Origin of the sequence: Halomonas caseinilytica (assembly GCF_001662285.1) — a bacterium.
In the GTDB taxonomy this organism is placed as follows: domain Bacteria; phylum Pseudomonadota; class Gammaproteobacteria; order Pseudomonadales; family Halomonadaceae; genus Halomonas; species Halomonas caseinilytica.
In genome coordinates this window covers 1-56,834 of record NZ_BDEO01000011.1, presented here as the reverse complement: position 1 = coordinate 56,834, position 56,834 = coordinate 1, and the positions used below count along the sequence as shown (strand labels likewise).

The window sequence follows — 56,834 nt, the reverse complement described above, 5'->3', positions numbered from 1 at the left end:
AACTTGTCCTTGAGTTCGATCTCCTTGGCGACGGAAACGCCGTCCTTGGTCACGGTCGGCGCGCCGAAGGACTTTTCCAGCACCACGTTGCGGCCTTTCGGACCCAGGGTCGCCTTGACGGCGTTGGCCAGGGTGTCGACGCCCTTCGCCATGCGAGTGCGTGCATCACTGGAGAACTTGACTTGTTTCGCTGCCATTTTCGTATGCTTCCTGTGAGTTCGTGAACGTCAGAATTCGAGCGGTGTACGGCGTCGCGGCTCAGCCCTCGACGACGGCCAGGATGTCGGATTCACTCATGATCAGGACTTCTTCGCCGTCGACTTTCTGCTTCTCGACGCCGAAGCCTTCCTTGAAGATCACGGTGTCGCCGACCTTGACGTCGAGCGGACGGACATCGCCGCTTTCCAGAATCCGGCCGTTACCGACGGCGAGCACTTCGCCCCGTGTCGGCTTTTCCTGGGCGCTGCCCGGGAGCACGATGCCGCCTGCGGTCTTTTGCTCTTCTTCAACGCGACGGATGACGACGCGATCGTGCAAGGGACGGATGTTCATTGCTCACGTTCTCCTGATGGTTTGCTGTGCCGGGCGTCGCTGCCACGGCGGTTGACATCATCAACCCGCGGATCGGCCCGCGGGTGAAGGCGGCCTTCGCCTTCCGTGTGAATGACCCCGGCTCGCCGGGGTCGAAGCTCGTTGCTGACGGATAGGTGGGGCTTGCTGAACGGCTTTCAAGTCCCCGGCGACAAAAAAATTCTTCAGCCTCGACGATGTTCGTCGCGACCGATGAAATCCCCTTCCAAGGGGCCTTCGGTGTTGTCGTGGCGACTTGTGCCGTCTGCCTCGCGCTGGCGGGCGTCGGCCTGTTGCCAGTCGGCATCGGCTTCCGTTCGCCAGCTTGCTCCCTGGACATGCAGGTGGCCCATGCGCAGGCCGAGCCAGCCGAGCAGTTTGCCCATCAAGCGACGGGCGTCGGGAATCAAGCACATGAAGCCCAGGGCGTCGGACAGAAAGCCCGGCGCCATCAGCAGGGCGCCGCCGAAGATCAGGGCCGCGCCGGTCAGCAACTCTCCGGAAGGTACCTCGCCTCGTGCCATGCGCTCTTGCGCCCGAGCGAAGGTGGCAACACCCTCGCGGCGGATGAGGTGCAGGCCGATGAAGCCGGTACCCAGTACCAGGACCAGGGTGGTCAGCAGCCCGATCTGACTGCCGACCGAGAACAGCAGGATGAAGTCGAGCAAGGCGAAAAGGGTAAAGATGACAAGAAACGGCATGATGACTCCAGTATGACGGTTGCCCATGACATGGGGGCGGGAGGGGAAAAATCAAGACGGGGTACTGCCAAGGAAGGATGTCGTCGTGCGATGGGCAACGTAGACTCTAGCGTTGTTCACTATCCACTTATTCATGCCTGGGAGGGCGCGCATGCAACTCGATAACAAGGTCATCGCCATTACCGGTGGTGCCCAGGGACTGGGGCTGGCCATGGCCGAGCGGCTGGGGCGTCGAGGCGCGATCCTGGCATTGCTCGACAGGGATGGCGAACGCCTCGACGAGGCGCTTGGCAACCTGGAGCATGCGGGCATCCGGGCCCAGGGCTTCGGGGTCGATGTGGCCGAGGAAGGCTCGGTTCGTGAGGCGTTCTCCGCGATCGAGTCGTCGCTTGGCCCTCTCGACGGGCTGGTCAACAATGCCGGCATCGTTCGCGATGGCATGCTGGTCAAGGTACGGGATGGTCGAGTGGAGACGACCATGTCGCTGTCGCAATGGCAAAGTGTCATCGACGTGAACCTGACGGGCGTCTTTCTTTGCGGGCGTGAAGCGGCGGCTCGAATGATCGAGGCAGGGCGAGCAGGTGTGATCGTCAATATCTCCAGCATCTCCCGAGCAGGCAACCGAGGGCAGAGCAACTATTCGGCCGCCAAGGCCGGAGTGGCGGCGCTGACTGTGACCTGGGCCGGCGAGCTGGCGCGCCATGACATTCGCGTCGGAGGCGTTGCCCCTGGTTTCATCGAGACGGAGATGACCGCCTCGATCCGTGAGGACATGCTCGAACGCATCACCGCCGGGGTGCCCCTGAAGCGGCTGGGGCAACCGGAAGACATCGCCGAGAGCGTGGCCTTCATCTTCGAGAACGATTACTTCACCGGCAGGATTCTGGAGTGCGACGGGGGCTTGCGGCTGTAGGCAGGTGTCGTGGCGACGGCCCTTCGTGCGTCGAGCTTCAGACGCGCCTGGAGCGTCGAGTCGACGCCACCGGCTGGGCCGGCGACGTCATGCGCAGGTGTCAGGATGCACGGGTCAGTATGTCACCTCATCTTTCAAGGCCTCGACGGTCGCCTCGCCGATTCCCTTGACCCGGGTCAGGTCGTCGGCGTTCTCGAAGGGGCCGTTGGCATCGCGGTCCTCGACGATGGCGCTGGCCTTGACCTCGCCGATGCCGGGCAGCTCGGTGAGCAGGGTGGCATCGGCCGTATTGATGTCGATGGGCGCGATGCCGAGGTGCTCCGCCGAGGTTGATGCGGGCTCGGCTGTCGATGCGGGGTCGGTTGTCGACGTGTCGCTGCTGTCCTCGGCCAGTGTGGGCTGCGCGATGCCCAGCAGCAGTGCCAGGCCCAGGCTGGTGGTCAGTCCCTTGATGTCGATATGCATGCCGGCCTCCTTGTGGCGTTCAGGATCAGGAAGGTTGCGGAAAGGCGATATGCCCATGCTTCAAGCTAGTGCCGGCTGGTCGACATCGGCGTAGGCGAAAGTGGAAGCGGCGGCGCGGTGATCGAGGACACGCGGCGCGCGAGATCAGCCAAGTGCGGCGAAGTCCATGGCTGATATACTGTTCCGGATCATCTCACTGTCCAGGAGCCCGCTCGTGTCCACTGCCTCTCCCTTGATCATCGCGCTCGATTACACGTCGCTGGATGCCGCTCTGTGCATGGCTGATCGGCTCGATCCGACGCGTTGCCGGCTCAAGGTCGGCAAGGAGCTGTTCACTCGCAGTGGCCCCGATGTACTGGAGGCGTTGCATGGGCGTGGCTTCGAGGTGTTTCTCGACCTCAAGTTTCACGACATTCCCAATACCGTGGCGGGGGCCGTGCAGGCCGCCGCCGAGCAGGGCGTGTGGATGGTCAATGTGCATGCCGCCGGGGGGCGACGGATGATGGAGGCCGCGCGCGAGCGTCTCGAGCAGCATGCCCTGTCGACCCACCTGATTGCGGTGACGGTGCTGACCAGCATGGAGGAACAGGACCTGGCCGAAGTGGGCATTACGTCCTCGACGGAGCAGCAGGTGACGCGGCTGGCGACTTTGGCGAAGGATTGCGGGTTGGATGGCGTGGTCTGTTCGTCCCAGGAGGCTGAGCGCTTGCGCGAGTCGTGTGGCCCCTCCTTTCTCAAGGTGACACCGGGCATTCGACCGGCTTCGGCAGCGGCCGACGATCAGCGCCGCATCATGACGCCGAGTGCTGCCATGGCGGCGGGAAGCACGCATCTTGTGGTGGGGCGTCCTGTCACCCAGGCCAGCGATCCCATGGCGGCCCTGCTGGCCATCGAGCGTGAGCTCGCCTTGGACTGACGGCGCTATTCCCCTTCGATGCCGGTAATCGGCTTGGTGGTGCCCCAGCTACGACACCGGGGGCACTGCCAATGGAGTTGCTCGCCGCTGAAACCGCAGCGGCGACAGCGATGGCGAGGAAGCGCCTTGAGCAGGGTGCCGGTGTGATGCTGCAAGAGGTCGATGCGTTCATCCTGGGTGGCGGTGTCCTGGCGGTAGAGTCGCATCAGGTAGTCGACGGCACCCAGGCTGGGTTCGCGGTTGAGCTGCCGGGCCACCAACTCGAGCGCGGCATTGGCATCGCCATGATGGCGGCGCAGAGTTTCGGCCAGCAGGATGATCACGCTGGTGTAAGGGGTCTTCTCCAGCAGTGATTCAAGATGCTGGATCAGGCCGGTCTCGTCGTCCAGCAGCCGGTAGGCATGACTCAAGGGTTCCAGCATGGTGGGCACGAAGGCCTTGTCCTGCTCCGGTATGCGGCTCAGCAGGCGGATGGCCTGGCGGTACTGGCCGGTATCCAGGGCCATGTCGGCGAGCAGCAGGTTGGCGCGCACGCAACGTCCATCGGTGGACAGGGCCTGCTTGAGATGGCGACGGGCCAGCACGGGGCTTGCCGAATGGCGCTCCTGGTCGGCCAGCTCGCACAACCAGTGGGCAGCGGCGCGACGAATGTCCTCGTCTTGCCGGACCAGGGAGGGCAGGGCAACGTCGAGGGCGGCTTGCCATTCTCCCTCGCGCTCCAGCAGGTCGACCAGCAGTCGCTTTGCCGACCGGCGTAGCTCATCGTTCTGGGCGTCCTTGACGAGTCCTTGCAGCAGGCGCTCGGCGCGATCCAGCAGCCCCAGGTGGAGGAAGTCGCGGGAAAGTTCCAGCTGGACACGGTCGCCCTGGTCGCCGGAGAGCGTCGGCCGCGCGAGAAGATTCTGGTGGACCTTCACGGCACGGTCGGCCTCGCCGCGACTGCGGAAAAGGTTGCCCAGGGCGATGTGGGTCTCGATGGTGTCGCTGTTGACCTCGAGGGCACCGATGAAGGTCTCGATGGCCCGATCCTGCTGATCGTTGAGCAGGTAGTTGAGCCCCACGAAGTAATCCCGGGCCAGAGTGGGCGACGTTCCCGTCGCGCTGGTGCCTCGGCGTTCGCGGCGGCCCAGCCACCATCCGATGGCGACCGCTGCCAACAACAGGGCTAGCAGCAGAACGTCGGGCATGTCAGGGGAGTTCCTTCATCTCCTGGATACGCAGCCGGTCGAGTTCCTTGCGTTGCTGCTGGTTATGGCGTTGTGCGCGAGTCAGAAGGGCGCGCAGGCGCAGGTAGACGCCACTCATGGCCAGCATGCCGAGCAGCACGCCGATGGCCAGCGAAGCCAGCAGCCAGACGGATAGCGAGGCCTCGGGGAGTTCGACCCAGATCAGGTTGAGGGGCAGGGCCTGCTGGTTATTGACGGCAAACAGGATGCCGACCAGCAACACCGCCAGCAGGATGATGGCCATGATCAGGCCTTTGAGCCAACGCATGTGCTTGTTCCCGTGTCATATGGTTGAGAGTGGTCAGCCGGGCGGAGGCTGGTGTTCAGTAGCCCAGGGCGCGGCTGGCATCGACCTGCTCGCGCAGCTCCTTGCCGGGCTTGAAGTGTGGCACGAACTTGCCGTTCAGCGCGACCGGATCGCCGGTTTTGGGATTGCGCCCGATGCGAGGCTCCCGATAATGCAGCGAGAAGCTGCCGAAACCACGGATCTCCACTCGGCCGCCATCGGCCAGGGTATCGGTGATATCGTCGAGTATCATGCGAACGGCGGTTTCCACATCCTTGACCGATAGCTCCGGTTGTCGCATGGCAATCTGTTCGATCAATTCGGACTTGGTCATCGGCTCTCTCCGTGATGCCCGGCGGGGTCGGCTTGTGCCGAGTGGATTGTTTGCTTCAGCATACTGTGCAATTCTCGATAAAACAACGCACTACAACCTTAGCCACAAGCATCGGCCTTGGCCAGGCGGGAGGGACGCCCTGCGGGTGTGTTCCGGATGGCACCCTGGCAGCGTCCTGGCGAGGGGCATTCCGCTACTGCTCGTGTCGCTGAGCCTCGGGTATACTGATGCAACACTCACTCGATGCAACGAGGCCGACCTTGAACGATGATGCGTCCGCCGCAAGCGCTCAGCGCAAGCGTCTCTACTGGCACTCCCGGCGTGGTATGTGGGAACTCGATCTGCTGCTGGTTCCCTTTCTGGAACAACGTTATGACGAGCTCGATGAGCGGGACCAAGCGGCCTACCGCGCCCTGATCGGCGAGGAGGACCAGGACTTGTTCTTCTGGCTGATGCGCCGCGACTGGCCCGAGGAGCCCGAGCGTCGTCGCATCGTGAAGATGATCGTCGAGCATGCCGAGTCCACCGATAACAGTGCCTATCACGGCCTCTAGACTCTCGTTGGGGCTGCATGCTGCCCTGGGGGCTGGTGTGGTCGGGGCCTTGGGCTGGTGGGCGCCAGCCTGGCTGGCTGTGACAGGAGGACTGGCCGTTGCCGGCATGCTGGCCTGTATCGTGCGAGCCACTCCCCGTGGCGAGCTTCGTCTCTCGCCACGGGATGGCACGCCGCCAACCTGGAGCTGGCGTGACCGCCGTCAGGATGACTGGCGTGATATCGAGCTTCGCTGTGACTATCTCGGCCCGTGGCTGATCGGACTGCGTGGTGAGCAGGGGCGCCTCTGGCTGTGGCCGGACAGTGCGCCCCCGGCCCGCTTAAGGGCGTTGCGCCGAGCCTTGCTGTCGCTTGGTTGATCGCCGCTCGATTGCCCGTCGTTGCGTTGTACTATCCGTTGCCGATAGGTGTTTCCGCAGGCACGTGCAATGCGCTCAGGTGAATGCGCGAGGGTGACGGAGGCGTATCGGCGTGCAGCGGGCAGTCAGGGTTGTGATGCAAGCCGCGTGATTCTCGACGAGCCCTTGCGCTGGACACGGTCAGCCGTGCGAGGCGAAGGGCATGCCAGAGGCTGGCGGCCTCGGCATCCGGGGCCGCTTCGGCCAGATGGGGAGCGAGGCGTTCGTGGATCTCGGCCAGCGCGTGGGCGGCTTCGTCCAGGCCGGCGTCGCTGCGCACGATGGCGACCCTGGTACTCATCACGCCACGCATGGCATCACGCAGTTCGCCGATCTGCTCGCGGGAGGGGCGCTGCGTTCCCCAGGAGCGCTCGACCAGCGGCGCCGTGCTGGCGGTCGATCCCTCGGCAAGGCGACGGGCGCAGCCGCGGGCGAAGGCCAGGCACTCCAGCAAGGAGTTGCTGGCCATGCGGTTGGCGCCATGAAGGCCCGTACAGGCGACCTCGCCGATGGCGTAGAGATGGGGAACCGTGGTGGCACCTGCGAGATCGGTGCCGACACCGCCACAGCTATAGTGAGCGGCCGGCACTACCGGGATCGGTTCGCGGGCGAGATCGAGGCCACGTGCGGCACAGTGGGCGTGAATGGTGGGGAAGTGGTGACGAATCGCCTCCTCGCCGAGGTGGCGGATATCCAGCCAGACATGCGCCAGGCCGCTGCGTTGCATTTCCGTGTCGATGGCTCGAGCCACGATATCGCGCGGGGCAAGCTCGGCCCTGGGATCGATGGTGGGCATGAAGCGTTCGCCGTCGGCGCCGAGCAGGTAACCGCCTTCGCCGCGTACCGCTTCGCTGATCAGGAAGGGTGTCCCCTCCGGATCGTAGAGGCAGGTGGGGTGAAACTGCTGGAATTCGAGGTTCATCAACTCTGCGCCGAGCTCGGCGGCCATCATCATGCCTTCGCCGCTGGCAGGGTGAGGGCTGGTGGTATGCCGATAGAGGCCGCTGGCGCCGCCGGTCGCCAGCACGGTGTCCCGGGCCAGCAGGGCATGCAACTGGCCGGTGGCGTCGAGACAGCGGGCGCCCCGGCAATGGCCGGCGGTATCGGCCATCAGCTCGATGGCGCTCAGGTCGTGGCGCACCGTGATGTTGGCGTGTGCGCCGACATGGCGTTCCAGAGTCTCGATCACCGCTCGACCGGTGGCGTCGTCGGCGTGAATGATGCGTCGCGCGCCGTGGCCGCCTTCCCGGGTAAGGTGATAGGGATAGCCGGCCTTCGGGTCTGGGTCGGGAGTGAAGGGGACGCCCAGCGACAGTAGCCATTCGATGGCGGCCGGCCCCTGATCCACGGTGAAGCGTACGGCGGCTTCGTCGCACAGCCCGTCTCCGGCCACCAGCGTGTCGGCAACATGGGCCTCGACATCGTCGCAGGGCGACAGGACCGCGGCGATGCCGCCCTGAGCCCAGCGGCTGGCGCCTCGTGCGTCCGGGCTGGGTTGCAAGAGGGTCACGGCGCGTCGATCGGCGATCTCCAGTGCCAGCGCCAGGCCGGCGGCGCCACCGCCGATGATCAGCACATCATGATGGCTCTCGGTCATCCGACTCTCCTTGATGGGGCGTAGGGGCCTTGTCCCGATGCGGAGCCTCCAGGCCATGGCGCCGGGCGCGCTTGCGTAGACGGCGGCTGGGAAGACGTTCCAGGCCACCGAGCCGTGTGATCAATTCGCCGCTCAAGCGGGCCAATTCGCGATTGAGCCACAGATAGCCGCTGGGACTGAACAGCTTGCGACCGTCCTCTCCGTAGGCATCGCCAGCAAGGGCGGCGTGACGCTGCAGGTCGAAGGGAGCAATGTCGACATCGATCGGCTGGCCGGTGCGGACCTGGAAGGCCAGGGTGCCGAGGTTGCGCGCCAGGGTATGCTGCTGATCGCGCAGTCCATGCATGGCCTCGATGCGTTCATGGCCGGCTCGAGTGTTCCAGTGGGTTTCCAGCAGCAGTTCGATGGTGGACAGCATGCGGCGTTGCAGGGAAATGAGATCGTCGAGTTCGCCGCGTCGCAGGCGACGTTCACGATGAATGGCATCGACCAGGCCGCGTTGCTTGGTCAATAGCCCGCTGCAGTGCTTGAGCAGCTCGCGTGTATCGAGATCCGGTGCCGATGTGGCTGACGTATGGGCATGAAACAGTCGTGCCATGCGGTCCAGGTTGTCGGCCAACATGAAGCGCAGATTGTCGGTCGCCTTGTGAGGCAGTACCAGAATGGTCACGACAATGCCGATCAGGGTGCCCAGCAGGACGTCGAAACTGCGCCACAGGGCGACGGCGAGGTCGTGGGAGCCACCCCCGACCACCAGCAGCAGGGTGATGGTGAACATCAACCCGCCGTAACCGTAGCGTTTACCGAAGGTGATCCAGGTGACGATGACAATACCGAGCAGGCTGCCGATCGGGATCAGCCAGGTCAGGGCGGTGGGCAGCAGGATCAGCAGCAGTCCCCACAGGGCGCCCAGGACGGTGCCGAGCAGGCGCTGCCGCCCCTTGTCGAGCACGCCTCCAATATGGGGGAGGTTGCCCATCACCATCGCCGTGCTGACCAGTGCCCAACCGCTGTGCGGGATGGTGAAGAACTGGATGACGCCATAGGTGATGCAAAGTGCCAGACCAACGCGCATGACGTGGAACATGCGGTGGTGACGATGCGTGAAGTAGGGGTCGCGCAGCCGCGCCAGGATCATGGGGCGGCCACCCTGTCGCACTTCCAGACGGGAGGGATGCGCCGAGCAAGGTGAAAAGCCGTGCGCACGGCCTTTGGCATGGTTGCGTGACGATGCTCAGGGCCGATGAGCGGGGTTGCGCTTGTCATGCAACTCTCTTGTGCAACTTTCTCGAAAATCACTGGATCACGATATAACGTCGGTGAGTCGCGCGTCAGTCTAGCATGGATGCCGACGGACAATCCTCCTCATCGAGGCAAGCCTTTGGCCTCATGACCCCGCATTCTGGAGGCAGTCCCGATAATGGGAAAGAGCGAATTCCTGTCGGGCTCGATCCTGCATCACGCTTGTGTGATAGCGAGGCTGCTCGAATGCCTTTTCTATCAGGAGGCGAGTGGCGGGCGTCTGGTCGAGGCGTTCCAGCAGGTTGTCCTTGGCGCCTCCCTTTTGACGGTTCTGCATGATGTGTGCGGCGACGTCGGACGCTCTCTCGCACTGGCCCGCATGATCCATGCCTTGTCCATTGGCATGCATGCCTGCCCCCAGCACCAGACAAAATGTGCCAATCATCCATGGCTTCATGTCGGTTCCCTGCATTTCCTGTAATCGGACCACGTCGAGCCGTATGGCTTATCGCAGAGTAGCCTGCAAGGGCATCGGGGGAAAGCAATAACCCTGCAATCTCGATGGCGAATCCTGGGTGTCGGGCCGGATTGGTCCGCGCAGCATCGCCATTGCCGGCCCGCTCATCCCGCGATGAGCGGGTTGGACAACACTTCCGTTTATTTCTATAACCTGTTATTCAGGCCCATAGCCTGCTAATGGACCCATGGGATGGGTCGCCGAGAGCGATATCGTCTCGCTCATGCGTATCTGGCCGATATGCGAAGCGTCGAGACGTAGAGCCGATGTCGCAACCGCAGCAATCAGGAGGAACGACCGTGACGAACGATAATCGCAAGCCCACCACGAATGATGCCGGGAACCCCATCGCCAGTGATGAGCACTCGCTGACCGTGGGGCGAGATGGTCCGATAGTGCTCCATGATCACTATCTCATCGAGCAGATGGCGAACTTCAACCGTGAGCGGATCCCCGAGCGTCAACCGCACGCCAAGGGGGGCGGCGCTTTCGGCCACTTCGAGGTCACCTGCGACGTCAGCCAATATACCAAGGCGGCCGTATTCCAGCCGAACACTAGAACGGAAACCTTGATTCGCTTTTCCACCGTGGCTGGTGAGCGGGGCAGCCCGGACACCTGGCGCGATCCGCGAGGTTTCGCACTGAAGTTCTATACCTCGGAAGGCAACTTCGACATCGTAGGGAACAACACGCCGGTATTCTTCCTGCGTGATCCCATGAAGTTCCAGCATTTCATACGCTCACAGAAGCGTCGGGCAGATACCAACTTGCGCGATCATGACATGCAGTGGGACTTCTGGACCTTGTCTCCGGAATCCGCTCACCAGGTGGCCTGGTTGATGGGCGATCGAGGCATCCCCAAGAGCTGGCGCCACATGAATGGCTATTCCAGTCATACCTATATGTGGGTCAATGATGCGGGGGAACGCTTCTGGGTCAAGTACCACTTCAAGACTGATCAAGGCATTGAATGTCTCACCCAGGAAGAAGCTGACCGACTTGCCGGAGAAGATGGCGATTACCATCAGCGTGATCTGTACAACGCGATCGAGCGTGGCGACTATCCCAGTTGGACGCTCTACATGCAGATCATGCCGTTCGAGGATGCCGAAACGTATCGGTTCAATCCGTTCGATCTGACCAAAGTCTGGCCGCATGAGGACTATCCATTGATCGAAGTTGGCCGGCTGACGCTGGATCGCAATCCCACCGATTATCACACCGAGATCGAGCAGGCCGCCTTCGAGCCGAGCAACATGGTGCCGGGGACCGGGTTCAGCCCCGACAAGATGTTGCTGGCGCGAGTGTTCGCCTATGCCGATGCCCATCGAGCCCGCCTGGGAGTGAATTACAAGCAGATTCCGGTCAATGCGCCCAAGGTGCCGGTACATAGTTACAGCAAGGATGGCGCAATGCGGGTTCAGAACGTCTCCGATCCGGTCTATGCCCCCAATTCCAAGGGCGGGCCACAAGCCGACAGCGAGGCGTTCCCGGAATCCGCTACCTGGGGCACCAGCGGTGAGCTCGTGCGTGAGGCCTATACATTGCGCCAGGATGATGACGATTGGGGGCAGGCACATGCACTCGTTCGCCATGTGATGGACGATGCCCAGCGCGATCGGCTGGTTTCCAATGTGGTGGGGCACCTGTCGGGTGGCGTGAGTCAACCTGTGCTGGAGCGTGCCTTCGAGTACTGGCGAAACATCGATCAGGAAGTCGGTGACCGTATCGCCGATGCCTTCAAGAACGCGAATTGACCCATCGGATCGGCCCGTCACCGATACGGTGGCGGGCTTTCCGTACCATCAGATACCTTCCGTGGAGGTGCTATTGGACGAGGACGACAGCAGCGTCACGCTGATGACACGGCATTCAACTGGTATACCTCAGGAACTTGAAAGCACTACTGACCGCAGGAAGCAGACAGGTGGAATTTGAGGACTGGAGAAAGGTCCTGCCGGTTGGTTGACGGGAGTTTTGTTGCCGAGGCATTCAAGTTACTCTGAATCTTTATAAGTATTAGCTAATTCAGTGTTAATTAAGACATGAAAGCCTTCGTTTTTGACAATCTTAAAAATCCGTTGTTGCTGAAAAATGATGAACTTTTGTTAAATTTCTTGGTGACTTCCCCTAGATGTCATAGTTTATAGTTTCGTTTTACTGCCTCGTTAATTATTAATTATTGTAAACTTTGTTGACGGCCTGTCCGAAGTTTATAAAATGCCTTCCATAACATCTGGCCGTCCAATAGAAGAGGTTAGTGGGCGGCCGCTTCATTCTTATTCCCCCTCTTCGCTGACAGTTTAGAACCTCCTCGGTAATGCTTCCGAGAGTGCTTTATTATTGTAAGTTGCTGAAAATAAAAGGCTTCTTCTAGATCACTGACATCCACTGAAGGGATAAAGAAATGGCTGTAATAAACGGTACCCCCGACAGCGACCACATCATCGGTACTCCCGAGGACGACATCATCGAGGGACTCGGTGGCGATGATACCCTGGAGGGGAGAGACGGCAATGACACCCTGAGAGGTGGCGATGGTGGCGATACCCTGTGGGGGGAAGGTGGCGATGACATCCTAGAGGGGGGGAACGGCGGTGATACCCTGCACGGTGGCATCGGCAACGACACCCTGACAGGTGGCCCCGGCGCGGATACCATGCATGGTGATGCCGGCGATGACATCCTGGAGGGAGGAGATGGCAATGATACCATGCGGGGTGGAGATGGCAGCGACACCCTGAAGGGCGGCAATGGCACGGATGCCGTGCATGGTGGCGCGGGCAACGATCAGCTGATTGCCTCTGGCGATACCGGTGTCGACAAGATCGATTACCTGTATGGCGAAGAGGACAACGACACCATCACGATCATCGCCGATGACATACCGGACGGCAGCACTATCCACGCCTCCGGGGGAGCGGGCAGTGACACCATCATCGTGCAGGGTGAAGGCTACACCATCACCGACAACAATGAAGGTGGCACAGACGGCACGATGACGGTCACGGATGGCAACAAGACCTTCTATGTCGACTATTCCTCCGCCGAGAGCAAGGAAGAGGTCATCTGCTTTGCCGAGGGCACGCTGATCGACACGCCAGCGGGCGAGGTGCCCGTAGAACAGCTCCGAATCGGCGATCCCATCCTGACGGCCGAGGGCAAGACAGTGCCTGTCCGCTGGATCGGCCACCAGACGCTGGTCAAGTCACACCTGGCCTGGCGCATGCAGCCAGTGCGGATCGAGGCGGGTGCCCTGGGCGGAGGCCTGCCGCACAGCGATCTGACCGTTACCGCCAGCCACGGCATGGTGCTGGATGGTCTGGTCATCAATGCCTCGGCGCTGGTGAATGGCGACAGCATCCGCTTTGTTCCCCTGGTCGAGCTGGCTGAGCAATTCCGGGTGTTCCATGTGGAAACCGAGGAGCACAACGTGATTCTTGCCAACGGCTCTCCGTCGGAGACCTACATCGACTATGTCGATCGTCAGGCCTTCGACAACTATGCCGAATACGTGGCGCTCTACGGCATCGAGACCCGCGTCGTCGAGATGCCTCGCCACCGTATCTCGTCATCTCGCCTGTTGCCGCTGGCCCTGCGCGAGCGTCTGGGCATTCATGACGTGATGCCGCTTTCCCGGACGGCCTGATCTCATCTGGCAGGAGAGAAAGTAAGCCAGGTAAAGCCAGCAAGATAGATAGCAGGCGCTTCAAGACACCGGTTGGACACGTGCAGCGTGCCCGGCCGGTGTTTTTTCTGTCTGGCGTTACATTCTAAGCGTGAAGCTGCAGCGGTGATGTGACGGTAAAACGTAAAGACAGGATGTCCTCCAGTGATAGAAGAAATCGCCGTTAAGGAAAGGTTTATCGAGTTTTGGGGTATGTGAATTATTTTGTTAAGTTGGTTTCAACAAATAATTATAAGGCTATGTTTTAATTGGTTTTTATATATTTTTCTTGTTTACTTTTATTGGTGATACATTTTTATAATGTGGTCACATTTATAATTAAGCGGCGGATTTTTGAGATAAATTAATAGTGAATTATTTGTGAAAAAACAAGTAATGTTAAATGCGTTGTTTGTCTTATCTAAAACCATAGAATAACTCTGGTAAGTAGAGCTTTCCGTAAAGTGATTATAAGGAGAGCCGAGCTGTTTTTTTCTAGCCTTTTGCCGAAACGATGGGGACTCACTCCAGTCATTAGGCTGGCAGTGTCATGCCATAACTATATGAAAAATAATCTTCTTTCGTTGAGGCTGTTGAGATTGATCAGAAATTAACCCAAGGGGACTGGAAATGGCAGTAGATAAATCAGCAGATGAGCCAGTAGACAAGGCAACCTCCGAAAGTGATTACATCGTCGGTACTGCTGGAGATGACACTATCAATGGCCTTGGTGGTCATGACACCCTGGAGGGTAGAGACGGCAATGACACCCTGAGAGGTGGCGATGGTGGCGATACTCTGTGGGGGCAAGGTGGCGATGACATCCTGGAGGGGGGAAACGGCGGTGATACCCTGCATGGTGGCATCGGCAACGACACCCTGATAGGCGGTGCTGGCGCGGATACCATGCATGGTGGTCCCGGCCACGACACCCTGGAGGGTGGAGATGGCAATGACACCATGACGGGAGGGGATGGCAACGACACCCTGATCGGCGGCAATGGCACGGATGCCGTGCACGGTGGCGCGGGCAACGACCATTTGATTGCCTCTGGCGATACTGGTGACGGCAAGATCGATTACCTGTATGGCAATGGAGGCGACGACACCATCACGATCATCGCCGATGACATACCGGACGGCAGCACTATCCACGCCGCCGGCGGAGCGGGCAGTGACACCATCATCGTGCAGGGTGAAGGCTACACCATCACCGACAACAATGAAGGTGGCACAGACGGCAGAATGACGGTCACGGATGGCAACAAGACCTTCTATGTCGATTATTCCTCCGCCGAGAGCAAGGAAGAGGTCATCTGCTTTGCCGAGGGCACGCTGATCGACACGCCAGTGGGCGAGGTGCCCGTGGAACAGCTCCGAATCGGCGATCCCATCCTGACGGCCGAGGGCAAGACAGTGCCTGTCCGCTGGATCGGCCACCAGACGCTGGTCAAGTCACGCCTGGCCTGGCGCATGCAGCCAGTGCGGATCGAGGCGGGTGCCCTGGGCGGAGGCCTGCCGCACAGCGATCTGACCGTTACCGCCAGCCACGGCATGGTGCTGGATGGTCTGGTCATCAATGCCTCGGCGCTGGTGAATGGCGACAGCATCCGCTTTGTTCCCCTGGCCGAGCTGGCTGAGCAATTCCGGGTGTTCCATGTGGAAACCGAAGAGCACAACGTGATTCTTGCCAACGGCTCTCCGTCGGAGACCTACATCGACTATGTCGATCGTCAGGCTTTCGACAACTATGCCGAATACGTGGCGCTCTACGGCATCGAGACCCGCGTCGTCGAGATGCCACGCCACCGTATCTCGTCATCTCGCCTGTTGCCGCTGGCCCTGCGCGAGCGTCTGGGCATTCATGACGTGATGCCGCTTTCCCGGACGGCTTGATCTCATCTGGCAGGAGAAAAAGCAAGGCCAGGTAAAGCCCGCAAGGTAGATAGCAGGCGCTTCAAGACACCGGTTGGACACGCAGACCGTGCCCAGCCGGTGTTTTTTTATTTGCCTGATCAGACCATGATGCCGGCAGATCTGGTCTTCCATATGCCGAGTTGCCATTTCATCGACAGAAACCAAGGTGTTGTCGTTTTCATCGGCCGAGAGGATTTCACCGGCCATGGTGCCGGGTGGAAATTGGGATCTCGTGATATTGATCCTTCGAGGAAGGGAATCAGGTTTGACCCATGAATAAGGTGGCTTTACGGCTGAAGTCACGGAACCATTTCATTATCGAAAGCCACATTTTCTCCAGTAAAGGCATCTCGCAGGCCTGGCAGGAGTGACAAGGCACATGCTGCATGATGCAGTAGCAACTGACCCAAATGGAATGTATGTCCAGTACATTTCTGCGTAGGGATACAAAGCTCTTTCCTGTTGAAGTTTTTAAAGTCTCGTAGTGAGTTTTGTCGGATTGTTGTGACCTGTGTCTTCTGGTTCGTGATCTTCGTGTCATTCTCGCTTCTCTTTAATAGAGACCTCTGAAGTCAGCCTTCCTTTTTGCATGTCGAGTAGTGCCATCACCAGTCTCTCTGCTGAATAGAAGTCGTAGACTTTTGGTATGTCGATCTCCTGCCCAGTGCGCCAAGAAGATGTTGGAGAGAAGGTGAAGTAATGTTTGTTTATAATTTCTGCATCGCATTAACGCCCTGTAAACGTTAAATGTGTTCACATTCTATTTGTGAATATTATTTAACATTTTCTCAAACTATTGTTTTTGAAGTGAAATTCAGGGATCTTGAAGCTGCTTAAAAGTAAACCAAAGTGAATTCTGTTGAAGGTCTGTTGGGTGTCGATCACTCTCTAACCGCCTGAGTTATTGGTTTCTCAGGAAGGGAGTTGATTTGTTATATTTCATAATACTGGGGGATTGATATGGCATCGGGAGTCAAGTTAGAAATCGGAGAGAATCAGAACGTTACAATTGGAGAGGGAGATGATGCGGCAGGAAGTTCTTTCGAAGTTTCCTTTCTTGGCTCATCGCAGCTAACCGTTGATGGCGTCGATACGCGTGTCGATGGGATCGCGTCCGCTCAGGCTGGATCGAATGTCAGTTTCAATGCCATCAATGGCGGTAATCTGTTAATTGATCAAGGCATTGGACAGTTAGGTGCCCTCAATAGCTTGAAATTTGGCGTTGGGGATAACAGTAGCATTACGTTTGATGCAGGCGCTTTGAGCGCAGGAAACATGCTGAACTCGTATGAGGTCGAGTTCTCCGGCAACGGTACCGGCTCCTTCACCTTCGAAAAACCCACTGTCAGCCTGCTCGATAACTACACTTTCAACGTCAAGGGCATGCAGGAGGGCGATCAGCTCAAGCTCGGTGGCGGTGAGTGGGGGCTGGATGAAGGTTTCTTCGGTTGGCAGGATGCTTATCGCGATGGCCAGTTGAATCTGGTGCAGGGCAATGACGTGGTCGGTGGCAAGGTCGTGGCCAGGATCGAGATGACAGAGGAACAATATCAAAAGTTCCTGGAGAATCCCGACGCCTACCTTTCCGGAAGTACCTTTACCCAGCCTGTCTGCTTCGCGGCAGGCACGATGATTGCCACACCCGACGGCGAGACTGCCGTGGAGGCATTGTCCATCGGCGATCTGGTGATGACTGCCAGTGGCGAGCAGGTGCCGGTGAAATGGATCGGACGTCAGACCATCAGCCGACTGAGTGCGGCAGGCAACTACTCTCCCGTGCGGATCCGCGAAGGCGCCCTGGCCGCCGGTATCCCGAATCAGGATCTCGTGCTCACCGCCAGCCATGGTGTCATTCTCGATGACCTGGTGATCAACGCCGGTGCGTTGGTCAACCACGACACCATCGATTACGTGCCTGGTGCCGAACTGCCTGATTCGGTGACCTACTACCACATCGAGACGGATTCTCACGAGGTGATTCTCGCCAACGGCACCGAGGCCGAGACCTACATCGACTATGTCGATCGTCAGGCTTTCGACAACTATGCCGAGTATGTGGCGCTCTACGGCATCGAGACGCGCGTCGTCGAGATGCCCCGCCACCGCATCTCGTCGCGTCGTCTGCTGCCGCTGGCCCTGCGTGAGCGTCTGGGCATTCAGGACGTGATGCCGCTTTCCCGAACGGCCTGAGCCCTTTAGAAAGCAAGCCAGGTAGAAAGCCAGCAAGATAGATAGCAGGTACTTCATGACACCGGCTGGACACGCGCAGTGTGCCCGGCCGGTGTTTTTATTTGTCGGACGCGATCATGGGGTGGGCAGTATGATGCGTCACATATTGGAAGCGACCATTTTCATGGTCATATGATCTCTTGGCCAAGATGCTATCGTCTTTATCTCCCGCAGCAACTTGCGGATATTGAAGGCCGTCAGAGACGGGGCGTTGTAATATGCGCCTTCTTTCATGCCATCATCTGTTGAGTATTTTAAGTATTTTCAGATTTTTTAGTCACGCCTATCTTTGAGTGTAAGTTTCAAGCTTGTTTCATGAACAAGGTGAGGCTGAAACTACGTCGCTCCCTCGATATCGAAAAAGTTTCTCCAGTAAAGAGCGCCCATAAGTCTAGTGGAAGGGAAAGTCACCATGCTGCATGGTGCGCCATGGTGGTCCCGAATGGAATTGTTCTCATGTTTTGAATAATGATAAGAAGTCGCTTTCATTGAATGAGGTATGCTATATACCCCGCAATGCGAGGTTTGGTTGGCGCGAGCTGGGCTTCGCTTGTGATGCTTTTTCTATATCGATTTGTGTAACAGAGATGATGGGGACGTAAGCGTGGGAAAGTGAAGGTCCTTCCGTCAGCGTTCCTCTTTTTGGCATATCGGAAGCGGCATGTCGTAGTGTTCTCGCCATGCCGAGTTCTCTCTCCGTGCTGTAGCGAGGTAACATTTATTTATAATGATGTGCTCACGTTAACGATGTCCACACGTTAAATGTGTTCATATTTGTTGTTTATACTTATTTAACATTATTGTAACTTATTGTTTTTAATGATAAATATTGATATTTTGGATTGGCTAAATAGTAAATCAGTGTGAATTGAGTTGATAATTGTATTTTTCGAGTTAGTTTTAATGTCGCGCCTTTCCCGGTTGGGTTGAGGTCGGGATAGGGGTGATAGTGAGTGCCAACTTGAGAGGGGTGAGACATGGATTTTAGTGTAGGTATGGGAGGTGATCAGAAGGTTACGATTAAAGAGGGCGACGTGCAGGATGGCAGTATCCTAAATATTACGGTCCTGGGAGATTTTGAGTTGACTGTCGATGGTGTTTCGACATCTATCGGCAATGTTAACGTTTTTCAGGCAGGCTCTTCTTCGGCATTCAACGCTATAAACGGTGGCAGGTTGACAGTCGATCAGGGGATTTTCAATATCAAGAGGGATAATGGTTTTACGTTCGGTGTTGGCGAGAATAGTGAAGTTGTATTGAATTTATTTGAGTTTAGAGCGTTCAGTGGGCCGAACAAGTTTTTTGTCAACTTCTCTAGCGAAGGAACGGGAGCCTTTACCTTCAATAGGGGAAAAGGAGCTCTTGCCGATGAGCCGACTTTCGAGGTTGCCGGAATGAAGCCTGGTGATACGCTCAACCTGGGAGGAGGGGAGTGGGCCCTAGATGAAGGCCTCCTTGACTGGGGAGAAGCCTATCACGATGGTTTCTTGCATCTGACTCAGGGAAGCGCCGTCGTCGGAAGCAAAGTAAATGCCAAAATCAAGATGACACGAGAAGAGTTCAATGAATTCATGAAGGATCCCAACGCTTATCTCGCCGGGGGAACCTATACGCAAGTCTGCTTTGCGGCGGGCACGATGATCGCCACACCCGACGGCGAAATCGCCGTCGAGACGCTGTCGATCGGCGATCTGGTAATGACGGCCAGTGGCGAGTCGGTGCCGGTGAAATGGCTTGGTCGCCAGACAATCGGCCGACTGACGGCATCCGGCAACAACGCGCCTGTGCGGGTTCGTGAAGATGCCTTGGCGCCGGGGCAGCCGAACCGGGATCTCGTCCTCACTGCCCACCATGGTCTCGTCATCGATGACCTGGTCATTGATGCTGGCGCGCTGGTCAACCACGATTCGATCGATTATGTACCGAACAGCGAGTTGCCCGACACGGTGACCTATTACCACATCGAAATGGAGAATCGTGAAGTGGTTATTGCCAACGGTACAGAAGTCGAGACCTACATCGATTACATCGATCGTCAGGCCTTCGACAATTATGATGAGTATGTCGCGCTCTACGGGACCGAGACACGCGTCATCGAGATGCCTCGCCACCGTATCTCGTCGCGTCGCCTAGTGCCCATGGCCCTGCGTGAGCGCCTGGGTATTCAGGACATGGTCCAGTTCTCCTGATAAGGCCTGAACCACCTTGAAGGCACCGGCTAGGGCTTGTCCCAGCCGGTGCTTTTGCTTGTTTGCTGCTGTTTCCTGAAACAGGCTGAGGTATGGCGCTCAACTCAATAGGCGAGGACGATGCCCATCAATAGCCCCCAGGCAAGCACGCCTGCTGCCATGATCGTGTAGGTGGCTGACATGGTGATCACATCATTGGTGCGCCGTTCGCAGAGTGCCTGCAGGCCGTGATAGATCAGACTGCAGGAAAGACCCAAGGCCACCAGTTCCGCCACGACATTGAGCAGCAGGCTGGGGATCAGCAGCAGTATCGAGGCGGACCACATCGGTAACGGCGCCAGGGCGGCCAGCAAGTAGGCGTTTTGGTAGTCGATCGATAGTTCACGCTCCGCATTGACCACGGCGTGGATCAGCCAGCCCATGACGAAGAAGGTCAGTAGTTCGGCCAGAAACAGGATGGTGGTGATGAAGCGCCACTGGCGATCGCCGAAGCCGGCCATGAAATCATCGCCATAATGGGTGCCGGCGTAATAGAGCAGTATCGGTGGCAGCAGTGACATGGGAAGTACCAGACACCAGGCCAGCATCGGAATGGATGGCCGGCGCTGTTGCAGCTCCTTCCAGCCAGCGGTACGCGTGATGGGCAAAAGGAGGATGGAGGAGATCTTCATGCGCGGGCTCCTGTTTAGTGGGTGGCCGGAGGCGTGGGAGTTTCTTCGCGTGTCAGGATGGGAACCCGGCGTTCGGTCCACCACATCCAGATGATGGAAACCAGGGTCACGCCGAAGCAGAGCATCCACACCGTGGTGGCGATGCCGGTGAGGTCGACCAAGATGCCGAACATGATCGGCAAGAGGAAACCGCCAAGCCCGCCGGCCAGTCCGACGATGCCCGAGACGAGGCCGAGATTTTCTTGGTACTCGTTGGACAAGTACTTGAAGACTGAAGCCTTGCCGATTCCCCAGGCAATGCCCACCACGAACAGTGCCACGGTGAACAGCCATGCCGGGATGGCGAATCCGAAGTCCACGGTTCCCTGACCGCCGGCGGCCTGCACGCTGTAGTGGGTGTTGGGATAGGACATGATGAAAAGGGCAATCATGCTGGCCCACATGCAGGTCCAGGTAACGTTATGGGCACCGAAGCGGTCGGAAAGCCAGCCGCCGAAGGCGCGAATCACACCGGAGGGCAACACGAAGACGGTGGCGATCAACGCTGCCAGTTGAATGCCCAAACCATACTCGCTCATGTAGTAGTGGGTCAGCCACAGCGAGACCCCCACGTACCCCCCGAATACCACGGAATAATACTGGCAGTACTTCCATACCTTGGGATCGTTGAGCACCTTCATTTGTTCACGTAGCGAGGTTCCTTGGGTGTGCCGGTGCGCGGGATCGGAATAGGTGAAGAACCAGAACAGCACGACAGTGATCAACAGAATCACCGCATAGAGGTTGGGCACCGATTGCCAGCCCAGCAGAATGATCACCGTGGGGGCGATGTACTTGGTCACGGCGGCCCCGGCATTGCCGGCACCGAAGATGCCCATGGCCAGACCCTGTCGATCCTTCTCGAACCACTTGGCGGTATAGGTGATGCCTACCGAGAAGCTACCGCCGGCAAGGCCAATGCAGGCCCCCAGCACCAGCAACTGCCAGTACTGCGTGGCAAACTGGATCGCCCAGATGGCGGGGATCACGAATATCAGGATGGCAAGAAACACCGGGCGACCGCCGTAGTGGTCGGTCATGGCTCCCAGCGGCAGGCGGCTCAGCGCTCCGGTCAGGATGGGGACCGCGGTGAGGATGCCGAACTGAGTACTGTTGAGATCGAGCTGCTCGGCGATGGGGACGCCGATTTCGCCGAACATCGTCCACACCATGAAGCACATGGTGAAGGCAAACGTGTTGGCCACCAGAACCGAATGTTGCTTGAAGCGATGGGAGGCCATGTCCTTTCCCTCCTGCCGTGGATTGAGGCGGGGCAATCGGTGTGGTTGTCGTCATGACATCGATATCAGGGATTTTTCACGTAGGCGTTGCCGCGCAGGTAGAACCACCAGTTCACCACCAGACAGAGTGCATAGAAAACGGCGAAGCCGTACATGGCGAGCTCGGGTGTGCCGGCCTTGATCTGACCGCCTATCACTTGTGGGGCGATGAAGGCCCCATAGGCGGCAATCGCCGAGCTCCACCCCAGCACGGGACCTTTCTGCTGGGTATCAAATATCACGCCGATACTTCGGAAGGTGGAACCGTTGCCGATGCCGCTGGCCGCGAACATCACGATGAACAGTGCCAAAAATATCCAGAAATACTGGTTCGGGTCGGTGGCGTTGTAGGCCAGCATCATCACGTAGCCGGTTGCGATGGAGGCCACCACCATGACGGCGGAGATGATCTGGGTGACGATGGAGCCGCCGACCTTGTCGGAAATCCAGCCGCCTACGGGGCGGATCAGGGCGCCCACGAAGGCGCCCATCCAGGACCAGGTCAGGGCGCTGGGCGCTTCCGGGTTGGGCACACGGGTCAGGCTGCCATCGGCGGCCACTTCCATCATGTTGCCGAAGATGACGTTGATGGAGAGGGGCAAGGCGGCGGAAAAGCCGATGAAAGATCCGAAGGTGAGGATATAGAGCACCGTCATCGACCAGGTGTGCTTGTTGGAGAAGATGGAGAACTGCTGCTGGATGGCCGGTTTGACATGGCCGGGCAGTGAGCGCAGCGCGGCGAGCGTCAGCAGGATGGTGATCGGCAAGGCAATCCACATGCTGAGCCAGCCGAGGGCCAGCACGCCCACGACCGAGGTAGCGATGCCCACGCCATAGAAGCCGAGTATCTTGCCGAAGGCCGATGCCGGAGTGCCTGGTTGCGGGGTGATGGTGCGCAGGTTGTTCATGCCGAACCAGCAGGCGAAGGCCAGGGGAAGCAGAAATACCACCCAGATCAGGCCCGCGTTCTGTATCCAGGTATCGGTGCCGGCTTCGATGCGTCCGATCAGTGTCCCGCTGGCGCTTTTCAGTGGCATGGGGGCGCCGGCGAGAGCGCCGAACAGGCCCGCGGTCATCACCAAGGGAATCAAGACCTGCATGGTGGTGACACCGAAGTTGCCCAGTCCAGCGTTCATGCCCAACGCATAGCCTTGCTGTGCTTTCGGGAAGAAGGTCGAGATGTTGCTCATCGAGCAGGCGAAATTGCCGCCACCGATGCCCGAGAGCAGCGCCAGGGCTTGAAAGACCCAGAAGGGAGTATGCGGATTCATCAGGGCAAGGCCGGTCCCCAATGCAGGAACCATCAGCAGGGTGGTCGTCAGGAAAATCGTGTTGCGACCACCGGCGATGCGGATCATGAAGGAGGCGGGAATCCGCAGGGTGGCACCGGATAGCCCACCGATGGCGGTCAGGGTGAAGAGTTGATCGACCGTGAAGGGAAAGCCCAGATTCTGCATCTGAGTGGTGATCATTCCCCACATCATCCAGATGGCAAACCCCATCGCCAGACTGGGAATGGAAATCCACAGATTGCGATTGGCGACTCGGTTTCCGACGGTCTCCCAGAAGGTCGTATCCTCGACATCCCAGTGTTCGATGTCGGCGTTGATTTTCCCACCCTTGGATGGAAGGTCTTGCTCGCCTGACTTGCGGGTAGCATCGACGCTTTCTCGGCCCATGGTGCATCTTCCCCTTGGCATTTCACGATGGACCCCACGAGGGGCTTCGTTGGGAAAGATACGTCGGAGATGGCACCAGAGAAATGCGTTCCGAAAGGCGTTAAATCGGCTGGATACCTCCTTGTGGGTAGCGCGAGGGGGGATCGCTTTTTAGGGATATCAATGAGTTGGATGCCTAGCTTCGGTGTGGAGCGGGCCTGAGAGGGCGCGTTGGATCATCGGAGGTATTTCGCTCTATCTATCGAGTCCTTCCTGCACGGCCCATACCGCCGCTTCGACGCGCGAGCGTAGATTGAGCTTCTTGAGCAGATGCTTGACGTGTACCTTGACCGTGCCCTCCGTGATGTCGAGTCGACGGGCGATCAGCTTGTTGGACAGTCCTTCGGCCAGTTCTCGCAGAATCTCCTTCTCGCGCTGGGTCAGGCTGTGAATGTCGGGCGCGACGGGCTGGCTCTTCTGGTTGCGCAGTGCCTCAGCGAGCAGCGAGGCAAGGCTGTCGCTGATCACCATGCGACCCAGTGCGGCCTGGCGTAGCTGGTGCAGCATGTCGTCCGGGTCCATGTCCTTGAGCAGATAGCCATCGGCGCCAGCCTGAAGGGCAGCGACCACATCCTCCTCGTGGTCGGAGACGGTGAAGATCACGATGCGCCCGGCGAACTCGTTATGGCGTAGCTGCTTGAGGGTGGCGATGCCATCCATGTCGGGCATGTTGAGGTCGAGCAGGATCAGATCAGGGTCGCGCTCGTCGGCCAGGCGTAGCCCCTCTGCCGGCGTGCCCGCCTCGCCGACGAGCATCAGATCGTCCTCGAGCTCGAGCAGTTGGATCACACCGCGGCGCAGCAGCGGATGGTCGTCGATGATCAGGATACGGGCGGTGTCGGAGTGGGGCATCCTTGTGGGTCTCTTGCTGGTCAATGACGCCAGGTGGCTATTGCGCGATCAGCCGTGCCGTCTGTGGGGTGAAGACGAGAGTGACGAGGGTACCGCCGCCATCGCGCCGGCGCACCTGGAGCGTGCCTCCCAGGGTCTCGGCGCGATCGTGCATGATCACCAGGCCATGGTGCATGGGGGGCGAGGCCGCGCTCTCCAGGCCGATGCCATCGTCCGCGATGATGACACTCAGGCAAGACTGGGTGAAATGTACCGTGACGCTGGCCCAGCGGGCATGTGCGTGCTTGAGGATATTGGCCAGGGCCTCGCGCACGACCTGGAGTACATGGATCTCTTCGTTGGGATTGAGCAACTGTGGAGGCACGTCGAAATCGAGTTCCACGGCAAAGCCCAGACGATCGCTGAATTCCGCGACGGTCTGACTCAGGGTGCTCTGCAGGCTCGTGCCGTCGAGGCGCAGTCGGAAGGTCGTGAGCAGCTCGCGTAGCTGGCGATAGGCGCTGTCCAGTCCGGTGCGTAGCTCGTCGAAGACGGGGGCCTGGTCCTGTGGGGACAGCCCCTTGCCCTGCATGCGTTCCAGGCGAGTGACTTGGATCTTGAGGTAGGACAGTGACTGAGCCAGGGAATCGTGCAATTCACGTGCGATGATCGTGCGCTCGTTCATCAACGTCACCTGTTGCTGCTGCTCGATGCGTCTCTGCAGATAGACCGCTGTGGCAAGCTGATCGGTCAGGGCATTGAGCAGGCGTCGAGTGCTGTCGGTAAGGCCGAGATTGGCGGCGTAGTGAACCTTCAGGGTACCGAGCAGGGTATCGCCGACGCTCACGGGTAGCGTCAGGCACTCGAGTCTTGCTTCTCCCTTCTCGGTGAATGCCTCGGGGCTGGGCTCGAGCAGGCAGGCCTGGCAGTTCTGGTCGCGACAGTAGGTGGGGCGGTGCGGTGAATGCGTGGTGAGGATGGGGACGTCACGCTGGTCGAAGGGGTCGTGCAGCGAGAATCCGATAGGGCCGATATCGAGCAGCTTCTCCAGGCGACGCAACATGGGGGCGGCGCTGGTGCAGAGATCATTACCGCCACCGTAGAGGGCTCGGCTGCCGTCATGGAGAATCTGCATGGCCGCATTGCTGCGGGCCAGTTCCTGTTTCTTGCGCGATACACGATCCTGGAGTTTCGCATAACTGGTGCCAAGCTCCGCGGTCATGGTATCCATGGCGCGGCCGAGCAGGGCCAGTTCGTCGCCACCCTGCAATTGACTACGATGAGTGAAATTGTGCCGGCTGGTTTCCCGCGCCAGTACGACCAGCTGGCGCAGCGGGCGTACCAGGTTGTGGCGGATGTCGTAGAGGGCGATGACGACGACCATGACCGTCAGCGCCAGAAAGAAGATCTGCAGCAGCTCGAGGCGCTGGAACTTGATCTCGCTGTTGCGCTCGAGCAATGAAACCAGGTGATCGATGGCGCTCTTCTGGTCTTCCAGCTCATCGATGAGCCGGGCGACCTCAGCATCATCATTGAAGACAGAGGCGATCCGAGGGGCAAGCTGCTCCCGCCAGTGGTGCTCGAGCTGCTGGTGACGGGCCTGTATTCGAGGCTCATCGGTCGTCGGCAGGGAGCCCATCAATCTTGGATTGTCCAAGCGGTCGGTGAAGCGTTCTGCCAGCGCTATCACATGCTGGCGTTGTGCATCCTCAGGCTCATGCTGGTAACGCTGCAAGGCCGTGATCAACTGGTAGGTGTTAAGGCGCAATGAGCCGGCCCAGTTGATAGCGTCGGCATCCCCTCGGCTGCTCCCGGCCATCCACACGGTCATGGCGATGCTGATCAATGCCATGAGGCTGATTGTCAGCAACGAAGCCGTGATGCGGGCTGCCAGGGAGCGTTGCAGCAGTTTCATCGGGACTCCGAAAGGCAACGTTGAACAGGAACGCCACTATACCTTAGTGGGCTGTCGATGCCTCTCCAAGTCAGGTCTATCGGCTGTTCCTTTCTTCGGCATCCGTGCCCACGCATTATCGCTGCGCCCATCGAGGAGGTGCCTTCTATCTCCTTGGAGGTAGTCGCGGACGATATGGAGGTAATCGGGCAGTAATTGGTGGTGTGATCGCCCAGAATCCTACTAGCTAACGATGTCCACGCCGGCATGACCGTGACCACCTGGCGTGGCGGACATGCTGATTTCGCGGAGCCTGGAGAGCCACCATGAGCCATTTCATTGATCGGCTGAGCTTCTTTCGCAAGACCCGAGTTCCCTTCGCCAATGATCACGGAGAACTGCGCGAGGAAGCCCGGGACTGGGAGAACAGTTATCGACAGCGCTGGCAGCACGACAAGGTGGTGCGCTCCACGCATGGGGTGAACTGCACCGGCTCATGCAGTTGGAAGATCTACGTCAAGAATGGACTGGTCACCTGGGAGACCCAGCAGACCGACTATCCGCGTACCCGGCCCGACCTGCCCAATCATGAGCCCAGGGGGTGTCCGCGTGGGGCCAGCTATTCCTGGTACATCTACAGCGCCAACCGTTTGAAGTATCCATTGATCCGCAAGCCGTTGCTCAAGCTATGGCGGGAGGCGCTGGCCGAACATGGCGATGAGGTGGATGCCTGGGCGTCGATTGTCGAGGATCCGGCTCGCACCAGGCAGTACAAGCAGGCTCGGGGCATGGGCGGTTTCGTGCGCGCCGAGTGGGACGAGGTCAATGGGTTGATCGGCGCCGCCAACGTCTACACGGCCAAGCAGTACGGGCCGGACCGGATCATCGGCTTCTCGCCGATTCCTGCCATGTCGATGGTCTCCTATGCGGCCGGCAGTCGCTATCTGTCACTGATCGGCGGCGTCTGCATGAGCTTCTACGACTGGTATTGCGACCTGCCGCCGGCCAGCCCGCAGACCTGGGGCGAGCAGACCGATGTGCCGGAATCCGCCGACTGGTACAACTCGGGTTACATCATCGCCTGGGGGTCCAATGTGCCCCAGACCCGCACCCCGGACGCTCACTTCTTCACCGAAGTCCGTTACAAGGGCACCAAGACCGTCTCGGTGACCCCGGACTACGCCGAGGTTTCCAAGCTTACCGATGAGTGGCTGTCCGCCAAGCAGGGGACCGATGCGGCACTGGCCATGGCCATGGGCCACGTGATTCTCAAGGAATTCCATCTCGACAATCCGAGCGCCTATTTCACCGACTATGTGCGTCGCTATACCGACATGGCCTGCCTGGTCGAGCTCGAGGAGCGCGAGGATGGCAGCTACATGCCCGGCAAGCAATTGCGCGCCGGTGACTTCGAGGACAACCTCGGGCAGGACAACAATCCCGAGTGGAAAGTCGTGGCCTGGGACGAGTTGAGCGACCGCCTCGTCGTGCCACGCGGGTCGATCGGTTTTCGCTGGGGAGAGGGTGGCGGAGAAGACGGCAAGTGGAATCTCGAGCCACGCGATGCCCAGGGCAATGACATCCGTCCCTTGTTGAGCCTAGCCAAGACCGGCGAGACGGTCGCGAGGGTCGCGTTTCCCTATTTCGGCGGCATTGCCCGTGAGCATTTCGACCATGTCCAGAGTTCCGGGCCGAGCAACGAGCTGTTGTTCCATTGCCTGCCGGCCAAGCGGTTGACGCTGGCCTCCGGCCGCGAAGTGCTGGCGGTCACGGTCTTCGACCTGATGTGCGCCAACTATGGGATCGACCGTGGGTTCGGCGAGCACGAGGGGGAGGATGATGGTGCGACCGCTTTCGATCAGGTCAAGCCTTATACCCCAGCCTGGCAGGAGAAGATCACCGGCGTCCCCGCCGAGCAGTGCCTGCGCATTGCCCGGGAGTTCGCCGATAATGCCGACAAGACCCGGGGTCGCTCCATGATCATCGTCGGTGCCGGGATGAACCACTGGTACCACATGGACATGAATTACCGTGGCCTGATCAACATGCTGATCATGTGCGGTTGTGTTGGCCAGAGCGGTGGTGGATGGGCCCATTACGTCGGCCAGGAAAAGCTGCGCCCGCAGACCGGCTGGCTGCCGCTGGCCTTCGGGCTGGATTGGCAGCGTCCGCCACGACAGATGAACTCCACCTCCTTCTTCTATAACCATTCCTCTCAGTGGCGTTACGAAAAGCTCGAGATCAAGGAGATCCTCTCACCGCTGGCCAATCCGGCCGACTACCGTGGCAGCCTGATCGACTTCAATGTGCGTGCCGAGCGCATGGGCTGGTTGCCTTCGGCGCCACAGCTTGCCACCAATCCGCTGTCGCTGGCCGGCAAGGCCGCCGAGGCGGGGCAGTCCTGCGCCGACTATGTCGTCGACCAACTCAAGGCCGGCACGTTGCGTTTTGCCGCCGAGGACCCGGACGATCCCCAGAACATTCCGCGCAACATGTTCATCTGGCGCTCCAACCTGCTGGGCAGTTCCGGCAAGGGGCATGAGTACATGCTCAAGTATCTGCTGGGCACCCGCCACGGTATCCAGGGCAAGGATCTGGGCGAGGGAGGTGGCCCCAAACCGGAGGAGGTCGTATGGCGCGACGAGGCAACGGAAGGCAAGCTCGACCTGCTGGTGACCCTGGATTTCCGGATGTCCACGACCTGCCTGTATTCGGACATCGTGCTGCCCACGGCCACCTGGTACGAGAAGGACGATCTCAATACCTCGGACATGCACCCCTTCATCCATCCGCTGACGGCGGCCACCGATCCGGCCTGGGAGTCGCGCAGCGACTGGGACATCTACAAGGGCATCGCCAAGGCGTTCTCCAAGGCCTGCGTGGGTCATCTGGGCCAGGAAACCGACCTGGTCACCTTGCCTCTGCAGCATGATTCTCCCGCCGAGCTGGCTCAGCCGGAGGTCAAGGACTGGAAGCGTGGTGAATGTGACCCGATACCCGGCCGGACCATGCCGTCACTGATCGAGGTCAAGCGTGACTATCCGGCCACCTATGAGCGCTTTACCTCCCTGGGACCATTGCTCGACAGCCTGGGAAATGGCGGCAAGGGAATCAACTGGCAGACCGAGCGGGAAGTCAAGCTGCTCGGCAAGCTCAATCGCGTGAAATCGGCAGGAGCGGCCAAGGGACGACCGCGCATCGAGTCGGCCATCGATGCCGCCGAGGTGATCCTGTCGCTGGCGCCGGAGACCAACGGCCAAGTGGCGGTAAGGGCCTGGGAGGCGCTCTCGAAGGTCACCGGTCGCGATCACAAGCATCTTGCCGAGCCCAAGGAAGAAGAGAAGATCCGTTTTCGCGATGTGGTCGCCCAGCCGCGCAAGATCATTTCCAGCCCGACCTGGTCCGGGCTGGAGGACGAACATGTCTCCTACAACGCTGGCTATACCAATGTCCACGAGCTGATTCCCTGGCGCACCGTCAGCGGTCGCCAGCAGTTCTATCAGGATCATGCCTGGATGCGTGCGTTCGGCGAGAGCCTGCTGGTCTATCGACCACCGATCGATACCAAGGCGATGGCCAGCGTGGCGGCGCCTAAGGGCAACGGCAACCCGGAAATCGCCCTGAACTGGATCACCCCGCACCAGAAGTGGGGGATCCATTCCACCTACAGCGACAACCTGCTGATGCAGACCCTGTCACGGGGTGGCCCCATCGTCTGGCTGTCCGAGGATGACGCCCGGTCGATCGGTGTCGAGGACAACGACTGGCTCGAGCTCTACAACGCCAACGGCGCCATTACGGCCCGGGCCGTGGTCAGCCAGCGGGTCAAGAGCGGCATGGTGATGATGTACCACGCTCAGGAACGCATCCTGAATGTCCCGGGGTCGGAAGTGACCGGGACCCGAGGGGGGATCCACAACTCGGTCACGCGTGTCTGTCCCAAGCCGACCCACATGATCGGCGGCTATGCGCAGCTGTCCTACGGCTTCAACTACTACGGTACCGTCGGTTCCAACCGGGACGAGTTCGTCATCGTGCGCAAGATGAAACGCATCGATTGGCTGGACGGAGAGGGCAACGATGATCAGCAGGAGGCCGTGAAATGAAGATTCGTTCTCAGGTCGGCATGGTCCTGAATCTCGACAAGTGCATCGGCTGCCATACTTGCTCGGTGACCTGCAAGAACGTCTGGACCAGCCGCGAGGGGGTCGAGTATGCCTGGTTCAACAATGTCGAGACCAAGCCCGGTATCGGCTACCCCAAGGAGTGGGAGAACCAGGCGAAGTGGCGCGGCGGTTGGCTGCGTCGCACGGACGGCCATATCGAGCCGCGCATCGGTGGCAAATGGCGGGTACTGGCGAACATCTTTGCCAATCCGGATCTGCCGGAAATCGACGACTACTACGAGCCGTTCACTTTCGACTACCAGCATCTGCATACCGCCGGACAGGGCAAGCATCAGCCCGTGGCTCGACCGCGTTCGCTGATTTCCGGCCAGCGCATGAACAAGATCGAATGGGGGCCCAACTGGGAAGAGATCCTTGGCACCGAGTTCGCCAAGCGGCGCCGCGATGCCAACTTCGATCAGGTGCAGGCCGATATCTACGGCCAGTTCGAAAACACCTTCATGATGTATCTGCCGCGGCTATGCGAGCACTGCCTGAACCCCACCTGCGTGGCGTCCTGTCCCAGCGGGGCGATCTACAAGCGCGAGGAGGACGGCATCGTGCTGATCGATCAGGACAAGTGCCGTGGCTGGCGGATGTGCATCTCGGGCTGTCCCTACAAGAAAATCTATTACAACTGGAAGAGCGGCAAGTCCGAGAAGTGCATCTTCTGCTACCCACGTATCGAGGCGGGGCAGCCGACCGTCTGTTCCGAGACGTGCGTGGGCCGTATCCGCTATCTGGGCGTGCTGCTCTATGATGCGGACCGTATCGAGGAAGTGGCGAGTACCCCGGACGAGCGGAATCTCTATCATCGTCAGCGCGACATCTTCCTCGATCCCCACGATCCTGAGGTGATCGCCCAGGCTCGCCAGGACGGTGTTGCCGACAACGTGATCAAGGCGGCCCAGGAAAGCCCGGTCTACAAGCTGGCCATGGAGTGGGGCCTGGCATTGCCGCTGCACCCCGAGTATCGCACCCTTCCGATGGTCTGGTACGTGCCGCCGCTGTCGCCGATCCAAGCCGCCGCCGAGGCGGGCAAGGTCGAGTTCGACGGCGTACTGCCGAAGATCGAGTCGCTGCGCATCCCGGTCAGATACCTGGCCAACCTGCTCACCGCCGGCGAGGAGGCCCCCGTGGTCCTGGCGTTGAAGCGACTGATGGCCATGCGTCTCTACATGCGAGGCAAGCATGTCGAAGGACAGTCGGATGTCACGGTGCTCGACGAGGTCGAGCTTGACGAGGCCCAGGTCGAGGAGATGTATCGCTACCTGGCCATTGCCGATTACGAGGACCGTTTCGTGATTCCCACCAGCCATCGGGAGCAGGCCATCGATGCCTTCCCCGAACGCGGTGGCTGTGGGTTCAGCTTTGGTGATGGCTGCCATGGTGGCGACAGTGGCGGAAGTCTGTTCGGTGGTCGCAAGCAGACCTCGACGCTGGTGCAGCCGGTGGACGTCTTCGACCCACGGGCCCAGCGTGAGGCTCGGCACGACGAAAAGGCCGAGGAGGCGCGCGATGACTGAGGCAGCGATGCAACATGATGAGTCGCCCGGTGGCATGTTGAGTCTGCGGGTGCTGTCTCGCTTGCTGGATTATCCCTCGGCAGCATTGCAGGCAGCCACCGGCGAAATGATCGAGATCCTCGACGCCGAGCGACGCTGGTCGCCAACATTGCGCGCCGCCTTGACGGGGTGGTGCCAACGCTTGGCCGAGGACGACCTCATGGAGAGGCAAGCCGAGTACGTGGCGTTGTTCGACCGTGGGCGGGCCACCTCGCTGTTGCTCTTCGAGCATGTTCATGGTGAGTCCCGTGAGCGTGGTCAGGCCATGGTCGATCTGCTGGCCGAGTACCGTGCCGCGGGCTTCGAGATCGACGCTCGGGAGCTGCCCGATTACCTGCCGTTGTTCCTGGAATATCTCTCCACCCGCCCCGAGGCCGAGATCGCCCAATGGTTGGGAGAGATCCGTCACATCCTGGCTTGCCTGGGGGCTCGCCTGGAGGAGCGCGAGGCCGATCATGCCCTGGTGCCCTTGGCGCTGCTGGCGCTGATTGGCGCCGAGGCGGAGCTGGAAGCCCAGCGCGAGCCGGTGAAGGCCGAACCGCCGGACCATACGGCCGAGGCTCTGGATGCGGTCTGGGAAGAGGAGGCGGTGCGCTTCTCCGCCGCCTCCGATCAGGATTGTGCCCTGCAATCCGCCGAGGGACGACGCCTGGCCGAGCGCAAGGCGGCGACACAGAGTACGACGGTGCGGATCCTCGACCCCGACGCCGCACCGCATCAAGGAGGTCAGTCATGAGCCACTTCTTGCATACGCTCTTGTTCGGGATCTATCCCTATCTTGCCGGCACCATCTTTCTGATCGGCAGCCTGCTGCGCTTCGATCATGGCCAGTACACCTGGAAGGCGGGTTCCAGCCAGATGCTGTCATCGCGGCGCATGCGGCTGGCCAGCAATCTTTTCCATATCGGCATCCTCGTGATCTTCTTCGGCCACCTCGTGGGATTGCTGACGCCGCACTGGGTCTATGCGCCCTTCATGAGCGCCGGCACCAAGCAGGTGATCGCCATTCTGGTGGGCGGCATCGCGGGTATCATGTGTCTGGTCGGCGGGGCCATGCTGGCCTATCGACGCCTCACCAATGCCCGGGTCAAGGCGTCGTCCAGCTTCATGGATACGGTCATCATCCTGCTGCTGGTGATCCAGGTGACGCTTGGGCTCCTGACCATCATCCCGGCGCTGAACCACCTGGATGGCGGCGTGATGCTCGCGCTTGCTCATTGGGCTCAGGCCATCGTCTTCTTCCAGGGGGGCGCCGCCGATCACCTCATCGGGATCGGGCTCATCTACAAGCTGCATATCCTGGTAGGCCTGACCATCGTGCTGCTCTTTCCCTTCACCCGATTGGTGCATGTCTGGAGTGCGCCCCTGGGGTATCTGACCCGGCGTTACCAGATCGTTCGCCGTCGGGCCTGAAGTGGGCGCCGATTCCGGTGAGCTCAGGACACGCTTGGCAAGCGCAAGGACACTATCATGCAGAAGATCGATATTGAGATGGTCCCGGCAGACGTGACCCCGCCGCCCATTCAGGTCGGCGAGATCCGGATCGATCAGGCGATGATCGCCAGGGAGATGCAGTACCATCCGGCCGACAGCGCTGATGAGGCCCAGTTTCAGGCCGCTCGGGCCCTGGTGGTTCGCGAGCTGTTACGGCAACGGGCAGGGCAGCTAGGGTTGAGGGTGGATGATGAGAGTGCCGTCGAGGGCGCCATTGCCGAGTTGCTCGAGCGCGAACTCGAACTGCCCGAACCGACCGAGTCGGATTGCCGCCGTTTTCATGCGGCCCATCAGGCGCGCTTCAGTGAGCCGACGACCATGTGCGTCCGCCACATCCTGCTGGCGGCCGCCCCGGACGATGTGGCGGCACGCGATGCCGGTCATCGGCAGGGCGTATCGCTCATCGAGTTGTTGAGCGACGCGCCTTGGCGCTTCACGGAGCTGGCTCAGCGCCACTCAGCCTGTCCATCGCGGGACGAGGGGGGCGAGCTGGGTTGGCTGGTGCCGGGCCAGACCGTCGAGGAACTCGATCGTGCCCTTCAGCATTTGCCCGAAGGTCTGCACATGCAGCCTCTGGAGTCGCGCTATGGGTGGCATGTAGTCGTCATCGACGAGCGTCGGGAGGGGCGCCCCTTGCCCTTCGAAAGCGTTGCGGGAAGGGTCCGCCATACCTTGTGCGAGCAAGCTTCCCGCCGTGCGCTACGGCATTATCTGCTGGAGCTGGAAGCCAGATTTGGCGTCGAAGGCATCCGGCTGGATGAGGATGTCGATCAGGTGCTGATGCAGTGAGGGAGCCGATGGCTCATGTCGCTATCGGCCAGCGGACCTCGGCGGCAGTCCGGTGGCGCCGGGGATGCGTGGTTTGCCGCTGGACGCAAGGGAGATGACGAACATGGCCAGGCACTCCATTCCTCCGGCTTCGACCGTCCCCGCCAGGGGCATGGCGTTCTGGCGACTGGCCTTTCGCCCCTTCTTTCTCCTGGGCGCCGTTTTCAGCCTGCTGGCGATGGCGATATGGGGGGCTTTCTGGCATGGCGGCGTCCTGCTCAGGCCGTATGGCGGCATGCTGTGGTGGCATCAGCACGAGATGCTGTTCGGTTTCGGCATGGCCATTGTGATCGGCTTTCTGCTTACGGCGGTGCAGACCTGGACCGGCCGGCGAGGTCTGAACGGGCTGCCGCTGGCGGGGCTGGTGGTATTGTGGCTTGCGGGGCGGGGCGTCATGGCCTTTCCGCCGGGGGGCCACGAACTCTTGCCGATGCTGGTCGACCTGGCATTGCTGCCGGTGGTGACCCTGGTGCTGGCTCAGGCGGTGATTGGGGCTCGGCAGTGGCGCAACCTGGTGTTCCTGCCGGTGCTTGGCGTGTTGTTCTTGGCCAATGCCTCGATGCACATGGGAATGCTGAAAGGCGATGCCATGATGGTCCGGTCCGGTGCACACCTGACGGTGTTGTTGATCGTGCTGTTGATGGTGGTGCTGGGCGGGCGGGTCATTCCCTTTTTCACCGCCCGGCGTCTGGGGCGCCCTCAGGTGGCAGGCCTGAAGTGGCTGGAATTTCTGGCGGTTGGCCTGGTGGTTGTCCTGGTGGGCATGCAAGTGGCGAGTTTCGGCGCCGCTCTGCCAGGTGCGGCATGGGCCAGTGCCTCGTTGTCAGCGGCAGGATTCAATGTGCTGCGCCTGGCGCGTTGGGGTGGGTGGCGCTGCCTGCATAAGCCCTTGTTGTGGGGGCTGCACCTCAGCTATCTCATGATGTGCGTGGGGCTGGCGATGTGGGGCATGGTGGCGTTGCAGCTGATCGGTCCATCGCTGGCGCTGCATGCCATCACGGTGGGTGGCATGGGGACCATGATGATGGCCATGATGGCCCGTGTCTCCCTGGGGCATACCGGGCGGCCGATCGAGACGCTGCCGGGCATCGGGATGGCGCTGGGGGCACTGGTGCTGGCGGCCGTGCTGCGTGCTCTGATACCGGCGCTGTGGCCACAGGCGGCGCACTGGACAATAAGCCTGAGTATCTTGTGCTGGTTGCTGGCGTTCGCGATGTTCGTGTGGCGCTATGCCGTGCCACTGATGCGACCGAGGGTCGATGGCAAGCCGGGATGACGGCGGACGTGCATCGGCGGCAGTCGGGGCGAGTGACGATGGGGAGGGACATGTCGCTCTATTGGCTGATCAAGCATCTGCACATGGCTATGGCTGGCCTGAGCTTGGTCTTGTTCGTGCTGAGGGCATGGTGGTCGGTGACGGCACCGCAGCGGTTGCAGAGACGTTGGGTGCGTGTATTGCCTCATCTGGTCGATACGGTCTTGCTGGCCTTCGGGGTATGGTTGATGCTGATGTTGCGTTTCTGGCCTCATCAGCATCCCTGGCTTGTCGCGAAACTCATCGCTCTGGTGATCTACATCGGGCTGGGAAGCGTCGCCATCAAGCGTGGCCGTACTCCGTTGCAGCGTGCGAGTGCCGCCTTGTTGGCCGTGCTGGTGTTTGTCTATATCGTGGGCACGGCCATCCGCCATCATCCGCTGTCCTGGCTGGGATAGGGGAAACGACGTGACATGCAGGGAGGAACACCATGTTTGAGCTGACGTTGCTTCTCGTCCTCCTGCCCCTGTACGTGGCGTGTCTGTCGCTGGCATGGAAGCTGTCGCATCATCAGCGTGTTTTCAAGACCCTGATCTTTGGTTCATTGATGTTCCTGGGACTGATCAGTTATCTCTTCCTGGCGTTAGGCATCTTGTTGCAAGTGGGGTTCTCTACCTCTGGATTGTGAGGTGGGAAAAGGTGGCGGTGGCACCATGCCGACTATCGGCCGTTCTCACCCTTGTCCCCGCGTAAAGATAATAAAAGTTACATGCCAATCTTTGTCGTGGCCGGCTCGATAATAAGTTGTGCGTCCTGAAACGCATGAAGGCAGGAATATCGAGCGGTGACTTTTGTTTCCAGTGTTTACAAATAAAAACTGTTCTTTTCGTTAATCATTAGATGTCTCCGTTGTTTCTGCTAGGTTTTTTTGTGGGTCTTCGTTATCTCGAAGCTCATGATGCGAGAAAGCTCGATCTCTTTTCTTGAAGTTTGGCGAAAAGTCCGAATGCAGAGATGTCCGTGCTCACCGGGGCACTGATAAGCATCGGTGACTTTGAGACGAGCATCTGGCAAAGACGTATTTTCTTCATTTCAAGTCGATCGCCTATGTCGCATACAACGGTGTGACATGGGTATCTCGTTTTAGGGCAAAGAGGCATAACCACTGTCCATGAACAGTAAGGAATAAGCACGTGATGCGACATTGCGAAACCGTACTGCACCATTTCCTGACGCATGCCGAGCATTTCCCGCACCGGGAAGCGGTGACCGATTCTGACGCCAGCCTCACCTACGGCGACCTGGATCGCCGCAGTAGCGCCGTGGCGTCGTTCTTGCGTGAGCAGGGGGTAGGCAAGGGAGATCTTGTTCCCTTGCTGTGTGATCGCTCACACCGCTACGTGGTGGCCATCCTCGGCGTCATGAAAAGCGGGGCGGGCTACATACCGGTGGACATTCGCTATCCTGCTCTACGGCAACGACGGATCCTGACGCAAAGCGGCGCACCTTTCGCGCTGGCGGCCTGCAGTGTCCGTCCGGTTGATGCGCCTTTCCCGGTGCATGCTATCGACGACATGCCAGATAGCGATGGTGAGCCCCACAGCCTGCCTTCTTCCCAGGACCTGGCCTATGTGATCTTCACATCGGGTACCACTGGCAACCCCAAGGGGGTCATGGTGGAGCACCATGCCTTCGAGCGAGTGGTCGCGTGTCATAACGACAATCTGGGCGTGACCTCAGAAAGCCGTTCCACGCTGATGGCCGGTACCGGGTTCGATGTGGCGCAACTGGAAATCGCGTCGATGCTGATGGCCGGAGGCACACTGATCCTGCCAGACGAGGAAACACGCCTGGATCCCGATCGGTTGTTGGCGTTCTTCGCGGACCAGCGTCTCACACATGCCTTCGTGCCCACGGCACTGGTGCCGGCGGTCACTGCCTGCTCCCAGCCGCCGGAACTGACATTGACCCACCTGTTCACGGCTGGGGAAAAGCTGCTCCCGCCGCCTACCAGGCACTTGCCGTACCAATTGGTGGATTGCTATGGGCCGGCGGAGGCCACTATTTTCGCCACCTGTCATCGTGTGCCCGGTGCCGAGACGGATGATCGGCCCTCCATCGGCCATCCCATGGCCGGCAGCGATATCTACTTGCTCGATGAGAGCCTGGCGCCGGTGCCAGAGGGGGAGGCGGGAGAAATCTTCATCGGCGGTGACAATCTGGCTCGAGGATATCTCTACAACGAGCCGCTGACACGTAAGAAGTTCATCATTCATCCGCAGTGGCGACAGCGCCTGTACCGAACGGGCGACATGGCCCGTCGACTTTCGGATGGACGCCTCCAATTTATGGGGCGCCTGGACGACCAGGTGAAGATCCGTGGTAACCGGGTGGAACTGGCCGAAGTGGAAGAGGCGTTGCATGCACAGGCCGGGGTGAGCGAGGCGGTCGTTCTGGCCTCCGAGACGGAGGGCGGTGGCGAGCGGCAGCTGCTGGCCTTCATCGTGCCCGATGGACAACAGGCACCGCCGGAGGCTGAACTGCGCCGCGGGATGCTGGAAACCCTGCCGGACTACATGGCGCCTTCAGCGATCCTGCCACTCGATGCATTGCCGCTCAACGCCAATGGCAAGACGGACAAGCAGGCGTTGCTGCAAAGATACCGACAGCTGACAGGCAAGACTGACAACGACGTTCAGGAGCACCCGCCGGAAGCGACATATGCCAGTCAGACGGAACGCGATATCGCCGATGCCTGGGCAAGAGTGCTCGAGCACTCCCGTTTCGGCCGCACCGACCGCTTCTTTGATGTCGGTGGTCATTCATTGCTGGCGGCTCGGCTGATGCAGGATGTGCGTGAACGGTTGTCCGTTCAGGTCTGGATCCGCGACCTTTTCGAACACGATACCGTCGCGTCGCTGGCACGACTGCTGGACGAGCGGCGGCGCAATGACCAACCAGGGCCCTCGCTGGACCGGGAGCGGATCCATCCCTTGCGCGAAGATGCCAGCCTACCCGACGATCTGGTGTTCTCGACGTGGCAGGCGCCGGATTCACTGGTGCGGCCTCGTCACATTCTGCTCACTGGTGTCACCGGCTTCGTCGGCGCTCATCTGCTGGCCGACCTGCTGGCCACCACCGAGGCGCGCGTGCACTGCCCGGTACGTGCCCGTTCGGGAGTGGATCCATGGCGACGCCTGGACGAAACTCTGACGCGCTACGGCATCACGCTTTCAAAAGCGGACCGCGAACGCGTCGAGATGTATCGGGCTGATCTGTCGGAACCTTGGCTCGGGTTGACGGAGATGCATTACGACGAGCTCGCCGAGGCAGTTGACGTGATTTACCATTCCGCCAGCGCGGTCAATTTCATCCAGCCCTATTCGTACATGAAGCGTGACAATGTCCAGGGGCTGCTGGAATTGCTGCGCTTTGCCGCTGCCAGGCGCACGAAGCCTCTGATGCTGCTCTCCACCATCTCCGTATATAGCTGGGGCCACCTGCACACTGGCAAGCGTGTGATGTACGAGGATGATGACATCGACCAGAATCTGGACGCGGTCATCACCGACATCGGCTACGTGCGCAGCAAATGGGTCATGGAAAAGATGGCCGACCAGGCAGCCCAGCGTGGCTTGCCGCTGATGACCTTCCGACTGGGCTACGCCACCTATCACAGTACTCGAGGCGTATGTGCGGATTACCAGTGGTGGGGGCGTCTGGTTCAGACCTGCGTGGCGCATCGCAGTATTCCCGATCTGGATGCACTGCGAGAGGGGTTGACCAGCGTCGACTACATGACGGCGGCGATTGCTCATATATCGCGAAACCCGGAAGGGCTGGGTCGCAAGTTCAATCTGACTCATGAGGATGACAACAACCCGACGCTCAAGGAGTTCTTCGCTCGTCTGGAGGAACTCTTCGGCTATCGTTTCCAGGTGTTGCCCTATTCTCGGTGGAAGGCGCAGTGGGAACAGAACCCCAAAGCACCGCTTTATCCCTTGCTGAGCCTGTTCACTGACACCATGTACGATGATCGGTCCACGGTAGAGTTGTATCAGAACACCTATCGCTGGGATTGTCGCAACACCAAGCACTACCTCAGGGGGAGCGGTATCGAGGAACCGGTATTCGCCCGCGAGGAACTGGAGCGTTACCTGTCGTACCTGGGGGTGCCGATACCTCTGGCCACGGCCCCTGTCGACTAGCCGGGGTCTCATCTCCGGCCGGTTTTACGCTCACGAGGCCCGCTGGCGCGTTGCGCTAGGCGGGCCTTTTCAACAGGCAGAGCGACAGGCACAGGCCGAAGCCCGTCCACTGTCGGATGGGCAGTATGGTGCCTCGAGCAAAGGGAGCGACAGAGTGACGAAAGCGCAGACCTTCGGGCACGACTTCCAGGGCATCGAAGTCGCAAAACGCCTGGCTGAGAGGATACTGGGCCTTGTAGGCCGCTTCCTTCATCGAGAAGATCCGCAAGGCGGCCAGGCCGGGCGGACTGTCGAGACAAGCAAGTTCCGCTGGACTGGCAATGTCGGGGTGAAGCGTGTCTTCAAGGGGGACCAAGCTTTCGACATCGACGCCGATGGCTTGGACACGATGTGACAAGGCCCCCACCGCGATGCAGGCATCTGCAGTATGCGAGAGGCTGCCGACCATCCCTGCAGGCCAGATCGGGGAACGATCCTCGCCCATCGGAATTGCCGTGGGAGGAAAGCCGAGCTTGGCTTGCACGGCGTGTGCGGCAAAGCGGCCTGCTGCGAATTCCCTTTGTCGTTGCGCGCTGACGCCCACGATGGCGGCTTGCTCGACGGGGAAAAGAGGCGAGTGTACGGCTTGCGTATCACGCGAGGCATAGACCGTCTGTTCAGGCCAGTGGGCCAGGTTTTCTGCTATCAGACAGTCGAGTGACGCTTTGCTCATGTGCGTTGCATCGTTCTGGGGGACGGCTTGTCCAGGGTGGAGGCAGTCAGCTTCAGATGTCGATCTTGCCTGGTAAAGGTGACGTTGTGGAATGCCTTGCGGCCATTTGGCGAGATTTGCTGCCGCGCTGTGAGCAGGGTGCGTCGATGGTGGTTGGCGAGGCCAGAACCGTCTCCCCCGACCGTAAACCGAGGCTGCTCGCCAGGACGGGCCGGCCGGGACAGCAACATCCAATATCCACGAGCAGTGACGATACCGCACACTCCCCGCCCTACCTTCGCCACCAGTCCGACAGATCGATCGGAGTAGCGCTGGCGGGCGGACCACGTGCATGGCAGCGGTAGGCTATGTCGTGCGCCGCGACGAGATAGCGGCATTAAACTTTGTAGCCGCGCCTTGGTCACGGTGATGTTGGGGGATAAGCTTTGGGGAACTAACATCAACCAAAGCGCATGAGGGCAACAATGCCAGTAAGGATCCCCGGAGTCAGAGGTAAAGGCGGGGCTAGTCCTGCCGACTTAATACTGGAGCACATAGAGCTTTGCAGGGAAAATGTAAAGACAATAGAAAGGATAGCAACACACCAAAAGAAAAGGGAGATGAGAAATGAGATCAACAAAAGAATACGAGCATGCAACAATTTGCTTGGTATGACATCCGGGTCTCGCCGGTTTGGGCACATCTACCGAGAAACTGATCTACAAAAAGGAGAAAAGCTGGTGTCAGAGCATGTTATACCAGTTTCTGAATTAACATCCTTGTATGAAAATGGTACTCCTTTGGAAGAGCTTATATTCTACCCAATAGCATTGATCTCCAATGCATCAAATGCTTTGTTAAATAAAAGAGGGTTAAATAGGTCGCGAAAGGACTGCTCAAAGCCATTCAGCAGATATTCAGAGGCTGGAATAAAAGTAGAGTCGCATCTTGGTCGTGAAGTGGAAACCAAAACATGGGGGATGGCCGATCACTGGGATTTGATAAATGAAACCCCAGAGTTATCAAATATCATGGATGCAGTATATTCTCGTTCCTTATCTCACAAAAGTCACTAAAAAGTTTTCACCATAATGGGCCTCCTATCCGGTGTTCTTTTCATGCCAGGAAGAAAGCCATGATCCGCCGCCAAGCGCAGAGCCTGGCGGCGGGTGAAGAGCCTGGGTCAGGCCTGACTCATCCTGGCGGACACTTTCTGCTTCAGGCGCTCAATCGCCTCCTCATCAGCCAAGTCGGGCACAGTGATGTGCAGCACACTGATGTTCTCTACCTCAGTGGGAGTGGCACCTGGTTGCATCATGTACAACTGATTCTGATCACCCCAGAGAGGTTCTGCTCGGTAGACATTATCGCCTTCAGCAACAGGCCCGCCTTCCGGGACCGCGTCAATGATTTTGAATCTATCAAGATCCATCGAATCGAGATCTTCTAGTGCGACCGTTTTTACCTCAGAGACAGCCTTCATGATATAGCCTCGCGTTGGCAGGACCCCTAATACTAGCCGGCGGGCATCTCCCGTCCAACAGCCACCCAAGGCCACCACCCGGTGGCCTTTTTCATGCCAGGGAGAAAACCTCATGGAGCGAATTCTCGATCCGTGCTGCGGGCCTCGGTCTATGTGGTTCGACCGTGAGAACCCCAACGCCATTTTCGGCGACATCCGCAGTGAGGCAATCACGGTGACTGATCGCAGCCACGGGCGGCAGGACGGCAAGCGAATCCTGCGCATCGAGCCTGACGAGCTCATCGACTTTCGCGACCTGCCATATGCCGACGACACATTCCGCCTAGTTGCCTTCGATCCGCCCCATTTGGAGCGTGCCGGTCCCAAGAGCTGGATGACTGCGCGCTACGGAAAGCTGAGCGATGACTGTCGAGACGACATTCGGCGCGGATTTTGCGAGTGTTTCCGCGTCCTGGAGCCAGAGGGCGTCTTCGTATTCAAGTGGAACGAAGCGCAGGTAAAGCTGTGCGAGGTTCTGTCGCTGACGGAGATCCAGCCGCTGTTCGGGCGGGTCTCAGGTCGCGGAGGGCTTACTCACTGGCTGGTCTTCATGAAGCCGTGAACGGAGAAGCGTCATGACCCACACCAAACCACAAGAGCGCCTGCTCCAGTCGATGCAGCGAGGCCAGAAAGCCCATTTCGTGATTGGGTGGAGGCTTCTGGATGGCACGCCGGTGCATGCGCGGACCATCCAGTCGCTTGCATCCCGGGGCGAGGTCGAGCCGGCGGGCACCGATCTGCTCGGTGATCGCGTGACCTGCTACACAACTACGCCGGGCCGCCCCCGCCCACTAAGGCGGCCAATGCATAGAGGCCGCATGACAACGCCTATCAACTGCCGGTGCTGCTGTTCCTAGAGACCTACTTACTGGGATGGTCGCGCCTGTACAGATCCCATTCTTCAATCTGAGTGCCGTCCGGCAGTGCGCACATCCCATATTGCCCATCGGCATTTTGCTTGATCTCCAACGTTCCCCCTTGCTCCTCACAGTAAACCGAAGCTGGGTTAGCCATGCCTGCTTTGGGCGCCTCTTCGTGAGACGCGCAGGCAGCCAATGCAAAGGGCAGGAATAGTGAGAAGTATCTCAGTCGCATTGGGAGTGCCTTTCGCTATGGATTCTCAGCAAGTAGGCCAAATTCACCTAGCAAATTCAAGTACCTTGGTACACACATGATAGACAGATCTGCTCCAAAATAGGCCGGCTACTCTGGAAGAGGAGGGCCATGGCACCGGCCAGAAGCCCTGACATTTTCTTAGCAGAGTGTCGCATGACCGCATCGTTCGAGGCGCTCCTTGTCCCGGTCCAGCCACGCGTCATCACCATATGACAATTGGAGCATGTGAACAGGAGAATATCTTGGCAATGTGTAGGAACAATCTGAAAAGTTGGCTCTGTTTAAACGGAAGAATTCACAACTATATAAGTAAGAGGTATAAGATAGATTCTTTTTCTGTCGCCCCCCATGCGGCTGTGGGCTTGCTTATTGAGCACATGCCACATCTCCAGCCTCTTTCACCAAAAGATGAAGATAACGAAAGGACTGTGAGACGTACTTGAGACCAAACCGACGTAATGCACGAATACCAGTACGAGATTAGGAATCACCCATGCCCTTCATCTATATCGCCATCGGAATAGTACTGACGCTGGGAGTAGAGGCGCTGCTGTTCTATATCGGTGCCCGGAAAATGAATTCGAGAGGTGAAGAAGAGTGATGGGCTCTCTTGTCCTTCTAGGTAGGCTTGACGCTTTCCTCCGCCGCAAAGATCACAAAGCCGTGTTGGCTACGCCGCCTAGTGTTACTCTGGGTGTACAGGGTCACATGAGCCTTGCGATACAAATCAGGCGCCTATGGCGACAATAGCAGGCAGGGCGCCGCCCGAGGATCAAAGAAGGAAGAGGCCACATGGGCTATGGGCCCCGAGATCATGCACTGACCGGAGAAGCGGCGATATGGCAGACCTAGACATTATGATGGCAGATGAGCCGTTGGAAAAGGCTAAGCATCTACAAGTGGGCGAAGAACAGTTTTTTGTACTTGACCGCCATGGCCGACACATCAACTGCCGAGTCAAGGAACGGCTCCCGAATGGAGAGTACACAGTAGAGCTCCTCAGTGAGAGTATCGAAGGCCGCGAGAAGAGCCTTGACTATATCGGGAAGGAACAAAACATCAGTTGGGAACAGATCAGGTTTTGACAAGTGCAATCCAGCCCATGATGTGATGATCAAATCACGACACAGCCCGCCTCAGCGCGGGCTTTTCTATGTCCGCCCACCGAGGCGGTTTTCTTGTTTCTGGAGGTAGGGGCTATGAGCAAACCTACTAACCCCAATGCAGGTTTCCCAGCTTCTCAGCGTCAGCCGATCGAAAGCGTACGCGCTTAAAGATGTGATCGGATACGTGGAGGTCGGGGGAAACGTCCGGTTTGAGCAAGAGGCTGTGCAGGCATATATTGAGCGATGCAAGCGCAGCCCCATGGAAGGGGAGCAAACACCATGGGAATCACGGTCAGGCGCCGCGCCGCCCGTAACCGGTGGGTTATCACCGAGACGAGTGAGCGTGGCCGACATCAACGAACGTTTAAGACAGCAGAAGAAGCGGAAGAGTACGCCACGAAACGCCGCGCAGAGCTGAACGAAGCGGCTTTCATGGGCGTGATGGGACGCACCCAGCGACGCAGTTTCATGGAGGGGCTGCTGCGCTGGGTCGACGAGTACGATACCGAGAGCCAGGCCGGTAGCATCCGGCAGGTGGCAGCCTGGTTCAACGACAACGCCGAAGGCGTGTTGCTGGGCCACGAGACGGTGGATGCGGCACGCCGGATGCAGAAGACGTTGCGCAAGCAGGGGCTCGGCCAGAGCACGATCAACAATCGCACCCAGGTGGTCAAGCGAGTGCTGGCGCTGGCCTACCGGGAGTGGGATTGGCTGGATCAGCCCCTGGACGCGAAACTGCGCAAGCCAACGCCCAAGAACGAGCGGCACATCTACCTGACACAGGGTGATGTCAGGCGACTGATCGACGAGGCTGCGCCGGATGAGATATGCCAGAGGAGCGCAGAGTGATCGCCCTGGCGGCGTTGACGGGGCTCAGGCGGGGAGAGCTATGGAGCCTTGATCCACCGAACGTGCAGGGTGGTCGCATCATCCTGCGACCAGGGCAGACCAAGAGCGGAAAAGCTCGGGTGGTGCCGCTACCGCCGGATGGCATGGCGTTGGTGGAGGACTTGCCGTTCAGCACGACAGGGCACCAGCTTCGCAAGGCGTTCGAGGCGGCGAGAAAAGGAATCAGACGTGAGGAGTTACGATTTCATGACCTGCGCCACACATATGCATCGCTACTGGCAGAAGCAGGGGAGACGCTGACGACAGTGCGAGACATGTTGGGCACAGCTCGCTGATTGTGACCAGCTGCTACGCGCACATGTTTGATTCGAGATTGGATGAGGTCGCGGATAAGTTGCCGCGCATATGCGACCAAAGAAATTAGTGCCGAGGGACTAGATCGCGTAAAGCATTTATCTAATTGGTGCCCGGAGTCGGACTCGAACCGACACGGTGTTGCCACCGAGGGATTTTAAGTCCCTTGCGTCTACCAATTTCGCCATCCGGGCGGGGTTCGAGCGGGCACTTGGAGAAGGGGAAATGGAGGCTGGAGTCGGAATCGAACCGGCGTACACGGAGTTGCAGTCCGCTGCATAACCACTCTGCCATCCAGCCTCACGGAGTCATGCCATTCTCGAGGAATGGAGCGGGAAACGAGATTCGAACTCGCGACCCTCGCCTTGGCAAGGCGATGCTCTACCACTGAGCTATTCCCGCTCGACTCGAGGACGTATTATACGGATAAGTTGGTGACTGTCAAACGCTTTTCCGCCGCGCCATCACATCGAGCGGCTCAGGTGCGGCCAGGCGGCGCGCAGGTACTGGATCATCGACCAGAGTGTCAGCAGTGCGGAGACATACAGCGTGACGACGCCGAGGATGGCGATGGGGGTTCCCGGCGCGAAAGCGAGCAATAGCAGCAGGGCGACCATCTGGAGGGTGGTCTTGAGCTTGCCGATCCAGGAGACCGCCACGGTGCCGCGCTTGCCCATTTCGGCCATCCACTCTCGCAGTGCCGAGATGACGATCTCGCGACCGATGATCACCAGGGCCGGCAGGGTCAGCCAAATGGCGTCATAGCGCTCGATCAGCAACGCCAAGGCCACTGCGACCATCAGTTTGTCGGCGACCGGATCGAGAAAGGCGCCGAAGGGAGTCGACTGGTCCCAGCGTCGTGCGAGAAAACCGTCTAGCCAATCCGTCACCGAGGCCAGGGCAAAGAGGGTGGCCGCCAGTGGCATGCTCCACGAGAAGGGGAGATAGAAGAATACCACCAGCAGCGGGATGAAGATGATTCTGGCCAACGTCAGGAGATTGGGTATGTTCATCGGAGCTGCGGTCCTTGCCTTGAAGGGGGATGCCGGAAAACGCACCTATTCTATCCGGCTTGTCGGCTCTCATCCATGCAAGGCGCGATGAATCGACTCGGCAAGCGTCGCGCTGATGCCGGGGACGCGTGCGAGCTCCTCGCGGCTGGCCTGCTTGACACCCTGCAATCCACCGAAGAAGCGCAGCAGCTCGCGTCGTCGACGCGGGCCGACCCCGGGAATGTCCTGAAGTGTCGAGGTGCGTCGTGCCTTGTCGCGCCGGGTGCGGTGGCCGGTGATGGCAAAGCGGTGCGACTCATCGCGGATATGCTGCAACAGATGCAAGGCGGGCGATGAGGTATCGAGGTCCAGGGTGCGATCCGGCGTCTCGATGAACAAAGTCTCGAGTCCTGCCTTGCGGGTCGTGCCCTTGGCCACACCGATGAGCCTGATGCTTTCGATGCCGAGTTCGGCGAACACCTCTCGGGCCATGTTGAGTTGGCCCTTGCCGCCATCCACGATCAACAGGTCGGGCGCTTCACCCTCGCCATCCTTGAGGCGCTTGAAACGGCGTGTCAGCGCCTGGCGCATAGCGGCGTAGTCGTCTCCGGCTTCGACGCCCTTGATGTTGAAGCGCCGGTAATCGGACTTGCGAGGGCCATTGGCATCGAAGACCACGCAGGAGGCCACCGTGGCCTCGCCGTGACTGTGACTGATGTCGAAGCACTCGAGGCGAGCCGGTACCTGGTCGAGGGCCAGGGCGTCGCGCAGGGAAGCGAAGCGATGAGCCAACTGGGACTGGCTGGCCAACTGGCTGGACAGCTGTTGCTCGGCGTTGGTGCGCGCGAGCTCCTGCCACTGGGCGCGGTGCCCGCGCACCCGTGACGTAAGGCGCACTCGCTTGCCGGCACGGGCTTCCAGTGCCCGGGCGATCAGGTCGGTATCGGACAGCGCATGGCTGGTGATGACTTCGCCGGGAATCTCGCGCGCCTGGCCGAGATAGTACTGGCTGATGAAGTCGCCAAGCAGGGTGTCGGGTGCCAGGTCGAGGCCATTGCCGGGTGTATGATGGCGCGCTCCCAGCAGCCGTCCGGCACGTACCGAGAGCACCGAGATGCACAGGGCGCCGGGGCGACTGGCCAGGGCAAAGATATCGGCATCGCCGTTGCCGGTGTCGACGAACTGACGCTGTTGAAGCTGGCGCAGTTGCTGGATCTGGTCTCTCAAGCGCGCGGCTTCCTCGAAGTCGAGCGCCTGGCTGGCGGCTTCCATGTCCCGGGTCAGTTCCTCAGTGACAGCCTCGCTCTTGCCTTCCAGGCATTGCACGGCATGTTCCAGGTCTCGACGGTAATCCGCTTCGTCGATGTAGCCCACGCAAGGCGCGCTGCAACGACCGATTTGATACTGCAGGCATGGTCGGCTGCGATGAGCGAACACGCTATCTTCGCAATTGCGGATGCGAAAGATCTTCTGCATCAGCGAGAGGCTTTCGCGCACCGCACCGCTGCTGGGATAGGGACCGAGGTAGCGACCGTCGCCATGCCGGGTGCGGGCTCGCTTGTATTCCAGCGCCGGATACGGGTGGTGATCGGTCACGAAGACGAAAGGGTAGGACTTGTCGTCGCGTAGCAGGATGTTATAGGGCGGACGCTGCTCCTTGATCAGGGTCTGCTCGAGCAGCAGGGCCTCGGTCTCGCTGTTGGTGACGGTGACCTGGATGTCGGCGATGCGCGAGACCAGCGCCTGGGTCTTGGTGTTAAGCGCGCCACGGAAATAGCTGGCAAGGCGTGCCTTGAGGCGTCGGGCCTTGCCGACGTAGAGGGTATCGCCGTGCTCGTCGAGCATGCGATAGACCCCGGGGGACTCGGTGACGGTGTCGAGGAACTGGCGTGAATCGAAACTCATCGAGATGCCGATAGCGGATGAAACGGAACTCATCCTATCAGACTCGCCATCCGCCCGGTCATTCCGCTTCGCTGAAACCGTCCACCAATCCGTGACGCAGTCCCAGGTGAGTCAGTTCCACATCGGAGTGCACGTCGAGCTTCTCGAAGATCCGGTAGCGGTAGGTGTTGACGGTCTTGGGGCTCAGGAACATGCGATCGGCGATGTCGGCCACCTTCTGGCAGTTGACGATCATCATCGCGACCTGGAGCTCGCGCTGGGAAAGCTGATCGAAGGGGTTGTCAGTGGAATCGATGCGAAACAGGACCAGGCGCTGGGCAATGTCGGGGCTGATATAGCGCTTGCCGGCAAAGACGCTGTGGATTGCCTGAACCATCTCGTCATGCTGCGACCCCTTGCTGATGAAACCGTGGGCGCCGGCCTCGAGCAGCCGCTGGGCGAAGGCCTCCTCAATGAAGGCGGTCAGTACCAGGACTCTGACATCGCTGGTTAGTCGAGTGATCTTGCGGGTGGCCTCCAGACCGCCTATGCCAGGCATGCGGATATCCATCAGGATGATGTCCGGCTTGAGCTGACGGGCCTGGCTGATGGCCTGCTCGCCATCGGCTGCCTCGCCGATCACGCTGATGTCCGGCTCGTCATTCAGCAGATGGGCGATGCTGGTCCTCACCAGGTGGTGGTCATCGGCGACGAGTACCCTGATCAAGAAGGAACTCCTACTACGAAGTGGACGGGATACGGGGCAGGGGCCGCACCGACGCGTGGTGCGGCCCCGGCTGAAAGGCCACCGTTGAATCACGTATACCTTGACATAACATGCAGTTAAGGGGAATTGGCGATAGTTCTCCGTTAACGTTTCTTATCATTCCCGTGATCGGTTGCCTGTCTTTTTTCGTTTCCGGGGTTGACGAGGCGCGCTGCGATGAATAATATACGCCTCGTTCTCGCGACGGCGAGCACATGTGGGGCCTTAGCTCAGCTGGGAGAGCGCAACACTGGCAGTGTTGAGGTCAGCGGTTCGATCCCGCTAGGCTCCACCAAAGAGTTTTGGTGAATCAGCCGCCTGATGCAATGCATCAGGCGGCTTTTTCGTGGGCGATCGATGAATGCCAGCGGGCCTCGGGATTCAGGCCGCTGCCCTCGGCACTATCCTATGCCGATCTTATCGAGCGAGGGCCTGTGGCTAGCGAAGGCGCGTTCATGCATCGTGCCTGCCTGCTGGCATCACCGGTCCCTCCGCCTGGACTGTCGGCGGTGTTCAATCGTTGGGGGGAATGGCCTGCCCGCCTAGCGTCCCTTCTCCGGGCTCGATGCCCAATGCCGAGGCCGTACCGGCGAGAACCGCCTGGGCGGCGCGGAAGGCGTCGGCGGGGCGCCGTGCACGAATGCTTTCCATGACCTGGCGATGTCGTTCGAGACTGGCTTCCGGGTCGGTGGCGCTGATGTTCGACATCTCGATCAACAGATGGATCGAGGGGCGCAGGATATGCGATAGCTGGGCCCAGACGATGTTGTGCGTCGCCTTGAAGATGGCCACGTGGAAGGCAACGTCATGCTCGCTGTGCAGGCGACGCTGCTCGGTGCAGGTGGCGTTGTGCAGGTGTTGCCCCATGCCCTCGAAAGCCTCCTCGATGGCGACGAGATCCCGGGCGGTGGCCCGGCGAGCTGCTGTCATGGCCACATAGGGTTCGACGTCGAGGCGAAAGGCGAGGATCTCTCTTTGGATCCTGGGGTTGGGCGCGGCATAGCGCGTCATCCAGTCGGTGACCTGGGCATCGAGGATGTTCCATGCCTCGTAGTCACGAACCTTCGAGCCATGGCCCGAGATGCGCTCGATGATGCCGACATCGACCAGCATTCGCAGGTCGCTGCGTACTGCCGAACGATTGAGGCCGAATTGCTGGGCCAGGTCGACTTCCTTGGGAACGAAATCGCCGGGGCGGTAGCGTCCGGCAAAGATGGCTTCGGCGAGATGCTCGGCAATGGAAGGACGTGAACGCGAAGGGCGGGAGGTTGCTGGCACTGACGGGCTCCGCAGAAATGGCGATGATCCTAGCTTATGGTCAACATGACCGCAATCCGGGCGGATGGCAGCCGCCCGGCCTCATGCCTCAAGATTGGGGGTCATGGCGCGGCACGGAGAGCCGCGCGTGCCCGAGCAGGCGCGGTTCTATCCGAGGCGTCATGCTCGCCGAGCCGCCCGACGTTGCCGGTCGGCCAGCCAGCGGCGGATGCCGTAGGTCCAGGGCGGCAAGCGGTCGCTTCGCTCCACGCGATTGACCAGGGCGCCAAGGCGGGGCGTCGCGATGGTTACGGTGTCTCCCGTGTGATGCGTGAACCCCTGGCCGGGGCCGTCCCGGTCCTGGATCGGCGAGAACATGGTGCCGAGGAACAGCATGAAGCCGTCCGGGTACTGGTGATGAGGGCCGACAGTCTGGCGGACCAGCTCCTCGGGTGAGCGACTGATCTCGCGCATGTCGCTCGAGTCCTCGAGTCGGAAACCGTCGTCTTCACCGTCGATACGCAGGTCGACCATGGCGGTACGCACATCGTCCATGGTGAAGTGTTCGTCGAACAGGCGAATGAAGGGGCCGATGGCGCAGGATGCATTGTTGTCCTTGGCCTTGCCCAGCAGCAGTGCGCTGCGTCCCTCGATATCACGCAGATTGACGTCATTGCCGAGGGTGGCGCCAACCGGCTTGCCTGTCGCATTCACGGCCAGCACGACCTCGGGTTCGGGGTTGTTCCAGCGGGAAGCCGGGTGCAGGCCGACCCAGGCACCGAACCCTACCGAGGAGAGAGGCTGTGCCTTGGTGAATACCTCGGCGTCCGCCCCGATGCCGACCTCCATGTACTGGGACCAGGCGCCGCGGGCCTTGAGCTCGTCGCGCAGGGCCATGGCGTCATCGGACCCCGGCGTGATCTTCGATAAGTCGCCACCGATCAGCCGCTGTAGCTCGTCGCGCAGCTCGGCAGCCCGTTTCGGGTCGCCCCCGGCCTGTTCCTCGATGACGCGCTCGAGCAGGCTGACGGCGAAGGTGACGCCGCAGGCCTTGATGGCCTGAATGTCGCAAGGTGCCAGCAGGTGGGGAGCGACCTGGGGCGAGTGCGTGGAATTGTCGAGCAGGGTCGCGACATCGCACAGCACGGGACCCGTGGCGGAGGCCACGATCTGTGGCGCATCGTCACGGTCGAGCAGGTCGGCCATGACCCCGATCGTGTCGGAGATGTCGATGACCTGACCGTCGCGCACGACCACCAGCGCGGGGCCTTCCGGCGCATCGCACCAGACCCGGCCGACCAGCAGGGCCCGGTGGTGATCTTCGGGGAGTCGATTGTCGTGGGGCATGGGAGCTTTGTCCTTTTCGTGAACGGCGCGAAACGCGCCGGCGACGCCGAGGCCTCGCCGACACGTTCACCGCACCGAAGTCTTGCCGTGTAGTCAGGCTTCTCGCTGACCGTCGATCAGCCGGCTGACGCCGTCAGGATTGCCGTCACGCAGGGTTTCGGGCAACAGCGCCTGGGGCAGGTTCTGATAGCACACCGGACGCAGGAAGCGATGGATCGCCGCGCTGCCCACTGAGGTGGTGCGCGAGTCGGTCGTGGCCGGATAAGGGCCGCCGTGCACCATGGCATGACAGACCTCGACGCCGGTGGGCCAGCCGTTGACCATCACGCGGCCGGCGCGACGCTCCAGCGTCGGCAGCAGTTCGCGGGCAAAGGCGAGGTCGGCGTCGTCCATCTGCAGGGTGGCAGTCAGCTGGCCCTCGAGGTGTTCGGCGACCCGCTTGACCTCATCCTGGTCGGAACAGGTCACGACCAGGGAGGTGGCACCGAAGATTTCCTGTTGCAGGGCCTTGTCGGCGAGAAAGTCGTCGGCCTTGGCCACGAACAAGCCTGTCCGGCACTGGTTGGGAGCCTCGCTGCCTTGACCGCGCGCCACTTCGCGCGCCTTGTCGCTGGACGCCAGACTCGCCACGCCGCGCTCATAGGCCTCCTGAATGCCCGGTGTCAGCATGGTCTGGGTGCCGCTGGCCTCGACGGCCTCGGCGGCGGTGGCCAGGAAGCGATCGAGCGCTTCGCCTTGGATGCCGATCACCAGCCCCGGGTTGGTGCAGAACTGGCCGGCGCCCATGTTGAGCGAGCCGACGAAGCCTTCGGCCAGTTCCTGGCCCCGGGCCTGGAGAGCCTCGGGCAGCAGGAAGACCGGGTTGATGCTGCTCATCTCGGCATAGACCGGGATCGGCTCCGGGCGGTTCTGCGCCAGGCGCGCCAGGGCGGTACCGCCGCCACGAGAGCCGGTGAAGCCGACGGCCTTGATGTTCGGATCCGTCACCAGGGCCTGGCCGATCTCGTTGCCGGCACCCTGCAGCAGGGAGAAGACGCCTTCAGGGAGCTGGCATTCGGCCACCGCCGACTGGATGGCGCGCCCCACCAGTTCCGAGGTGCCGGGGTGGGCGGGATGCCCTTTGACCACGACGGGGCAACCGGCGGCCAGGGCCGAGGCGGTATCGCCGCCGGCGACCGAGAAAGCCAGCGGGAAGTTGCTGGCACCGAACACCGCCACCGGTCCCAGGGCCACGTGACGCTGACGCAGGTCAACCCGCGGCATGGGCTGGCGCTCGGGCAGTGCCGGGTCGATGCGCACGTCGAGCCATTCGCCGGCACGCACCACCTTGGCGAACAGACGAAGCTGGCCGCAGGTACGGCCCCGTTCGCCCTCGAGGCGTGCGCGCGGCAGGCCGGATTCGGCCATGGCGCGTTCGATCAGCGCATCGCCGATGCCCTCGATCTTGTCGGCGATCATCTCGAGAAAGCGGGCGCGTGCCTCGAGTCCCGTTTCGCGGTAGCGGTCGAAAGCCGCCCAGGCGAGTTCAGTGGCACGAGAAACTTCCGCCTGGCCACCGGTGTGAAAGGCGGGCTGGAGCGTCTCACCGGTGGACGGGTCGATGGCATGGAAGGCCTTGCCCGAGGCCAGAACGGTTTCACGTCCGATGAGTTGCGTGCCTTCTAGTGTCATGGTCACTCCTTTCTTGGGTAGAGATTGGGAACGGCACCGGTCTGTGGCGTTTCTAGAGCGGCGAGACCGTCGCGCCGTCGTCAGCCGTCTCCCGGGTCAATGGATTGCGCAGAGGGCGCCCGAATGCCGGGATCTCGATCTCGAAACGGTCGCCCTCGCGTGGCTGGATACCGTCGGCGAAGCTGAGGGTCGCCGTTCCGAAGAAGTGCACATGCACGTCGCCGGGACGACGAAAGCCCGGATACTTGAAGTGGTGATGCTCCAGGTTGGCGAGGCTGTGGGCCATGTTGTCCTCGCCGGTCAGGAAGGGCTTCTGCCACAGGGTCTCGCCATCGCGGGTGATGCGACTGACGCCCTCGAGATGGCCGGGCAGCGTGCCGATGAACAGTTCCGGTCCGAAACTGCAGGCGCGCAGCTTGGAGTGGGCCAGCCACAGGTAATTGAAACGCTCGGTGACATGGTCGGAAAATTCGTTGCCCACGGCGAAGCCGAGCCGCCGGGGGCGGCCTTGGTCGTCGATGAGGTACAGGCCGGCCAGTTCCGGCTCCTCGCCGCCGTCCTGGGCGAAGGCCGGCGAGGGCAGGGGCGCTTCGGGCGCTACCACGCAGTCGCCGTCGCCCTTGTAGAACCATTCGGGTTGGGCGCCCACTTCGCCGGTGGCGGGTTTGCCGTTTTCCACGCCGAGCTTGAACATGCGCATGGAGTCGGTCAGGTCCTCCTCGTCGGCCTGGGCCTTGGCATGCATCGCCGAGCGCGTATCGGCACTGCCCAGATGGGTCAGTCCGGTACCGGTGACCAGGCAATGCGCCGGGTCCGGATGCGTGAGCGGCGGCATCAGGCGGCCTGCCTCGATGAGTTCGGCATAGTCCAGGCGGGTATCGGTCAATCGTGCCTCGACGACGTCGACGAATGACCGGCCCGATGCCATGGCATCGCAGGCGAGATGATAGGTATCGGCGTCGGCGAGCCGTACCGTCGTTTCGTCCTCCACCAGAGCGGCGTGCAGACGGTCTTCGTGCAGGCATTGGATCAGGCGCATGGGGTCGTCCTCCTCGGCGTGTCGCCGCTGCTGCATGCGGGACAGGATGGCATGTTCAATAAATAAATCCAAATGTTGTACATAGTCATGACGTTGCCTTCTCGTCGTCGTTCGGCGAGACGTCATCCAGCGATGGCCGGCCGAAGCGAGGGAAGCCATCCGGGTCCCAGGCAATGGGCTTGACGTAGGTATGGCGATTGGGATCCCAGAGGGGATCGCCGACGATCTCGGTGTAGGTTCGGGCGTGATACACGAGCACGTCGGTGGTGCCATCCTCGGCCACGGTGAAGCTGTTGTGGCCGGGGCCGAATACCGAGCGCTGCGGGTCGCTCGTGAACACGGGCGTATCCGACTTCGTCCAGCTGGCGGGATTCAGCAGGTCGGCCGTCTGGTCGGCCCACAGCAATCCCATGCAGTAGTTCTCGTCGGTGGCGCTGGCCGAGTAGGTGAGCAGAACGCGGCCGTGGCGAATCAGCACGGCCGGGCCTTCGTTGACCATGAAACCACGCGTTTCCCAATCGAATTCGGGAATGGAAAGCCGCACCGGCGGAGTGTCGAGGGTCTCCGGCGTGGCCATCCGGGCAATGTAGAGGTTGGTGTTGCCCGGGATGCTGGCTTCCTTCTGCGCCCAGACATAGTAGAGTTCGCCGTCATGCTGGAAAGCGGTGCCATCGAGACAGAAGCTGTCGATACCAGTATCGATCTGCCGAGGATGACTCCACTCGCCCAGCATGGGATCGCGGGCGCTGGTGGCGATGCAGTACATGCGGTGCTGGAAGAGACCGTCCCGAATCTCGCGGCTGGGAGCGGCGGCGAAATAGACGATCCAGCGACCCTGATGGTAGTGAAGTTCCGGGGCCCAGATCAGTTCGCTCAACGGGCCGTGGTCTTCCTTTTCCCAGATGGTGACCGGCTCGGCCTCGGCGAGGCCGGCGATGGTGGTGGCGTGACGCAGCTCCAGCCGGTCGTAGGCAGGTACCGAGGCGATGAAGTAGTAGCCGTTATCGTGTCGGTGGATGAAAGGGTCCGCCCGTTGTTCGATCAGGGGAGCAAGTGGCTTGTCCATTCCGTTCTCCTGTTGACCTGCTGGCGTCATGATGTCCGGGTATCAATGGCCGATGGGGGCGTGTCACCTAACTCACCGTCTCGCATGGCGTCGTAGTAGCGGTTGGTGATGCGATACTTGAACATGAGACTGCCCATCAGGGTGTGGAATATCCCGGGAATGACCGAGAGCATCAATGCGATGCCGGTCAAGGTGAAAGTACTCTGCTCGACGTTGGCTTCGTAGTTGAAGTAGGTCAGCAGATGACCGACGAGGAAGCCTGCCGCGCCCATGCCAGCCTTCTGGCAGAAGGAAATGCCGCCGAAGGCAAGTCCCGAGACGCGTTTTCCGGTCTTGGCCTCGCCATAGTCGACGGATTCGGCGATCGCCGACCAGAAGACGGGCGCATGCAAGTCGACGATGAAGGAGATCAGGAAGTACAGCACGAAGGCGAGCGCGATATCTCCCGGACCGACGGCGACGAACATCAGCACGCTCAAGGCGCCGACCGCCAGCTGACTCCAGCGGAACAGCTGGATCTTGCAATAGCGCTTGGTCAGCCACGTCGAGGCGACCATGGCGAGAATCGCCGCGCTGACGCCTGTGGTGAGAAAGGCCGATAGCAGGGTGGCATCGGCCCCCAGGTAATACTTGGCATAGTAGGCAGCCACCGAGCTGCGCATGACATAGCCCAGGGTGCCGGTGAAGCAGACGGCGCAGAGCACCAGCCATTGATCGTTCTTCTTCAGGATGCTCAGCTGGGAACGGAGTGGCTTGTCCTCGATGGTGTGCTGCACTCGCTCGGTGGTCGTGGCGTAGCAGAACAAAAAGAGCAGGGTGGCCAGCCCGCCCATCAGCCCCATGGCGAACTGATAGCCGAACTGAAGACTCTCGCTGCCCACGTATTCGGCCAGCTTGGGCACGATGATGGTCACGAGAAAGGCCGCAATCTTGGCGAAGAAGAGCCGATAGCCGTTGGCGGAGAGCCGATCCTGGGGGTCGGGCGTCAGCACACCGATCAACGAGATGTAGGGAATCGTCACGGCCGTGAACATCAGGGTGACGAACAGGTAGGTGGAATAGGCCCATACCAGTTTGGCGTTATAGCTCCAGTCCGGCGTGGTGAACAGCAGCAACACGGAAATGCCGAAGGGCACCGAAAAGATCAGGAAATAGGGGCGGTATCGTCCGCGCCGGCTGTTGAACTTGTCGGTGACGATGCCCATCAGGGGATCGGTAATGGCATCCACGAGGCGAGCCACGAGAAAGAGAATTCCCATGTGGCTTGGCTTCAAGCCGAAGACATCCGTGTAGAAGAATGAAATGATCAGAAACATCGAGGAAATCACGATGTTGATCGCCATGTCCCCGCTGCCGAACCCGACTTTTTCCAGATAGGTCAGGCGCCGTGTTGTCATTGTTTGCCTCCTTGGCCTTGTCGATTGATAGGAGACGCGCGAGAGGGCTCAACGCCGTTTGCTCCCCTCATCGCCCGTCTTGTCGTCAAACCAGCCACATGGCCAGGT

General features: G+C 60.2%; 50 protein-coding genes and 4 tRNA genes (1 of these 54 running past the window's edge). 24 read left to right on the top strand and 30 right to left on the bottom strand.

The features are described from left to right. The 3 genes from groL to HSDC_RS12400 all read right to left on the bottom strand — a co-directional run. Positions 1 to 197, bottom strand: the 5' portion of a protein-coding gene (gene groL, locus HSDC_RS12410; protein ID WP_064700262.1) for a chaperonin GroEL. 1,450 nt of this gene lie to the left of the window's left edge; 197 of the gene's 1,647 nt are visible here — the first part of the coding sequence; its start codon is at positions 195 to 197; its stop codon lies beyond the left edge, outside the window. 61 nt (positions 198 to 258) lie between these two features. Beyond that, positions 259 to 552 carry a co-chaperone GroES gene (locus tag HSDC_RS12405; protein WP_013332630.1) on the bottom strand — a complete coding sequence of 98 codons (294 nt, stop codon included), beginning with the start codon at positions 550 to 552 and terminating at the stop codon, positions 259 to 261. Between the two features lie 203 nt (positions 553 to 755). Further along, the gene (locus HSDC_RS12400; RefSeq protein WP_064700261.1) at positions 756 to 1,271 is read right to left on the bottom strand and encodes an FxsA family protein; all 516 of its coding nucleotides are present in this window, start codon (positions 1,269 to 1,271) and stop codon (positions 756 to 758) included. Between the two features lie 151 nt (positions 1,272 to 1,422). On the opposite strand from HSDC_RS12400, the gene HSDC_RS12395 reads away from it, so the two are divergent. Then, positions 1,423 to 2,184 carry an SDR family oxidoreductase gene (locus tag HSDC_RS12395; RefSeq protein WP_064700260.1) on the top strand — a complete coding sequence of 254 codons (762 nt, stop codon included), beginning with the start codon at positions 1,423 to 1,425 and terminating at the stop codon, positions 2,182 to 2,184. A 114-nt stretch (positions 2,185 to 2,298) separates the two neighbouring features. Here the strand turns inward: HSDC_RS12395 and HSDC_RS12390 are convergent, their stop codons facing one another. Further along, the gene (locus HSDC_RS12390) at positions 2,299 to 2,649 is read right to left on the bottom strand and encodes a ComEA family DNA-binding protein (RefSeq protein ID WP_082920034.1); all 351 of its coding nucleotides are present in this window, start codon (positions 2,647 to 2,649) and stop codon (positions 2,299 to 2,301) included. 214 nt (positions 2,650 to 2,863) lie between these two features. On the opposite strand from HSDC_RS12390, the gene pyrF reads away from it, so the two are divergent. Continuing rightward, positions 2,864 to 3,565, top strand: coding sequence for an orotidine-5'-phosphate decarboxylase (gene pyrF, locus HSDC_RS12385; protein WP_064700259.1), 702 nt, complete (start codon positions 2,864 to 2,866; stop codon positions 3,563 to 3,565). Positions 3,566 to 3,570: 5 nt separating this feature from the next. On the opposite strand, the gene lapB is transcribed toward pyrF, so the two are convergent. From lapB to HSDC_RS12370, 3 genes are read right to left on the bottom strand one after another with little or no spacing between them, the layout of a single operon-like run. Then, complete coding sequence (gene lapB, locus HSDC_RS12380) at positions 3,571 to 4,752, bottom strand: lipopolysaccharide assembly protein LapB (RefSeq protein WP_064700258.1); 1,182 nt, start codon at positions 4,750 to 4,752, stop codon at positions 3,571 to 3,573. A gap of 1 nt (position 4,753) precedes the next feature. Continuing rightward, positions 4,754 to 5,059, bottom strand: coding sequence for a LapA family protein (locus HSDC_RS12375; protein WP_064700257.1), 306 nt, complete (start codon positions 5,057 to 5,059; stop codon positions 4,754 to 4,756). 55 nt (positions 5,060 to 5,114) lie between these two features. Beyond that, positions 5,115 to 5,483 carry an integration host factor subunit beta gene (locus tag HSDC_RS12370; RefSeq protein WP_258027411.1) on the bottom strand — a complete coding sequence of 123 codons (369 nt, stop codon included), beginning with the start codon at positions 5,481 to 5,483 and terminating at the stop codon, positions 5,115 to 5,117. A 188-nt stretch (positions 5,484 to 5,671) separates the two neighbouring features. Between HSDC_RS12370 and HSDC_RS12365 the strand changes: the two genes are divergently transcribed. Next, a complete protein-coding gene (locus HSDC_RS12365; RefSeq protein ID WP_064700255.1) occupies positions 5,672 to 5,965 on the top strand; it encodes an FAD assembly factor SdhE in 294 nt (97 codons plus the stop codon). Next, the gene (locus HSDC_RS12360) at positions 5,946 to 6,323 is read left to right on the top strand and encodes a protein YgfX (RefSeq protein WP_139180696.1); all 378 of its coding nucleotides are present in this window, start codon (positions 5,946 to 5,948) and stop codon (positions 6,321 to 6,323) included. Before HSDC_RS12365 ends, HSDC_RS12360 begins: the two co-directional genes overlap by 20 nt. Before the next feature lie 31 nt (positions 6,324 to 6,354). On the opposite strand, the gene nadB is transcribed toward HSDC_RS12360, so the two are convergent. The 3 genes from nadB to HSDC_RS12345 form a co-directional block, all read right to left on the bottom strand. Continuing rightward, complete coding sequence (gene nadB, locus HSDC_RS12355) at positions 6,355 to 7,959, bottom strand: L-aspartate oxidase (protein WP_064700253.1); 1,605 nt, start codon at positions 7,957 to 7,959, stop codon at positions 6,355 to 6,357. Further along, positions 7,940 to 9,097 (bottom strand): FUSC family protein, encoded by a 1,158-nt coding sequence (locus tag HSDC_RS12350; protein ID WP_064700252.1) that lies wholly within the window; start codon positions 9,095 to 9,097, stop codon positions 7,940 to 7,942. Before HSDC_RS12350 ends, nadB begins: the two co-directional genes overlap by 20 nt. A 249-nt stretch (positions 9,098 to 9,346) precedes the next feature. Then, on the bottom strand, positions 9,347 to 9,673 hold the full coding sequence (locus tag HSDC_RS12345; protein ID WP_064700251.1) for a hypothetical protein: 327 nt from the start codon (positions 9,671 to 9,673) through the stop codon (positions 9,347 to 9,349). Positions 9,674 to 10,017: 344 nt separating this feature from the next. Between HSDC_RS12345 and HSDC_RS12340 the strand changes: the two genes are divergently transcribed. From HSDC_RS12340 to HSDC_RS12315, 5 genes are all read left to right on the top strand, one after another. Further along, complete coding sequence (locus HSDC_RS12340; RefSeq protein WP_064700250.1) at positions 10,018 to 11,475, top strand: catalase; 1,458 nt, start codon at positions 10,018 to 10,020, stop codon at positions 11,473 to 11,475. 650 nt (positions 11,476 to 12,125) lie between these two features. Continuing rightward, entirely contained in the window at positions 12,126 to 13,367 is a 1,242-nt protein-coding gene (locus HSDC_RS12335) for a Hint domain-containing protein (protein ID WP_064700249.1), read from the top strand. Positions 13,368 to 14,015: 648 nt separating this feature from the next. Next, positions 14,016 to 15,281 (top strand): Hint domain-containing protein, encoded by a 1,266-nt coding sequence (locus tag HSDC_RS17045; protein WP_280521606.1) that lies wholly within the window; start codon positions 14,016 to 14,018, stop codon positions 15,279 to 15,281. A gap of 1,296 nt (positions 15,282 to 16,577) precedes the next feature. Continuing rightward, on the top strand, positions 16,578 to 17,492 hold the full coding sequence (locus HSDC_RS12320; RefSeq protein WP_064700246.1) for a Hint domain-containing protein: 915 nt from the start codon (positions 16,578 to 16,580) through the stop codon (positions 17,490 to 17,492). A 1,016-nt stretch (positions 17,493 to 18,508) separates the two neighbouring features. Further along, positions 18,509 to 19,720: a Hint domain-containing protein gene (locus HSDC_RS12315; RefSeq protein ID WP_073292247.1), complete on the top strand. Its 1,212-nt coding sequence runs from the start codon at positions 18,509 to 18,511 to the stop codon at positions 19,718 to 19,720. A gap of 104 nt (positions 19,721 to 19,824) precedes the next feature. On the opposite strand, the gene HSDC_RS12310 is transcribed toward HSDC_RS12315, so the two are convergent. From HSDC_RS12310 to HSDC_RS12290, 5 genes are all read right to left on the bottom strand, one after another. Continuing rightward, a complete protein-coding gene (locus HSDC_RS12310; protein WP_064700244.1) occupies positions 19,825 to 20,391 on the bottom strand; it encodes a YIP1 family protein in 567 nt (188 codons plus the stop codon). Positions 20,392 to 20,405: 14 nt separating this feature from the next. Next, the gene (locus HSDC_RS12305) at positions 20,406 to 21,671 is read right to left on the bottom strand and encodes an MFS transporter (RefSeq protein WP_064700243.1); all 1,266 of its coding nucleotides are present in this window, start codon (positions 21,669 to 21,671) and stop codon (positions 20,406 to 20,408) included. Between the two features lie 65 nt (positions 21,672 to 21,736). Beyond that, positions 21,737 to 23,389, bottom strand: a complete 1,653-nt coding sequence (locus HSDC_RS12300) for an MFS transporter (RefSeq protein ID WP_244534501.1) — start codon at positions 23,387 to 23,389, stop codon at positions 21,737 to 21,739. Between the two features lie 234 nt (positions 23,390 to 23,623). Further along, complete coding sequence (gene narL / locus HSDC_RS12295) at positions 23,624 to 24,280, bottom strand: two-component system response regulator NarL (RefSeq protein ID WP_064700242.1); 657 nt, start codon at positions 24,278 to 24,280, stop codon at positions 23,624 to 23,626. A 37-nt stretch (positions 24,281 to 24,317) separates the two neighbouring features. Beyond that, the gene (locus HSDC_RS12290; RefSeq protein ID WP_064700241.1) at positions 24,318 to 26,174 is read right to left on the bottom strand and encodes a histidine kinase; all 1,857 of its coding nucleotides are present in this window, start codon (positions 26,172 to 26,174) and stop codon (positions 24,318 to 24,320) included. Between the two features lie 305 nt (positions 26,175 to 26,479). On the opposite strand from HSDC_RS12290, the gene HSDC_RS12285 reads away from it, so the two are divergent. The 9 genes from HSDC_RS12285 (at position 26,480) to HSDC_RS12245 (ending at position 39,669) form a co-directional block, all read left to right on the top strand. Continuing rightward, the gene (locus HSDC_RS12285; protein WP_064700240.1) at positions 26,480 to 30,259 is read left to right on the top strand and encodes a nitrate reductase subunit alpha; all 3,780 of its coding nucleotides are present in this window, start codon (positions 26,480 to 26,482) and stop codon (positions 30,257 to 30,259) included. Next, positions 30,256 to 31,845 carry a nitrate reductase subunit beta gene (gene narH / locus HSDC_RS12280; protein ID WP_064700239.1) on the top strand — a complete coding sequence of 530 codons (1,590 nt, stop codon included), beginning with the start codon at positions 30,256 to 30,258 and terminating at the stop codon, positions 31,843 to 31,845. The genes HSDC_RS12285 and narH overlap by 4 nt, the downstream gene beginning before the upstream one ends. Beyond that, positions 31,838 to 32,620 carry a nitrate reductase molybdenum cofactor assembly chaperone gene (gene narJ, locus HSDC_RS12275; protein ID WP_064700238.1) on the top strand — a complete coding sequence of 261 codons (783 nt, stop codon included), beginning with the start codon at positions 31,838 to 31,840 and terminating at the stop codon, positions 32,618 to 32,620. Before narH ends, narJ begins: the two co-directional genes overlap by 8 nt. Next, on the top strand, positions 32,617 to 33,297 hold the full coding sequence (gene narI, locus HSDC_RS12270) for a respiratory nitrate reductase subunit gamma (protein WP_064700237.1): 681 nt from the start codon (positions 32,617 to 32,619) through the stop codon (positions 33,295 to 33,297). Before narJ ends, narI begins: the two co-directional genes overlap by 4 nt. 57 nt (positions 33,298 to 33,354) lie before the next feature. Continuing rightward, the gene (locus HSDC_RS12265) at positions 33,355 to 34,167 is read left to right on the top strand and encodes a peptidylprolyl isomerase (protein WP_064700236.1); all 813 of its coding nucleotides are present in this window, start codon (positions 33,355 to 33,357) and stop codon (positions 34,165 to 34,167) included. A gap of 103 nt (positions 34,168 to 34,270) precedes the next feature. Then, positions 34,271 to 35,482 (top strand): NnrS family protein, encoded by a 1,212-nt coding sequence (locus tag HSDC_RS12260; RefSeq protein WP_082920033.1) that lies wholly within the window; start codon positions 34,271 to 34,273, stop codon positions 35,480 to 35,482. Between the two features lie 50 nt (positions 35,483 to 35,532). Then, positions 35,533 to 35,919, top strand: a complete 387-nt coding sequence (locus HSDC_RS12255) for a SirB2 family protein (protein ID WP_064700235.1) — start codon at positions 35,533 to 35,535, stop codon at positions 35,917 to 35,919. 32 nt (positions 35,920 to 35,951) lie between these two features. Further along, a complete protein-coding gene (locus tag HSDC_RS12250; RefSeq protein ID WP_064700234.1) occupies positions 35,952 to 36,149 on the top strand; it encodes a hypothetical protein in 198 nt (65 codons plus the stop codon). Positions 36,150 to 36,657: 508 nt separating this feature from the next. After that, positions 36,658 to 39,669: a non-ribosomal peptide synthetase gene (locus HSDC_RS12245; RefSeq protein WP_064700233.1), complete on the top strand. Its 3,012-nt coding sequence runs from the start codon at positions 36,658 to 36,660 to the stop codon at positions 39,667 to 39,669. A 55-nt stretch (positions 39,670 to 39,724) separates the two neighbouring features. Here the strand turns inward: HSDC_RS12245 and HSDC_RS12240 are convergent, their stop codons facing one another. Further along, on the bottom strand, positions 39,725 to 40,381 hold the full coding sequence (locus tag HSDC_RS12240; protein ID WP_064700232.1) for a 4'-phosphopantetheinyl transferase family protein: 657 nt from the start codon (positions 40,379 to 40,381) through the stop codon (positions 39,725 to 39,727). 464 nt (positions 40,382 to 40,845) lie between these two features. Here HSDC_RS12240 and HSDC_RS16730 point away from each other — a divergent pair, with 464 nt between their 5' ends. Then, positions 40,846 to 41,436 (top strand): hypothetical protein, encoded by a 591-nt coding sequence (locus HSDC_RS16730; protein WP_137055296.1) that lies wholly within the window; start codon positions 40,846 to 40,848, stop codon positions 41,434 to 41,436. A 107-nt stretch (positions 41,437 to 41,543) separates the two neighbouring features. Here the strand turns inward: HSDC_RS16730 and HSDC_RS16725 are convergent, their stop codons facing one another. Next, on the bottom strand, positions 41,544 to 41,843 hold the full coding sequence (locus tag HSDC_RS16725) for a hypothetical protein (protein ID WP_137055294.1): 300 nt from the start codon (positions 41,841 to 41,843) through the stop codon (positions 41,544 to 41,546). Positions 41,844 to 41,955: 112 nt separating this feature from the next. Here HSDC_RS16725 and HSDC_RS16990 point away from each other — a divergent pair, with 112 nt between their 5' ends. After that, positions 41,956 to 42,444 (top strand): TRM11 family methyltransferase, encoded by a 489-nt coding sequence (locus HSDC_RS16990; protein WP_064700230.1) that lies wholly within the window; start codon positions 41,956 to 41,958, stop codon positions 42,442 to 42,444. 299 nt (positions 42,445 to 42,743) lie between these two features. Here the strand turns inward: HSDC_RS16990 and HSDC_RS17090 are convergent, their stop codons facing one another. Then, a complete protein-coding gene (locus HSDC_RS17090) occupies positions 42,744 to 42,896 on the bottom strand; it encodes a putative hemolysin (protein WP_367888825.1) in 153 nt (50 codons plus the stop codon). Positions 42,897 to 43,837: 941 nt separating this feature from the next. Between HSDC_RS17090 and HSDC_RS12225 the strand changes: the two genes are divergently transcribed. The 3 genes from HSDC_RS12225 (at position 43,838) to HSDC_RS12215 (ending at position 45,288) form a co-directional block, all read left to right on the top strand. Next, positions 43,838 to 44,083 carry a hypothetical protein gene (locus tag HSDC_RS12225; RefSeq protein ID WP_064700229.1) on the top strand — a complete coding sequence of 82 codons (246 nt, stop codon included), beginning with the start codon at positions 43,838 to 43,840 and terminating at the stop codon, positions 44,081 to 44,083. Between the two features lie 453 nt (positions 44,084 to 44,536). Next, on the top strand, positions 44,537 to 44,953 hold the full coding sequence (locus tag HSDC_RS12220) for a site-specific integrase (RefSeq protein ID WP_064700228.1): 417 nt from the start codon (positions 44,537 to 44,539) through the stop codon (positions 44,951 to 44,953). Further along, positions 44,950 to 45,288, top strand: a complete 339-nt coding sequence (locus HSDC_RS12215) for a site-specific integrase (RefSeq protein WP_064700227.1) — start codon at positions 44,950 to 44,952, stop codon at positions 45,286 to 45,288. The genes HSDC_RS12220 and HSDC_RS12215 overlap by 4 nt, the downstream gene beginning before the upstream one ends. Before the next feature lie 126 nt (positions 45,289 to 45,414). Here HSDC_RS12215 and HSDC_RS12210 read toward each other — a convergent pair. From HSDC_RS12210 to uvrY, 6 genes are all read right to left on the bottom strand, one after another. Beyond that, positions 45,415 to 45,501: transfer RNA gene (locus HSDC_RS12210), tRNA-Leu, on the bottom strand. A gap of 32 nt (positions 45,502 to 45,533) precedes the next feature. Further along, positions 45,534 to 45,607 (bottom strand) — tRNA-Cys (locus tag HSDC_RS12205). A gap of 27 nt (positions 45,608 to 45,634) precedes the next feature. Beyond that, a tRNA-Gly gene (locus HSDC_RS12200) sits at positions 45,635 to 45,709 on the bottom strand. 62 nt (positions 45,710 to 45,771) lie between these two features. Beyond that, a complete protein-coding gene (pgsA, locus tag HSDC_RS12195) occupies positions 45,772 to 46,320 on the bottom strand; it encodes a CDP-diacylglycerol--glycerol-3-phosphate 3-phosphatidyltransferase (RefSeq protein ID WP_064700226.1) in 549 nt (182 codons plus the stop codon). 69 nt (positions 46,321 to 46,389) lie between these two features. Beyond that, entirely contained in the window at positions 46,390 to 48,204 is a 1,815-nt protein-coding gene (gene uvrC / locus HSDC_RS12190) for an excinuclease ABC subunit UvrC (protein WP_064700225.1), read from the bottom strand. A gap of 58 nt (positions 48,205 to 48,262) precedes the next feature. Then, complete coding sequence (gene uvrY / locus HSDC_RS12185) at positions 48,263 to 48,910, bottom strand: UvrY/SirA/GacA family response regulator transcription factor (RefSeq protein WP_064700224.1); 648 nt, start codon at positions 48,908 to 48,910, stop codon at positions 48,263 to 48,265. A 258-nt stretch (positions 48,911 to 49,168) separates the two neighbouring features. Here uvrY and HSDC_RS12180 point away from each other — a divergent pair. After that, positions 49,169 to 49,244: transfer RNA gene (locus tag HSDC_RS12180), tRNA-Ala, on the top strand. Between the two features lie 218 nt (positions 49,245 to 49,462). Here HSDC_RS12180 and HSDC_RS12175 read toward each other — a convergent pair. The 6 genes from HSDC_RS12175 to HSDC_RS12150 form a co-directional block, all read right to left on the bottom strand. After that, positions 49,463 to 50,227, bottom strand: a complete 765-nt coding sequence (locus HSDC_RS12175) for a FadR/GntR family transcriptional regulator (protein WP_064700223.1) — start codon at positions 50,225 to 50,227, stop codon at positions 49,463 to 49,465. 159 nt (positions 50,228 to 50,386) lie between these two features. Beyond that, entirely contained in the window at positions 50,387 to 51,553 is a 1,167-nt protein-coding gene (locus tag HSDC_RS12170) for a fumarylacetoacetate hydrolase family protein (protein WP_064700222.1), read from the bottom strand. A gap of 93 nt (positions 51,554 to 51,646) precedes the next feature. Then, positions 51,647 to 53,224, bottom strand: a complete 1,578-nt coding sequence (locus tag HSDC_RS12165; protein ID WP_064700221.1) for an aldehyde dehydrogenase (NADP(+)) — start codon at positions 53,222 to 53,224, stop codon at positions 51,647 to 51,649. Positions 53,225 to 53,276: 52 nt separating this feature from the next. Next, the gene (gene araD1, locus HSDC_RS12160) at positions 53,277 to 54,263 is read right to left on the bottom strand and encodes an AraD1 family protein (protein ID WP_064700220.1); all 987 of its coding nucleotides are present in this window, start codon (positions 54,261 to 54,263) and stop codon (positions 53,277 to 53,279) included. Between the two features lie 85 nt (positions 54,264 to 54,348). Further along, positions 54,349 to 55,329: a glycoside hydrolase family 43 protein gene (locus HSDC_RS12155; RefSeq protein ID WP_064700219.1), complete on the bottom strand. Its 981-nt coding sequence runs from the start codon at positions 55,327 to 55,329 to the stop codon at positions 54,349 to 54,351. Positions 55,330 to 55,355: 26 nt separating this feature from the next. After that, the gene (locus tag HSDC_RS12150) at positions 55,356 to 56,726 is read right to left on the bottom strand and encodes an MFS transporter (protein ID WP_064700218.1); all 1,371 of its coding nucleotides are present in this window, start codon (positions 56,724 to 56,726) and stop codon (positions 55,356 to 55,358) included. Positions 56,727 to 56,834 lie beyond the last annotated feature (108 nt).

What these genes read in the sequence shown, in the direction of transcription:
- HSDC_RS12405 (WP_013332630.1), bottom strand. Translation starts at nt 552, where the DNA reads ATGAACATCCGTCCCTTGCACGATCGCGTCGTCATCCGTCGCGTTGAA.
- HSDC_RS12400 (WP_064700261.1), bottom strand. Translation starts at nt 1,271, where the DNA reads ATGCCGTTTCTTGTCATCTTTACCCTTTTCGCCTTGCTCGACTTCATC.
- HSDC_RS12395 (WP_064700260.1), top strand. Translation starts at nt 1,423, where the DNA reads ATGCAACTCGATAACAAGGTCATCGCCATTACCGGTGGTGCCCAGGGA.
- HSDC_RS12390 (WP_082920034.1), bottom strand. Translation starts at nt 2,649, where the DNA reads ATGCATATCGACATCAAGGGACTGACCACCAGCCTGGGCCTGGCACTG.
- lapB (WP_064700258.1), bottom strand. Translation starts at nt 4,752, where the DNA reads ATGCCCGACGTTCTGCTGCTAGCCCTGTTGTTGGCAGCGGTCGCCATC.
- HSDC_RS12375 (WP_064700257.1), bottom strand. Translation starts at nt 5,059, where the DNA reads ATGCGTTGGCTCAAAGGCCTGATCATGGCCATCATCCTGCTGGCGGTG.
- nadB (WP_064700253.1), bottom strand. Translation starts at nt 7,959, where the DNA reads ATGACCGAGAGCCATCATGATGTGCTGATCATCGGCGGTGGCGCCGCC.
- HSDC_RS12350 (WP_064700252.1), bottom strand. Translation starts at nt 9,097, where the DNA reads ATGATCCTGGCGCGGCTGCGCGACCCCTACTTCACGCATCGTCACCAC.
- HSDC_RS12345 (WP_064700251.1), bottom strand. Translation starts at nt 9,673, where the DNA reads ATGCAGGGAACCGACATGAAGCCATGGATGATTGGCACATTTTGTCTG.
- HSDC_RS12335 (WP_064700249.1), top strand. Translation starts at nt 12,126, where the DNA reads ATGGCTGTAATAAACGGTACCCCCGACAGCGACCACATCATCGGTACT.
- HSDC_RS17045 (WP_280521606.1), top strand. Translation starts at nt 14,016, where the DNA reads ATGGCAGTAGATAAATCAGCAGATGAGCCAGTAGACAAGGCAACCTCC.
- HSDC_RS12320 (WP_064700246.1), top strand. Translation starts at nt 16,578, where the DNA reads ATGCTGAACTCGTATGAGGTCGAGTTCTCCGGCAACGGTACCGGCTCC.
- HSDC_RS12315 (WP_073292247.1), top strand. Translation starts at nt 18,509, where the DNA reads ATGGATTTTAGTGTAGGTATGGGAGGTGATCAGAAGGTTACGATTAAA.
- HSDC_RS12310 (WP_064700244.1), bottom strand. Translation starts at nt 20,391, where the DNA reads ATGAAGATCTCCTCCATCCTCCTTTTGCCCATCACGCGTACCGCTGGC.
- HSDC_RS12305 (WP_064700243.1), bottom strand. Translation starts at nt 21,671, where the DNA reads ATGGCCTCCCATCGCTTCAAGCAACATTCGGTTCTGGTGGCCAACACG.
- HSDC_RS12300 (WP_244534501.1), bottom strand. Translation starts at nt 23,389, where the DNA reads ATGGGCCGAGAAAGCGTCGATGCTACCCGCAAGTCAGGCGAGCAAGAC.
- narL (WP_064700242.1), bottom strand. Translation starts at nt 24,280, where the DNA reads ATGCCCCACTCCGACACCGCCCGTATCCTGATCATCGACGACCATCCG.
- HSDC_RS12290 (WP_064700241.1), bottom strand. Translation starts at nt 26,174, where the DNA reads ATGAAACTGCTGCAACGCTCCCTGGCAGCCCGCATCACGGCTTCGTTG.
- HSDC_RS12285 (WP_064700240.1), top strand. Translation starts at nt 26,480, where the DNA reads ATGAGCCATTTCATTGATCGGCTGAGCTTCTTTCGCAAGACCCGAGTT.
- narH (WP_064700239.1), top strand. Translation starts at nt 30,256, where the DNA reads ATGAAGATTCGTTCTCAGGTCGGCATGGTCCTGAATCTCGACAAGTGC.
- narJ (WP_064700238.1), top strand. Translation starts at nt 31,838, where the DNA reads ATGACTGAGGCAGCGATGCAACATGATGAGTCGCCCGGTGGCATGTTG.
- narI (WP_064700237.1), top strand. Translation starts at nt 32,617, where the DNA reads ATGAGCCACTTCTTGCATACGCTCTTGTTCGGGATCTATCCCTATCTT.
- HSDC_RS12265 (WP_064700236.1), top strand. Translation starts at nt 33,355, where the DNA reads ATGCAGAAGATCGATATTGAGATGGTCCCGGCAGACGTGACCCCGCCG.
- HSDC_RS12260 (WP_082920033.1), top strand. Translation starts at nt 34,271, where the DNA reads ATGGCCAGGCACTCCATTCCTCCGGCTTCGACCGTCCCCGCCAGGGGC.
- HSDC_RS12255 (WP_064700235.1), top strand. Translation starts at nt 35,533, where the DNA reads ATGTCGCTCTATTGGCTGATCAAGCATCTGCACATGGCTATGGCTGGC.
- HSDC_RS12250 (WP_064700234.1), top strand. Translation starts at nt 35,952, where the DNA reads ATGTTTGAGCTGACGTTGCTTCTCGTCCTCCTGCCCCTGTACGTGGCG.
- HSDC_RS12245 (WP_064700233.1), top strand. Translation starts at nt 36,658, where the DNA reads ATGCGACATTGCGAAACCGTACTGCACCATTTCCTGACGCATGCCGAG.
- HSDC_RS12240 (WP_064700232.1), bottom strand. Translation starts at nt 40,381, where the DNA reads ATGAGCAAAGCGTCACTCGACTGTCTGATAGCAGAAAACCTGGCCCAC.
- HSDC_RS16730 (WP_137055296.1), top strand. Translation starts at nt 40,846, where the DNA reads ATGCCAGTAAGGATCCCCGGAGTCAGAGGTAAAGGCGGGGCTAGTCCT.
- HSDC_RS16725 (WP_137055294.1), bottom strand. Translation starts at nt 41,843, where the DNA reads ATGAAGGCTGTCTCTGAGGTAAAAACGGTCGCACTAGAAGATCTCGAT.
- HSDC_RS16990 (WP_064700230.1), top strand. Translation starts at nt 41,956, where the DNA reads ATGGAGCGAATTCTCGATCCGTGCTGCGGGCCTCGGTCTATGTGGTTC.
- HSDC_RS17090 (WP_367888825.1), bottom strand. Translation starts at nt 42,896, where the DNA reads ATGGCTAACCCAGCTTCGGTTTACTGTGAGGAGCAAGGGGGAACGTTG.
- HSDC_RS12225 (WP_064700229.1), top strand. Translation starts at nt 43,838, where the DNA reads ATGGCAGACCTAGACATTATGATGGCAGATGAGCCGTTGGAAAAGGCT.
- HSDC_RS12220 (WP_064700228.1), top strand. Translation starts at nt 44,537, where the DNA reads ATGGGCGTGATGGGACGCACCCAGCGACGCAGTTTCATGGAGGGGCTG.
- pgsA (WP_064700226.1), bottom strand. Translation starts at nt 46,320, where the DNA reads ATGAACATACCCAATCTCCTGACGTTGGCCAGAATCATCTTCATCCCG.
- uvrC (WP_064700225.1), bottom strand. Translation starts at nt 48,204, where the DNA reads ATGAGTTTCGATTCACGCCAGTTCCTCGACACCGTCACCGAGTCCCCC.
- HSDC_RS12170 (WP_064700222.1), bottom strand. Translation starts at nt 51,553, where the DNA reads ATGCCCCACGACAATCGACTCCCCGAAGATCACCACCGGGCCCTGCTG.
- HSDC_RS12165 (WP_064700221.1), bottom strand. Translation starts at nt 53,224, where the DNA reads ATGACACTAGAAGGCACGCAACTCATCGGACGTGAAACCGTTCTGGCC.
- araD1 (WP_064700220.1), bottom strand. Translation starts at nt 54,263, where the DNA reads ATGCGCCTGATCCAATGCCTGCACGAAGACCGTCTGCACGCCGCTCTG.
- HSDC_RS12155 (WP_064700219.1), bottom strand. Translation starts at nt 55,329, where the DNA reads ATGGACAAGCCACTTGCTCCCCTGATCGAACAACGGGCGGACCCTTTC.
- HSDC_RS12150 (WP_064700218.1), bottom strand. Translation starts at nt 56,726, where the DNA reads ATGACAACACGGCGCCTGACCTATCTGGAAAAAGTCGGGTTCGGCAGC.